Raw genomic sequence first — 57,142 nt, 5'->3', positions numbered from 1 at the left:
GCGTCGCCGGTCGCGCCGGACGAAGCCGAACTGCGTCTCGGCGACTTCGTGCTGAACCCGGAGAAGCGCACGCTCAGGCGCAGGCGGGAGTTCATCGACGTGCACGACAGGCTCATCGAGCTGCTTGCGCTGTTCGCGCGCAATCCGATGATCGTGATGTCCCGCATGCGCCTGACGCGCCAGTTGAGCGAGCAGGGCTGTGCGCTATCCGAGCGTTCGGTCGACTCGCTCGTCTGCCGCCTGAGGCAGATCGTCGAGGACGATCCCTCGCAGCCGCGCCTGATTCAGACCGTGCGCGGACGCGGCTATGCGTTCAGCCCGTCCGGCGCGGGCTTTGCCGCGGGCACGCCCGTTCATTCGTAATCGCTGAATTCGGACGGCGCCGCTGTCTTGCCCGGCAGCGGCGTATAGCCCGGCACGTTCGCCTTGAACTGCTCGATGAGTCCCGTATCGACGGACGAGAGCCCCTTCAGCTGCAATTGCATCAGCACGCGCGTGCCGCTCTTGCCCGCGCTCGAACTCGTCGACGTATCGATATAGCGCTGCGCGGCGAAGCCGAGCGACCAGCATTGCGCATCGTATTGCAGGCCGATCAGGCCCGCCGTCACGCGATGCGCGCGCATGTCGAAATTCACCCGGCCGATGCCCGACAGATGCGTCGTGAGCGGCCATTGCGCCGACGCGACGATCTGGTTGATCGGCTGATTGTCGAGCACCGCCAGATCGGCGCGCGTGTATCGATAACCCACGTTGAGCACGCGCGCCTCGCCCGGGCTCCATGCGAAGCCGGCGGTCTCGCGTTCGAGCTGATTGCGCTCCTGATTGAACTGGACCGCCTGCTCGATCGCGAGGCGCGAGTCGAGGTTGAGCGTCGCGCCCGCGATCAGATCCGAATGATCCGCCGACGAAGGCGTGTCGGTCGGTTCGAGCGTCACGCGCTGCGTGCGGAACGAGTACGACTGCGCAATGACGAAGCGCGCCAGCTCCGCGCCCGACTCCGGGCTGATGAAGCGCGTCGTGAGCGCGGCTGTCACGCGGTTCTGATCGGCGATGCGGTCGTTGCCGACGAAGGTGTTGGTCGTGAAGATCTCCGCGAGACCGAAATCGGCGGCGGTCGTGTCGAACAGCGGCGCGTAGTTCTGGTTGCGATACGGCGTATAGACGTAGAAGAGACGCGGCTCCAGGGTCTGCGTGAGCGTCGTGCCGAACAGATGCACGGAGCGCTCGAACACGAGGCCGGTGTCGAGGCTCGCCGTCGGCACATTGACGCTGAACTCGCGCGGCTGGCCCGATGGCGCGTCGCTGCCGATGCTCGACAACTGGTACGACGCGAAGTGCCACTGCAGCATCGGCTTGAAGAAGAAGCCCGGCCTGTCGATCGAATAGCTGACGTAGGGATTGAAGACGAAGCGGTCGCCTTGCGTCGCATCGGCGGTGGACAGGGTGAAGCGCGTCGCGTTGACCTGCGCGCCGAAATCGAAGCCGCCCGCGTTGTAGCGCGCATAGTTCACGTCGATCTCGGGCTCGCGGTTGTAGGGCGGGCTGGAACCGAAGCTCTGCCAGCGCTGCTCGCGCATCAGCACGGACCACGGCTCGTGATTCCACGCGACGCCCGCTTCCTGCTGGAACACGGTCTGCGCGCCGGAGAGATAGCTCGTCGCGGAGGCGAGATCGCTCGTGTAGTCGGCATCGGAGACGCGGTTGTAGTTCACGTAGCCCGAGAAGCCCGCGCCGAAGTCCTGCTTGTGCGTGACCGCGATGGCGTAGCGCTTTTGCTTCGTGATCGCATCGTCGGGCAGATAGGACACGCGCAACTCGCCGGAGTAGGTCGGCGAGAGATAACGGAAGTCGGGCGTCAGCATCACGCCGCGCCGCGACATCGCGCGCGTGGTGACGGTGAGATCGTAGTTCGGCGCGATGTTGAAGTAATAGGGCAGCGACACGTCCCAGCCGTTGGCCGACCCATACGACAGAGTCGGCGGCAGCAGTCCGCTCATGCGCGCCGGCGACAGCGGAAACGAGAGCCACGGGCTCGCGAGCACGGGCACGCCCTGAAAGAACAGGACGCCGTCGCGCGCGAGCCCGAGGTCGGTGCCGTTGTCCATGTCGAAGCGCCGCGCCTTGACGTACCACGCGGGATCGTCCTCACAGGCGCAGGCCGTGTACGTTCCGTCATGAATGACGGAACGATCCTCGTCGACGAGGTCGGCGCGTTCGCCGCTGCCGCTGCCGCCGGACAGGCGGAAGCGATACTTCGGCGCGCTCATGCTGCCTTCCATCGCATCGATCTTCAGATGCGCTTCGGGGCCGTTGAAGACATCGCCCGCATGCACGAGGCGCACGTGACCGTAGGCGTCGGCGCGGTCGGTGTCGGCGTCGTAGTGGAGCGCGTCGCCCTTGACGAGGCGGTTCGCGCGACGCAACTCGGCGTGGCCCTTGAGCGATGCGTCCGCGTCGGTCGTGGCGCTCAGCGCATCCGCGAGGCCGAACACCGCCGGGCGCGCGCCGGACACGGGCGGAATGTCTTCGAGCCGGGGGGCGAGACGGAGTTCGGCTTGCGCGGCGGCCGGTTGCATCGCGATCGCGCGTGCGCCCAGCAGCAGCAGCGCGAGCCGCTTGCGAACTTTCACGAGAAAAGACCTTAAAACGCGGTGCCGATCTGAAACTGGAACCGCTGATACGTGTCGCCGCTGTGACGCACGATCGGAAAGCCGAGGCTCAGCTTGAGCGGGCCGATCGGCGAGATCCATTCGAGGCCCATGCCGTAGCTGTAACGCAGGCCGTTCGAGCCGGTGCTGTTGCCTTCGTCGCCCCACACATTGCCGCCGTCGACGAACGTGAACACGCGCAAGGTGCGGTCGTAGCCGGTGCCGGGCAGCGGAAACGTCATCTCGATGTTGGCGACGAGCATCTTCGAGCCGCCGATCGGATCGTTGGTGGTCTTGTCGCGCGGGCCGAGCGAACTCGATTCGTAGCCGCGCACCGAACCGATGCCGCCCGCGTAATAGTTCTTGAAGATCGGATACGACTTGCCGCCGATACCCGCGCCATAGCCGGCCTGAAGATTCAGCCCGAGCACGAAGCCGCGCGAGAACGAGTGGTAGTACTGCGCGGTGAAATCGGTCTTGTAATACTCGGTGTTGCCAAGCGGCGTGCCGATTTCCGCGTTGGTCTGCACGTAGTACCCGCGGCTCGGCACCAGCGCGCTGTCGCGGTTGTCGCGCTTCCAGCTCGCCGTGAGCGGCACGTTGTTGACGACGCGGCCGAACTCGCTCACATAGTCGAGATACGATTGCGGCGTGTCCGAGTCGGTGTTGAAGCGGTCCTGCTCGATGCCCGCGCCGAAGTACACCATGTCGGACTCGGAGAACGGAATGCCGAACTTCGTGTCGACGCCCATGCTCACGATGCGAAAACTCGAATCGCTCGAGTAATAGAGCGGATACGTCGTCTTGTAGTACGCGTCGGTGATGCGCTGAATGCCGTCGACGGTGAAGTAGGGATCGGTCTGCGTGATGCTCAGCGTGCGATAGGTCTTCGCCGTATTGACGTTCACGCCGAGACTCGTGCCCGAGCCGAATACGTTGTCCTGCGTGATGCCCGCGGACAGCACGACCTTGTCCGTCGACGAAAGGCCGGCGCCGAGCGTGATCGCGCCGGTGGGCTTCTCGGTCACCTTCATCTGCACGTCGACCTGATCGGGCTCGCCTTCGACGGGCACGGTGGTGACATCGACATCGGTGAAATAGCCGAGGCGGCTGATGCGGTCCTTCGAGAGCTTGAGCGCCCGGCTGTCGAACCATGCGCTCTCGAACTGGCGCATCTCGCGGCGCACGACTTCATCGCGCGTGCGCGTGTTGCCGGTCACCTCGACGCGGCGCACATAGATGCGCTTGCCCGGATCGACCTGCAGGGTGAGGCCGACCGTGTGATGCGCCTGATCGATCTGCGGCTGCGCATTGACGCTCGCGAATGCGTAGCCGTACTGGCCGAGCCGGTCGACGAGCGCCTGCGTGGCGTCCTGAAGCTTCGTGGCCGAGAACAGCTGGCCCGGCGCGATCGTCACGAGCCGCGAGAGCTCCGCATCGCGGCCGAGCAGATTGCCCGCGAGCTTCACGCTCGTGATGGTGTAGGGCTCGCCTTCGTGCAGCATGATCGTCAGATACATGTCCTTCTTGTCGGGCGAGATCGACACTTGCGTCGATTCCACGCTGAACTCGAGATAGCCGCGATCGAGATAGAACGTGCGCAGGTTCTGCAGATCGCCGGTGAGCTTCTCCTTCTGATAGAGATCGTTCTTCGTGTACCAGGAGAACCAGTTGGGTGCGGCAAGCTGCATCTCGTCTTGCAGCGTCTTCGAGTCGAATACGGTGTTGCCGATAAAACCGATCTGCCTGATCTTCGCGCTCGGTCCTTCGGCGACGGAGAAGAGCAGTTGCACGCGTCCGCGATCGAGCGGCGTCACGGTGGTAGTGACTTCGGCGGCGTAAAAGCCGCGTGTGAGGTATTGCCGCTTGAGCTCCTGTTCCGCACGGCTGGCGAGCGCCTTGTTGTAGGTCTGACCCGGCGAGAGGCCCACCGATTTCAACGCCTTCGACAGATTCTCCTTGTCGAATTCATGCACGCCCGCGAACTGCACGTCCGCGATGGCCGCCGCTTCGACGACACGCACGACGACGACGTCGCCTTCGGTCGACACGCTCACGTCCGTGAAAAGGCCGGTGTCGTAAAGCGCGCGTATCGCTTCGGTCGCGCGCGTCTCGGTGAAGGTGTCGCCGCGCCGGATGCCCAGGTTGGCGAACACTGTCGACGGGTCCACGCGGCTCACGCCTTCTACGCGAATGTCGCGCACGACGAAGGCGTTGTCGGCATGGGCGTGCGTGCTGATGAGAGCGCCCGTTGCGAGCGCGAGCGTGCGAAAGATGTGATGCGTCATTCGGTGATCAGGAAGGGTAATGAGGCCGGGCCGGGCGCTATTGCACCGACGCGTTGCCGATGGCGGGCAGGCACTGGCCGGTGGCCGCGCCGATGACTTCGTGGAACTGCATCGCGCTGTCGCGGCGAATGCGAAACGAGAGCTGGGCGCCGCCCTGAAGCGCGAAGGACAGAATCAGCGCGCCGGTGCCGTCGGCGTCGAGCGCCACTTCCCAGCCCGCGCAATGCATCGTGAACTTGGTCGCGCAGCTCTTCTGGCGGATTCTTTCGGAGTGCGCGATGGCGTGAGCGAGCGCCGCGAGCATCTCGTGCATGACTGAGCAATGCAGCGCGATCGAGGAACCCGAGCGCGCATCGACGACGAGATAGCCGCCGTCATCGCTGAGCTGAAAGCCCGCGAGTGAATCGATGGTGAGTGCCGGGCGCATGTGCGTTCGAAGCCGGATGTCGAAAGGCGCACAGTCTAGGAAAATGCGGCGCGGGTTGGGTTACCCCGCCTTTACGGCATGTTGCGCGGTAATCCTGATTCTTCAGGCGTGGCAGGCAACAAATGGAAATATCCGGTGAGATGCCGGAACGGGCCCTAACCGAAACTTACCAGGCGCTTCTTGAGCGGTCTGCATCGCGTATAGTGGCCGCGCAAGTCGAATTCATCGTCGCAAGCACGCCGATGCCCTCTCCCCGATCCGATCATTCTGGATGACACAATACGCTGAAGCAGTCGAATGCCCGTCAATGAAAACGTTTGGACCCGGTTTCTGTCACTAAGCGCGAGGCGCGTTCAGCCGCACCGTCTCCGCACTTTCAAATCCATCCGAATACAAACCGTGCTGCGCCGCGCGGCGCGGCTGGCTGGCGTCACGCTCATCGCAACGTATTCGCATCTGTTGTTCGCGTCCGTGGTGATGAACTTCTCGCACGTCGAGATCGGCGAAGTGGCGCGCGCAATCGGACTGGCGACCGGGAAAACCATCGTCGTCGATCCGCGAGTGAAGGGCCAGCTCGACCTCGTCTCGGAGAATCCGGTTTCCGAAGACGAAGCGCTCAAAACCCTGCAGTCCGCATTGCGCATGCAAGGCTACTCGCTGTTGCAGGATCACGGTGTGCTCAAGATCGTGCCCGAAGCGGAAGCCAAGGTTCAGGGCGTGCCCACGTATGTCGGCAATCAGCCTGTCGCGAAGGGCGATCAGATCGTCACGCAGGTGTTCCAGCTTCGCACGGAGTCGGCAAACAGTCTGTTGCCGACGCTCAGACCGCTCATATCGCCGAACAATACGATCAGCGCGAACCCGAGCAACAACACGCTGATCGTGACCGACTACGCGGACAACGTCCGAAGGATCGCATCGATCATCGCGGGCGTCGAGGGCGCGTCGCGTCCGCATATTTCCGTCGTTCAACTGAATTTCGCGGATGCGACGGCGGTCGCTCAACAGGCGCAGAAGCTGCTGGATCCGAGCGGCATCGGCAACAACGATGCGACGCAGAAAGTCGTCGTCACGCCCGACACGCGCAGCAATGCGGTCGTGCTCCGTTCGAGCGGCGCGGCCCGGCTGCAGGAAGCGGAAGCCCTCATCGTCAAGCTGGACACGCCGACGCGAGCGCCCGGCAATATTCATATCGTCACCTTGCGCAACGCGGATGCCGCCGACGTGGCCAAGACGCTTCGACGGATTCTGGGGCAGTCGGGCGGCGGCGATTCGCAGGCGAGCGCGGGCAACGCCGGCAACGCGACAGGTTCATCCGGCCTGCCGAGCAGCAACGGCACACTGCCGCCATTGCCTAGCAGCGCCGAAAGCGCATCGTCGAGCAGCGCGGCATCGTCTTCGTCCAATAGCCCTTTCGGCGGCAACAATGCGCAGTCGAAGTCCGGCGACGATCACGAAGACAAGGGAACCGGCGAAATCGTCGCGGACGTCTCGACGAATTCGGTGATCGTCACCGCGCCCGAGCCGGTGTTCAGAAACCTCAGCACGGTCATCGCGCGGCTGGATCAGCGCAAGATTCAGATCTACATCGAATCGCTGATCATGGAAGTGGCGTCCGACAAGGAAGGCGAGTTCGGCATCGAATGGCTGACCACGGCGGGGTTGCAGTCGGTTGCCGCGACGACCACGAATGTCGGCCTGATCGCGGGGTTCGGGAACATACTCGGCACCAAGGGCCTGTTTCGCGCGCTCCAGTCGAACTCGGACGTGAACGTGCTGTCGACCCCGAGCCTCATCACGCTGAACAATCATGAAGCCCGCATTCTGGTCGGGACCAATGTGCCGATCGAGTCCGGCTCGTATTCGACGAACACGACGAGTTCATCGTCGGTGTCGGCTTTCAATACGTACGACCGCAAGGATGTCGGCGTGATGTTGAACGTCAAGCCGCAGATCAACCAGGGCGGAACGGTCACGTTGCAGGTCTATCAGGAAGACTCGGCGGTCCAGAGCGGGACCGCGGATCAGGCGGGCGGCTACAGCATCGACAAGCGATCCCTGCAGACGACCATCCTTGCCGATGACGGACAGATCGTGGTGCTCGGCGGACTGATCAGCGACAACTACACGAACGGCAACACGCGCGTGCCGTGGGTATCGAAGATTCCCGTGCTGGGCGCGTTGTTCAGGCACGAGACGAAGACCCGGCAGAAAACGAATCTGCTGATCTTCCTGCGGCCCGTGATCGTCCGGGACGCGTCCATGCTTCAGGCCATCGCCGCCGATCGCTACGGCTACATGCAGGCACGGTCGAACGCGTACAAGACCGAGAACTGGCTGGAGAAGGACGACACCGTGCCGGCGCTTCCTCAGGTCGACGGTCAGAATCACGGCGATGCGAGCAACGTGATCGATCTGACTCGCGTGCGGTCTGCCGCGGAGGCCGCGCCCGCTTCCGGCGTTGCGCCGCGCTAGGCATTCCAGCGCTGGCGGCGGGTTTCAGAGCGTGAGGCTGAAGCTGCGCGCGAGCAGGCCCGGCAGCCGCATGCCGCCGGTCGAGCGCTCGTTCCATGTCGAGTCGTTCAGAAGCAGTTCCGTCGTCGCGCCGAGCCGTTCGAGCTCGCTTCCGAGGAGCCGGTAGAGGCTGTCGTCGAAACGCATCGCGTCGACGGGCGCGACGATCTCGCCGTGCTCCACCCAGAACGTCGCGAAACGCGTCATGCCGGTCAGCCGGCAATCCATCCGGTCGGAGAAGTTCACGTACCACAGGTTGCCCACATACAGGCCGGTGTCGAGCGCGGCGAGCACGTCGGCGTCGGCGAGATCGCCGCCCTGCATCGACAGCGAGACCGGCATCTCGCTGGCGGGCGCGCCGTTGGGACGCAGCCCGTATTCGCGTGCCGTGCGCGCATTGGTGAGCTGCTGCGCGCCACGGCCCGCATCGATGAGCGGCACGGTTTCGCGCCGGTAGCCGTCCTCGCTGAAGCGCGGCGCGATGTCGAGATCGAGGTCTTCGATCAGCGTGACGCGTTCATCGAGCGACGCCTCGCCGCGATTGAGACGATAGAACTCGCTGCGCGCCGTCGCCTGCTGGCGCGCCGAGAACGCCGTGAACGACGCGGTGCCGATCAGTTCGGCCAGCGCCGCCGGCGCGAGCCACGCGCGATAGCGCCCCGGGCCCGGCGTGCGCGGCGTGCGCGCGAGCACCGGCAAGCGGGCCGCGGCGGCTTCGATCCTGCTCGCGAAGGTTTCGTCGCGCCATGTGTCGCCGGCATAGGCGGTCTTGATCGCGCGCCCGGTCGCATCGTAGAGCGATCCGCTGAAATTGAAGTTTTCGACCTCGTACCAACCTCGGCTGCCGTGCGACGACGCAAAGCCGCGCGCCATCGATCCGCCCGCGTAGAAGCCGACGAAGTCGAGCCGCGCCGCACATCGTTCGACCACGTCCAGCAGGGATTCGATGTCCGGCAGCCTGCCGCGCCGCCGCGTGGTCTCGGTCCATACCGACGAATCGACGAGCAGATGCGGATCGGGGCTCGCGTCGCGGAGCGCCTCGCGCAGCGTGGCGAGCGTGTCGGCGATGGCGTCGCGGTCCGCCTGCGCGTCGCCGCAAATCGTGAGCGTCGAATATGCCTGCCGTTCGTCCTCGATGAGCCTCACGGTCAACGTGCCCTGCGACACGTGTCCGATCTGGCGCACCTTGCCCGCGTTGAAGCGCACGAAATCGGATTGCTCGGCGGCGAGCGTCGTCAGGGCCGTTTCGCCCGGCCCGAGCGCTTGACCGATGCCGTCGGCGAGCATCATGAAGTGGCGTTGCCAGTCGATCGTCGCCGTGCTCATCGCGTGCCTCCGAACACATCCACGTTGCGAAACACGCATGCGGGCGACGCATGGCCCACGCGCACGATCTGCATCGGCTCGCCCTTGCCGCACAGCGCCGTGCCGTACACGCCGCGCGTGGCGTCGTTGCCGACGGCGGCGAGGCTCTGCCAGAAAGTCGCCGATATGCCCCGGTAGCCCGGCTGCCGCACGACCTGCGTGAGCTCGCCGTTCTCGATGAGCTGCCCGAACTCGCAGCCGAACTGAAACTTGTTGCGTTGATCGTCGATGGACCAGGACGTGTTCGTGCGCATCAGGATGCCGTGTTCGATGCCGGCGATCATCTCGTCGAGCGAGCTCGCGCCGGGCTCGATGTTCAGGTTGGCCATGCGGTCGATGGGCGGACGGTTCCAGCTCGTCGCGCGCGAATTCGCGACGCCCGCGATGCCCGCGCGCTGCTGCGAGAGCGCGCCGCCGAGCGCGCGTTCGAGCACGCCGTCGCGGATCAGATAGTGCTTGCGCGCCGGCTCGCCGTCGTCGTCGAACGCGTACGATGCGACTTCGGCGGGCACGCCGGGATCGAACGTGACGTTCAGAAGCGGCGAGCCGTATCGATAATGCCCGAAGAACGCGGGCTTCACGAAGCTCGATCCGGCGAAGTTGCGCTCGTCGCCGAGAATCCGGTCGAGTTCGAGCGGATGCCCGATCGACTCGTGAATCTGCAACATCATCTGGTCGGGCATGAGGAGCAGATCGCGCACGCCGCTCGGGCAGTTCGGCGCGGCGAGCAGCGCGAGCGCCTCGTGGGCGAGCCGCTCGCCCGCGCCGTCGAAGCCGAAGCGGCCGAGTATCTCGACGCCGCCTTGCGCGATGGTGCCGTAGTCGCCGCCGAGCGTGCGGACCTGGGTATCGCCGCCCTCATGCGCGACGACGGTGAGTTGCGGCATCACGTATCGGAAGCGCTGCGCGATGCGCACGCCGTCGCTCGTGACGAAGACCTGCTCGCGTTCGGTGACCTGCACGGACGCGACGCGCTCGACGATGCGCGCATCGACCCGCGCCGCCGCGCATTCGTGCGCGAGTCGCGCAAGCCAGTCGCGGCGGGACGGCAGCGCCTCCGTGATGCCCGGCGACGCGTACGCGCCGCTCGCCGACGGACGCGCCACGCGCCGGTGATCGACGAGCGCGAGCCGCGCGCCCGATTCGGCGCGGCGCGTGGCGATGTCGAGCGCCGCCTGCAGCCCCGCCGCGGTCATATCCGGCGTCGCCGCGTAGCCCGCGCCGGCGCCGCGCCATGCAGTGAGCATCGCGCCGCGGTCGCGCACGCTTCGCAGCGGCTGCGCGATGTCGTTGCGTACCTGATGATCGTCGGTGCGTTCGTCGACGAAGCGCACGGAGTAGAAGTCCGCCGTGCTGGCGAGTGCGCGGATCGGCGCGTCGAGCGGTTCATCGGTCATGTCGTCGCCTCATTCTCCAGTCGATTCCGAAGCAAGCGCGATCGAAAGCAGGGTTGACCCGCCGCGCGACCACGTCACATATTAACCGCCCGCATCACCCGCGCTCCCCCGTTCAGGGGATGGTTCCGGAGCGCTTTCCCTTCGATCATTCACGCACCGGAACGACACCGCAGCAAAGCGGCGCGGCCGGTTCATCATCCAGAATTCGAGACTAGGAGACAAAGATGCGGGACGACGTCCAGGCCGCCGCGCCGTCGGCTTATGCCTATCCGTTGCTGATCAGGCAATTGCTGCACACGCCGTTCGTGCAGGCGCCGAACCAGGAAATCGTCTATCGGGGCCAGCTTCGGATGACCTATAGGACCCTGCGCGAACGCATCGCGCGCCTCGCGAACGGCCTGAGCCGGCTCGGCGTGCGGCACGGCAGCACGGTCGCGGTGATGGACTGGGACAGCCATCGCTATCTCGAATGCTATTTCGCCGTGCCCATGATGGGCGCCATTCTGCAGACGGTGAACGTGCGCCTGTCGCATGCGGAGATCGCGTACACGATCAATCATTCGGGCGCGGACGTGCTGCTCGTTCACACCGATTTCCTGCCGGTGCTGGAGGCCATCAGGGATCAGCTCGAGACGGTGCGCACCTTCATCCTGATCGACGAGGCCGACAGCGAGATTCGCGCGCACAAAATCCCGTTCGCGACCGAATACGAAGCGATGCTCGCCGCCGCGTCCGATCACTACGACTTCCCGGACTTCGACGAGAACACGCGCGCCACGACCTTCTACACCACCGGCACGACGGGTTTGCCGAAGGGCGTCTACTTCTCGCATCGTCAGCTTGTGCTGCATACCATCACGGTGATGGCGGCGTTGTCGAGCCCGCAATCGGGCCAGCGCTTTCATCGCGGCGACGTCTACATGCCGCTCACGCCGATGTTCCATGTGCACGCATGGGGCATGCCCTACATCGCCACGATGCTGGGCGTGAAGCAGGTCTATCCGGGCCGCTACGCGCCGGACCGCCTCGTGAACCTGATGCGCGACGAAGGCGTCACGTTCTCGCACTGCGTCGGCACGATCCTGCACATGCTGCTCACCTGCAACGAGGCGGAATCGGCCGATTTCAGCAAGTGGAAGGTGATCATCGGCGGCGGAGCGCTGACGCACGGGCTCGCGCGCGCCGCGCTCGATCGCGGCATCGACGTGTTCACGGGTTACGGCATGTCGGAGACGTGTCCGGTGCTGAGCCTCGCGCAACTGAAGCCCGGCGACGAAGCGCTCGACCTCGACGAGCAGGTGCGTCTGCGCTGCAAGACCGGCGCGCCGATACCGCTCGTCGACGTGCGCATCGTCGACGCGGACATGAAGGACGTCGCGCGCGACGGCCGGGCGAACGGGGAAATCGTCGCCCGCGCGCCCTGGCTCGCGCAAGGCTATCTGAACAACCCGGAAGCGTCCGCGCAGCTCTGGAGCGGCGGCTATCTGCACACGCAGGACATCGCGAGCGTCGACGCGGCCGGCAATCTCCAGATCACCGACCGCATGAAGGACGTGATCAAGTCCGGCGGCGAATGGATTTCGTCGCTCGAAGTCGAAAGTTTGATCTCGATGCATCCGGGCGTCGCGGAAGTCGCGGTGATCGGCATCAGCGACGAAAAATGGGGCGAGCGGCCGGTGGCGCTCGTGGTGGTCGACGGCGACGCCATCGTCACCGAGGACGACATCAAGCATCATGTGCTGTCGTTCAGCGTATCGGGACGCATCTCGAAGTATGCGGTGCCGCAGGTCGTCAGGTTCGTGGAAGGGCTGGAGAAGACGAGCGTCGGCAAGATCAACAAGAAGTGGCTGCGCGCGCAGTTCGCGTGACCGGTCAAGGAGCGGAGCAATGCCTGGCATCGAGCAATACAGCATCGCGTCGATCGAAACGTTCGTGGGCCGGGAGCTGGGCGTGTCCGGCTGGACGGTCGTGGATCAGGCGCGCATCGACGCATTCGCGCAATGCACCGGCGACAGGCAGTGGATCCACGTCGATGTCGAACGCGCGGCGCGCGAGAGTCCGTTCGGCGGGACCATCGCGCACGGCTATCTGACGCTGTCGCTGCTGGCGCCGCTCGCGATGCAGATCGGCCTCATTCCCGAGGACGCGAGCGCCGGCCTCAACTACGGGCTGGACAAGGTGCGCTTCATGACGCCCGTGAAAGCGGGCGCGCGCGTGCGCAATCGCGTGAGCCTGCTGTCGGTCGAGAGAAGGGGCGGCGGCCGCGTCATCGTCAAGACGATGAACGAGCTGCAGATCGAGGGCGAGGACAAGCCCGCGCTCATCGCGGAAACGCTGGCCATGCTGGTCGGATGAAATAACGTTTCTGCGTCAGCAGGCGAGTCGAATTTTTCGTCCGGGGTCAGGCGTCGCGCACGAGCCCCAGCGCCTGCGCGCGCGCGACGGCATGCGCGCGCTTGTCGACCGCCAGTTTCACGAAAATGCTCTTGACGTGCGACTTGACCGTCTCGGGCGCAATCCCGAGATCGCGTGCGATTTCCTTGTTCGACAAGCCCCGCGCGATCAGCGCGACGATATCGCGTTCCCGCGCGCTCAGCGACTCGCGCTCGGCGTCACGCGGGGATCGCCCCGCGGGCCGATACTGCGCGCGCCAGCCCTCCAGCAGCCGATCGACGTATGCCAGCACTTCCCGCGTCTGCGCGGTGTTGCGCGTATCGTCCCGCACCGCCTGCAGCAGCGGGCCGATCTGCGGCCCCTGATCGAGGATCGACTGATGCAGTCCCACGGGCCCGGCCAGCTTCACGACCTCGCTCATGACTTCGACCGCCGCGCCGCGCTGGCCTGCGTTCATGCACGCAAGCGCGAGCGTGGTGCGCAGGCGCAAGCCGAGGTAATGGTTGTGGCGGCTTTCCGCTCTTTGCTGCGCCGCGTTCAGCAGTTCGACGGCTTCGCGCGTGTGATCCTGGTTCATCGCGACGCAAGCCGCGGCGAGCGCGCGATAGTCGTCGATCTCGGCCGGCACGGGCGCGCCCGGCTCCGGATCGCGGGCCGCGAGCGCGTCGAGCTGAGCGACGCACGCCGACGCCTCCGTCATCCTTCCTTCCCGCAGATGCAGCCGCGTGCGTTCGGCGAGCGCCCCCGCGATCAGGCGACGCCATCCGCGCTTGTGCCCGAGCATCTGCGCGCGATCGAGCAGCGCGTAGGCATGCGTCGCGTTCGAGCGCGCGATCGCGATCCGGATCAGCACGCGATAGGCGATCAGTACGTTATCGAGAAAGTCCGCCAGATCGATGACGGGCATCAGATCGAGGAGCAGCGCTTCGGCCTCGTCGAGGCGTCCCTGTTCGTAGCGCAACTGCGCCAGCATCGGCGCGCACAGGGCGGCGGAGACGGATTGCGGACCGCAGTAGTGCTCGGCCAGATGCATCGACTCCGTGAAGTACTGCTCGGCCAGCCCGAAGTGCAGTTGCTGCATTTCGACATGGCCGAGCAGGCACAGCCGATAGACCGGCGTGACCACGTTGCGCTGATCGTCCTCGATCGAGCAGGGAATCCAGGGCGTTGCGTACAGCGCCGCGAGATCGCCCGCTTTCCAGTGCGCGTAACGCATGACGTTGGAGACGACGTTGACCGTCCAGAGATCGCTCGACGGCCGTTCGAGACAGGTCCGCGCGAGCGCGAGCGCGCGCTGCGGATCGTCCTGCAGCGCGGCCAGCACCGCGCGGATCGACAGACATTCCCGGCGCAGATGCTCCGCCTCGGCGGTGTCGGCGGCGTCGCGCTCCAGTGCGTCGGCCATCGCGAGCGCGTCGTCGAAACGCAGCGCGAGCGCCATGCCCCAGGCGATCGCCAGCCTGACCTGCAACTGCGATCGCATCAGTTCGGCCGGAAACTCGCGTTGCCAGCCGAGCAGCGTGAGCAGATCGCCCTTCATGACGAGCGTCATCGCGCAACGGCTCATCAGCGCAAACGCTTCGTCGGTCGCGCCCGCCGCGAGGGCGTGCCTGACGGCGTCGGTCCACCGGGCTTCGCGCGCGTACCACCGGCACGCGCGCAGATGCAGGCCGGCGACCTCGTGGCGATACCGCGTTTCGAGCCGCTGGCGCAGATAGTCGCGCATCAGATGGTGATAGCGGAACCCGCGTCCCTCGATATCCGTGGGTTCCAGCAGGAGCTGGCGCGCGACGATCGTCTCCAGCATGCCCTGGCTGTCCGCGATGCCGGTGACCGCTTCGCACAGCGGCGCGCTCAGCCGCTCGACGATCGACGTGCGCAGCATGAACTCGACCACGTCGCCGGGCAGGCGATCCAGCATCTCCTGGATATACGCGGCGAACGGCCGGGACGCGCCCGACGGCATCGTCGCCGGCGTTTGCGCGCGACAGTCCTCGCGGGCCAGCACCGACGCGGAGATGCGCAGCGCCGCGGCCCATCCCTCGGTGCTCGCGAAGAGCGAGCGGACCGAAGCGGCGTCCAGCTTGCCCGGACATTCACGCTCGACGAAAGCGCGCGTTTCGTCGAAGTCGAAGCGCAGCGTCGACGCATCGATTTCGAGCAACTCGTTGCGCGCGCGCAGACGCGCGAGCGGCAGGCTGTCGCCGGAGCGCGTGCAGACCACGACGTGCACATGCGAAGGCGCATGCTCGATGAAGAACGCGACGATCTCGCGGACGACCGGCAGGCCGATCAGGTGATAGTCGTCGAGAAAGAGATACAGCTCGTCCTCGACATCGACCAGCTCGTTGATGAGCGTCGCGACGATCGACTGCGCGGGCACGAGCGAGGCTTCGGCGGTCAGGCCGATTGCCGAAGCGCCGATGTCGCCGCATGTCTGCCGCAGCGCCTGCGCGAGATGATGAAGGAAGCGGGCGGGCTCGTCGTCGTCCGCATCGATCGAGATCCACGCGACGAGCGCGCCGTTGCCGCGCAGCCGTTCGAGCCACGCGAGCGCGAGCGAGGTCTTGCCGAAGCCGGCAGGCGCCTTGATGACCGTGAGCCGCTTGTCGCCGGCCTGCGCGGCGAGATCGGCGAGCCGCGGCCGGTCGATCAGGCCGGCGGGCAGCCGCGGCGGAACGAGCTTCGTGGCGAGTAGAAGGGTGGGCCTGACTGGCTCGATGACTTCGGTCATATACGTCGGCGGCTGCGAGGGGTCGGTTAGGCTCGTTCGATGATACGCGAGTCCGGCAGGGGTCGATCGCATGGCGGCGCGCGCTTTGATCGGATGCAATGTGGACTCAACGATTGTTTCCGTCTGGCACTAACTTCCTGGATTTTTCGCTGTGGATACTCGGTCATCGGCCCGCTGCCCGCGCAACGGGTCGCACCGAAACGGGGAATGCCGCGCCGGCGAGCCCGATTTTCCACTACTCCAGGAACCGTCATGAAAACGATCCGCGTCTCCGGCCTGAAATGCCTGCCCGGCAGGTTGCTTCGAAAGATCTTGCCGGCGCGCGCGCTGGCGACGCTCGCGATCGCCGCGTGCGCGTGGGGCGTCGCGCAGCCCGGCCATGCCGAAGACAAGGAAGTGACGATCGCGTACCAGCAGATCGTCGATCCGTGGGTCGTCGGCATCGCCGATGGCTCGATCGCCAAGGCGACCGGCTACAAGATCAACTGGCGCCAGTTCGAATCCGGCGCGAAGGTGGCGACCGCGATGGCCTCGGGCGACGTGAAGATCGGCGTGATCGGATCGAGCCCGCTCGCCGCCGCCGTCAGTCAGGGCGTCGATGCGCAACTGTTCTGGATTCTCGACAACATCAACGAGGCCGAGGCGATGGTCGTGCGCAACGGCTCGGGCATCGCGAAGCCGGAGGATCTGAAGGGCAAGACCATCGGCGTGCCGTTCGTCTCGACGACGCACTATCACACGATGTTCGCGCTGAAGCACTGGGGCATCGATCCGTCGTCGGTGAAGATCCTCAACATGCAGCCGAATCAGATCGCCGCGGCGTGGGAGCGCGGCGATATCGATGCGGCCTATGTGTGGGACCCGGCGCTCTCGCAACTGAAGAAGAGCGGCAAGGTGCTGATCACGTCGGGTGACCTGTCGAAGCTCGGCAAGCCGACGTTCGACGGCATTGCGGTCGATCGCGCGTGGGGCGAGGCGCACAAGGATTTCATGGCGAAATTCGTCAAGGCCATCTCCGACCTCGACGCGCAGTACCGCAGCGATCCGTCGAAGTGGACCGCGCAGTCGCAGCAGGCGGCGGCCATCGCGAAGACGATCGGCGGCACGCCGGCCGACGTGCCGGGCTCGCTCGCGCTGTACGGCTATCCGTCGGCACAGGAGCAGGCATCGAAGCAATGGCTGGGCGGCGGCGCGGCGAGCCGCGCGGCGTTCGCGCTGAAGGACACGGCGGACTTCCTGAAGGAGCAGAAGCGGGTCAACGCCGTGCTGCCGGATTATTCGAAGTATGTGACGGCCGAATACGTCGAAGCGGCTGAAAAGCTGAAATGAGCCTGAGCCGGGGCGCGCGCCGCGTGCCCTCGCCACATCCGCGTCCGGGAGGACATATGGCTTGCATGCAGGTGAAGAACGTCAGTGTGATGTTTCCCGGACGACGCCCGGGCGAGCGCGTGCATGCGCTCGATGGCATCGATCTCACGATCAGCGACGGCGAATTCGTCGTCGCGCTCGGCGCGTCGGGATGCGGAAAGACGACGCTCTTGTCGCTGATGGCGGGTTTCATCGCGCCATCGTCGGGCGAAATGCTGCTCAGCGGGAAACCGGTCGAAGGGCCGGGCGCCGATCGCGGCGTCGTGTTCCAGAAGCATGCGTTGCTGCCCTGGCTCAATGTGCTCGACAACGCCACCTTCGGCCTGAAGCTGCAAGGCGTGCCGAAGGCGCAGCGCGAGGAGATCGCGAAACGCAATCTCGCGCTCGTCGGCCTTCAGGACTTCCACAAGCACATGATCTATCAGTTGTCGGGCGGCATGCAGCAGCGCGTGGGCATCGCGCGCGCGCTGACCTGCGATCCCGCGATGCTGCTGATGGACGAGCCGATGGCCGCGCTCGATGCCCTCACGCGCGAGACCATCCAGGAACTGCTGCTCGATGTCTGGCAGCGCACGCAGAAGATGTTCTTCTTCATCACGCACAGCGTGGAGGAAGCGCTGTTTCTGGCGAGCCGGCTGATCGTGATGTCGCCGCGTCCGGGGCGGATCACGCATAGCTACGATCTCGATTTCAACCGCCGCTTTCTCGCCACCCGCGATGCGCGCGCGATCAAGTCCAGTCCCGATTTCATCGAAATGCGCGAGCGCGTGCTCGGCATCATCTACGGCGACGAGCGCGCCGCTCATCACGCCGAGGAGGTTCATCATGGTTAAGCGCGCATCGATGACCGTGCCCGGTCCCGCGATCGAACGCGGGATCGGCGCATCGCGGCGTCCGCCGGGCGGACCCGCGCGACAGTCGAAGAAAAAGCCGGTGAAGCCGGGCGACACCTTCGGCGTGCCGGGCTACGGCAGCAGTCTCGCGATGAGCATCGCGACCGTCGCCGTGCTGGTGGCCGGCTGGTTTCTGATCACCGGCATGCACTGGGTCAAGCCGCTGTTCCTGCCTTCGCCGCAAGCGGTGTACGCGAAGTTCGTCTCGGTGGCGAGCGAAGGCTTCGCCAACTCGACGCTGACCGAGCATGTCGCGGCGAGCCTGCTGCGCGTGTTCGGCGCGTTCGCGCTCGCCTGCGTGACGGCGATTCCCGTCGGCGTGCTGATGGGCGTCTCGCGGCACGCGCGCGGCGTGTTCGATCCGCCGATCGAGTTCTACAGGCCGCTGCCGCCGCTCGCGTATCTGCCGCTCATCATCATCTGGTTCGGCATCGGCGAGTTCTCGAAGGTGTTTCTGATCTATCTGGCGATCTTCGCGCCGCTCGCGATCGCCGCGCGCGCGGGCGTGCGCTCCGTGTCGATCGAGCAGATTCACGCCGCCTATTCGATGGGCGCCTCGCGCACGCAGGTGGTGACCCACGTGATTCTCAAATCGGCGCTGCCGGAGATCTTCACGGGCATGCGCATCGGCATCGGTGTCGGCTGGACGACGCTCGTCGCGGCGGAGATGGTCGCATCGACGCGCGGGCTCGGCTTCATGGTGCTCAACGCGGCCGAGTTCCTGGCGAGCGATGTCGTGATCATGGGCATCATCGTCATCGGCTTTTTCGCGCTTTGCTTCGATGTACTGATGCGCTATCTGGAGAAAGCGATGGTGCCGTGGAAGGGCCGGGTCTGACGAGATGGCCGCCGACGGATCGAGCGCGAAACGCTGATCCGCTCCATCGGCGCCATCTCGCGATCATCGATCGTTCACGAACTATCGGGCACCGCGTCTAGGCGGTCTGCGATGCGTGCGGCACCGCGACCGCACCTTGAGGCCCCGGGCGCGGTCCGCCGCCGGGGCCGCCGTCACGGTCACCGCCCGGGCCGCCCCGGTCGGGTCCGTGGCCATAGTGTCCACCGCCGTAGTCGCCCGGGGGCGGGCCCCACCAGCAACCTCCAAGAGTACTGATCACCACTGCTGCGACAAGCAAACTTCCCAACTTCATGAGGCAACCTCTGTCGTTCATTGCGAGGCCTCCATCGTAACGATTCATGCGCCCGAGTTCGCCCGATGTAAGGAAGCGAAAGGCATTGCGTTGAATCAATGAGCGCGTCATCGCTCTCATTGGTTTTACGGGGGTCCTTATGAATCGATTTGCCATTGCTTCTCTTCTTTGTGCGCTCACGATCGGCCAGACGGCCGCGTTCGCCCAGCCGGGCGGACCGGATGCGGCGCCGGAGCATCGTCAGCCGGACGCTCGCGACAACCCTCGCGGCGCGGCACCCAAAGGCGGAGGACATGGAGACGCGCACCGTCCGGTGCCGCATCAGGACTGGCATTCCGGCGACCGGCTTCCGCAGACGTATCGTGGATCGCGCTATGTCGTGAAGGACTGGCGCGCGCGTGACCTGCATGCCCCGCCGTCCGGCTATCAGTGGGTGCAGGTCAACGGCGACTTCGTGCTGGCGGCTGTCGCCACAGGCGTCATTTCGAGCATTGTCGCGTCGTCGCGCTGATATCCCGATCGGGTCGCCTTAGCGTCCCGAGCCGCTCGCCAACTCACTTCACCTTCACTTCATTCCGAGGAAGCATTGATGCGTCGTACGCTTGCCATCCATCTGGTCCTTCTTGTTTCGTGCCTGTCCGGTTGCTCCGCGTGGCGAACGCACGAAGCGCGCGCTGCCGATGGCCGCATCATCGGTTCGAACATCCAGGACGTCATTCAGGCGGTCGGCATTCCGGACAAGACGATGAAGGTCGTCGACAGCGGAAGCAAGAGCGATCGCTTTACCGCGCAATGGAATTTCAGCAACTCCGATGCGGCGTTCGAGTTGAACGTGATCCTGCTCGATCTGAAGATCGGCGGAGCCGGCAAGTGCAGCATGACGGCGACGGTCGATCGCTGGGGCGGAAAGGTGGTGTCGGTCAATTTCCCGCAGGCGCACGTCGACGCGTTCAACTCCGACTACAGCGCGTGCGAGCCGCTCGTCTACGAAGCATTGACGCATATGCCCAGGACGCCGATCGATCCGGGCTACGACGGCTTCAAACTCGTCGGGGCTGCGAAATAAAGGATGACGGCGAAACGGCCGGCCCCGTTCATTCGGCCACGGCCGGACCGACATAACGCGCGCGCGGCCGCAGCAAGCTGCCTTCGCTGATCTGCTCGATCGAATGCGCCATCCAGCCGACGCTGCGCGCGATGGAAAACAGCGCGAACGCCGCTTCTTCGGGCAGACCGCAATGCTCGACGAGCGCGGCGAGCGCCATGTCGATGGCGGGCAACTTGCCCGTCAGTCGCTCGACGCAGTCGATCAGTTCGCGGGCGGCATCGGGCGCTTCGAACGCGGACAGGAGATCGGCCGCGCGCGGATCGCCCTGCGGATAGAGCTCGTGACCGAAGCCGGGCAGCGCCGCGCCCTCCGCGATCCGCCGCCGCACGACCGTCCCGGTTCCGGAGCGGCGCGCTTCATCCATGAATTCACGCACGCGCACGATGGCATTGCCGTGGATCGGACCGGAGAACGCGGCGAGCCCCGCGATCATGCTCGCCCCGAGCGATGCGCCCGTCGATGCGGCCACGCGCGCCGCGAACGATGAGCTCGTGAGTTCCTGATCGGCGAGCAGCACGAGCACGCGTCGAAGCAGATCCGCATGACGCGCGGCATGCCACGCATCCGCGATGCGCAGATGCAACGGGCCTTCGTCCGAGCGCAGCTCGACGAAATTGCTGGCGAGGCGGCCCACCAGCCCGGCCGCCTGATTCAGGCTGTCAGACATGTCGAACGGCGTGCGCGCCGGATCGTTCGCCGCATCGCGAGCCAGGGCGGCGTAGACACGCGCGCTGGCGGGACCGTCGAACGCGACCGGCTCGAACGACGGAAAGCGCGGCAGCCCGTTCATATCCCAGAGCAGTCGCGCGGCCTCTTCGAGCGTCGCCGATGCCGCCAGCCGCACCGCATCCCGGCCGCGATAGTAAAGCCGGCCATGCACGATCGTGGAGATGCTCGTATCGATGATCGGCTCGCCCCAGGCCATCGTGCTGGCCGCGATGTTCTTGCGCGCCCGCCCGAGGTTGCGCTTTTTCAGGAGCGTCGCGATATCAGCCGCGCGATACAGGTTGCGGTTTGCGTGCTGCGGGTCGCCCTGAACCTCGATCTGGCCGCGGCTCACATATGCGTACAGCGTCTGCTTGCGCACGCCGAGGGCTTCGCAGGCCTCCTCCTGGGACATCCAGTGCTTCACGTTGATCGAATCAATCAAGATTGACGGTCGTCCATGGCGTCGATTTAATGCGAAACATAAATTTCCCCGAGAGAAGTCCGGCCGATGGGTCGAAAGGCTTTCGCAACGCGCGTCGTCTCGACGCGTCAGGGGCATGAAACAGGAGATGCCGGTGGCTACAGAGCAAACGACCCAGTATATAGCGGGCACGACAGCCCGAACGACGCGCACGCGTTACTCGATCCTCGCGATGATCCTGCTGCTGGCCACGGTGGCCTATGCGGATCGCGCGATCCTGTCGATCGCCGGTCCCGGCATATCGAAGGAGTTCGGCCTGAATCATGTGCAACTGGGCTATGTGCTGTCGGCCTTCAGTTGGGCGTATGTCGTCGGCCAGATACCCGGCGGCCTGCTGCTCGATCGCCTCGGCACCAAGACGATGTACGGCGCGACGCTGATCCTGTGGTCCATCGCGACCATGCTGGTCGGTTTCATCGGCAACTTCACGTCGGATCTTTCGATTGCGCTGGGACTGCTGTTCGCGCTGCGCTTCGCGCTCGGTCTGATCGAGGCGCCGAGCTTTCCCGCCAATGGCCGCGTCGCGGTCATGTGGTTTCCCAAGGAAGAGCGCGGCCTCGCGACATCGCTCTTCGCATCGGCTTCGTATTTCGCCGTGGCGATCTTCTCGCCGTTCGCGGGCTGGCTCACGTCGCGCTTCGGCTGGCCGGCTCCGTTCATCGCGCTGGGGTTGATCGGCATCGCGGCGGCAGGCGTGTGGGCCGTGGTCATGTACGAGCCGCGCAATCATCCGCGTGTGTCGAGCAGCGAGCTGGATCACATCATCGCGGGCGGCGCGATGATCGATATCGACTCGAAGCACGAGCTCGCGTCGCGCCCCGCGATTTCGTCCGGCGTGATGCGCACGCTGCTCGCCAATCGCATGCTGTGGTGCGCGTATATCGGGCAGTACTGCACCATCGCGCTGAGCTATTTCTTCATCACGTGGTTTCCGATCTACCTCGTGCAGGCGCGTGGCATGAACGTGATGCAGGCAGGCTTCGCGACGATGGTCCCGGCCGTGGCGGGCTTCGTCGGCGGCATTGCGGGCGGCACGATTTCCGACTGGCTCATTCGTCGCGGATGGAGCGTGTCGTGGGCGCGCAAGACGCCGTATATCGTCGGCATGACGTTGGGTTGCAGCATCGTGCTGTCCGCCGTCACCGAAAGCAATGTCGTGATCGTCATGCTGATGACGCTCGCCTTCTTCGGCAAGGGCGCGGCGGCCGGGGCGGGAACGTGGGCCGTCGTCAGCGACACGGCGCCGCGCGAAGCAGTCGGTCTCGCCGGCGCGATCTTCAATTGCATCGGGAATATCGGCGGCATCGTGACGCCGATCGTCTTCGGCTATCTCGTGCAGGCGACGGGCGGCTATACGGTCGGACTCTACTTCGTCGCCGCGCATTGCCTCGTGGCGGCCATCGTCTATCTGTTCTTCATGGGCAGGATCGAGCGGGTCAAGATGAGTTGAATCGCGATCATCACGCTTCGCCCAGTGTCTTTGCATAACGCCATCATCAGATTCGAATCATGACCAAGCCGATCATCCTCAATGCCGCGGAATTGCCCGAGTGGACTCACGCGGAGCTGGGCGCGCTCTTTACCGTGCTCGATTTGCCCAAGGAGCCCGCCGCGGCCCGTGCGTTTCTGAGCGAGCACGGCGGCAAGATTCGCGGCATCGCGCTGCGCAAAACGAAGATCGATGCGGCATTTCTCGATGCGCTGCCCGCGCTGGAAATCATTTCGAGCTACAGCGCGGGACTCGATAACGTGGACATGCAGGCGACGCGCTCGCGCGGCATCCGCATCGAAAACACTTCGCATATTCTGGCTGAGGACGTGGCGAACGCGGCGGTCGGCCTGGCGCTCGCGCTCACGCGCGACTTCGTGAACGCGGATGCGTACGTCCGATCCGGCCAATGGCCCGTGCAAGGTCACTACCGGCTGGGCCGATCCATCTCGCACATGAGGGTCGGCATCGTGGGGCTGGGCACCATCGGCTCGGCCATTGCGCATCGGTTGCGGGCATTCGGCTCGAAGCTCGCGTATTTCGGGCCCAGCCGCAAGCCCGTCGATATTCCTTATTACGACGACATCGCGAGGCTCGCGCGAGACAGCGACATGCTGATCCTCACGTGCCCGCTTTCGGCCGCGACACATCATCTGATCGATGCGGCCGTCATCGGTGCGCTCGGGCCCGATGGCTTCATCGTCAACATCGCGCGTGGCCCGGTCGTCGATGAACGCGCGCTCATCGCGGCGCTCGCGGCGGACAAAATAGCGGGCGCCGCGCTCGATGTGTTCGAGCATGAACCCTCGGTCCCCGAGGCGCTCATGCGGGATCGCAGGCTCGTGCTCACGCCGCACATCGGTTCAGGGACGGAGGAGACGCGTCGCGCGATGGCGGAAAACGTCGTCGATGCGCTGGCGAGGCATTTCGGTATCGAGAGTCCGCGCGGCAGGGCGGTTGTCGAGGCGGAGCTGGAAAGCGCCGGCTGAGGCTGCCGGTGCGGGGCACTTCGGCCAGATCGAAAAGCGGCCTGCGTGCGGCACGACGTTTGCTGGTTTCGCGAAACAGACAGCGTTTTGCGATTCGAGACGACGTTGACGCATACACGGAGGCACTCATGGACGATCAAAAAGAGCAGGATCGCATTCGGCGCCGCGCCTATGAAATGTGGGAGCGTGAGGGTGGCCCGGATGGGCGTGCCGAGGAGTTCTGGGAAAAGGCGATTGCATCGATCGAGGCCGAGGATTCGCCGGGCGGTGCAAACGGCCAGACCGGGAACCTCGATGCCGAAGCCCCGCGCGATGATGCCAAGCGCGAAATCGCGGAGCAGGGTGGCGCGAGCGGATCGTAGCCGTCCGCGCGTCATCCCTGGCGAGCGATGCTGTCACGCCTTGCACATCGGCGCGGGCGCGGAAGCGGGCGAAGGCTCCTCGACATCGAGTTCCAGCTTTCCATCGACGGCCTGCACGAGGAAGGTGCCGACGCTCAGGCCGCCCGGCCCGGGCATGCATCCCGTCCTCACGTCGAAGCGCAGTCCGTGCGCCGGGCAGCGCAGCATGCAGCCGTCGAGCTGACCGCTCGCGAGCGACGCGCCGTTGTGAGGGCACGAGTTGTCGATGGCGTGAAGCGTGCCTTCGATGTTGAAGAGAACGATGCTGCGGCCATCGACGAAAACCAGCTTGCGCTGGCCAGGCAAGAGGTCTTCGATATTTCCGACGGGTATTCGGCGTGACATGGGGTGCTCCTCCTTGAGTCGCTCAGTCGCGGATCGCGAGCATCATCGCTTCGACGATCGCGCCGGGAGAATGCGCGCCGGACAGCGTATAGCGGGCATTGAACGTGTAGTGCGGAACCCCGCCGATGCGATGATCGGCGTGAGATGCCGATGCCGCGCGTCGCGTCGAATCCGCCAGACGATCGGCGAGGCCTTGACGCTCCAGACCGCACTCCACGCCGATCCGTTCCAGCACCCGCCGGTCGCCGATGTTCTCTCCGTCCATGAAGTACGCGCTGAACAGGCGCTCGATCAGCCGCACACGTTGCGCGTCGCCGCCACGGCGGCCCGCATAGGCGATCAGGTCGTGCGCGGCAGCCGTGTTGGGCATCGTTTCGATCCGCTCGAACGCGAATTCGATGCCGGCTTCGCTGCCGGCGCGTCGAACCTGCGCACGCCGCGCCGCCACCGCTTCATGGCTGCCCAGACGATTGAGATAGAACGCCTCGTAAGGCATGCCGTCGAGCGGCGTGTCGGGAAGAAGTTGATGCGAATGCCACTGCACTTTCACGGTCACGTCCGGCCGCAAACCACCGAAGCGGACGAGCGCCGCCTCCAGGTTGCGTTTGCCGATCAGGCACCAGGGGCAGATGAAGTCGAAGCAGACCTCGATAGTCACCGTGGGACGGCGGGCCGCGTCCGCGGCGCCTTGCGGTTCAGGCGAGTTCATCGATCAGGGTCTCCGCCATCCGCCATTCACCGAAGCCCGCGGCCGGATTGAGATGACCCACTTCGCCGAGGTCGACGAGGCGGCCGCCCCAGTCCCGCGCCATCTGCGCGACGCGCTCGAAGCGCGCGAGCGGATCGTTGCGGCTCGCGCCGACGATCGCCGGAAACGGCAGGCGCTCGCGCGGAATCGGATGCCAGCCGTTTTCCGCGAGCGCGTCGAAGGTCGGATAGCCTTCCGGCAGCGGCGTCTCGAGATCGACGGGCGCGGCCAGCAGCGCCCCATGGATCTTGCGCTCGTGCTTCCGCGCCCAGTGCACGGTGATCATGACGCCCGCGCTGTGCGCGACCAAAATCACCGGGCCGTCGATCTTGGCGAGCGCCGCATCGAGCGCCGCGACGCGCGCGGCGCAACTCAGCTTGTCATGTTCGAGCGGCGGCACCGAGACCGCCTTCGGAAGCTTCTGCTGCAACAGGGTCTGCCAGTGCTCGGCGACATGGTCGCGCAAACCCGGCACGATGAGAATCGTCGGTTTCGTATCGAGAGTCATGAAAGTTCGTGGTGCGTGATCGAGCGGTTCGGCGATGGGCCGATCATGATCGGTCGCTCGCCCTTGTTTGCCACGTATCCTATTGCGCTGAAGTTCATCGCGCCCCTCTCTCGATGAGAGGGGACACGCGCAAAATGGTTGCCCGGCGCGTTGGTCGAGGCGAAAATGTTCAGACGATTTCAGCTTGCCGAACGCCCGGTGATCGCGGGAAAAAAGGAGTGAGCAAATGAACGGGCTTGCCAGGATGTTTGCCGCCAGAAGCGCCTGTGCGCTGACGCTGATACTCACGGTCTGCGCGTTCACCGGGGCTTGCCCGGACGCGTTCGGCCAGGAAGCCGGCAATGACGCAGCGCGCCTTCACGACAAATTCGAAAGTCTCGCTCAGCAACTGAGCCGCAACCCGTTTCACCGCGAGTTGTATCTGGAGTCGGCGGAAACGGATTCCTCGCTCAAGGGCGATATTTACGCCGTCGTCGATTATCCGTTCGCCACGGTCAACGGCGCGCTCAACGATCCGTCGCAAGGCCCCGCGAACTGGTGCGACGTGCTGATCCTGCACCTGAACATCAAATATTGCCGTCCCGCGGCGAGCGGCAGCGGCACTCAGCTCATCGTGAACGTGGGCAGGAAGGTCGAAGAAAAACTCTCCTCCACCTACCGCGTGCAATTCAACTACCGGTCGGTGGCAACGAGCGCCACCTACTTCCAGGTCGACCTCGACGCCGACACCGGACCGATGAGCACCCGCGATTACCGCATCATGCTGGAGGCCACGCCGGCGGGCGCCTCGCGCACCTTCCTGCATCTGACCTATTCGTATGGTTATGGCACGGCGGGGCGCATCGCGATGAAAACCTACCTTGCGACCATCGGCAGCGACAAGGTCGGATTCACCGCCGCACGGGACGCGCCGGGCGGACAGGCGGAGTACATCGGCGGCGTCAGGGGTCTCGTCGAGCGCAACACGATGCGCTACTACCTCGCGATCGACGCTTACCTCCAGGCCTTGTCGAGCCCGCCCGGCAAACGCCTCGATCAGCGCCTCGCCACCTGGTTCGACGCGACCGAGAAGTATCCGCGCCAGTTGCATGAAGTCGACCGCGACGAGTACATGACGATGAAGCACAACGAATATCGGAGACAGCAAACCGCGCAATGATCGACACGATTGCATCGCCTCGCTGATCGTTCGCGCGCTCGCTTCGATGGCGAGATCCTAGGGCATACGCCGATTGCGCACCGTCGCTGCGCCAGGCGTGGCCGCCCGCGGCTGCCGGCGCGGTCTCCGCGTATTCCCTGTCCCTCCCGCCGCGAGAGGGGTTCGGTTCGAAACCTTTATGTAGTCTTGCATCGGTGATGTGCCGCGTGCCCGTATCCGCTCCTCCGATGAAAGCCGATATGCGCCGCCGGCCGATGCGCGCCGCATGTCTGCGCGCGATGTCCGGCGCGGGAGCCGGGCAGACCGTCAGGGCCGTTCGAGCGATACGCTTTGCCAGCGCGCAAGGCGCTCCCCGAATCGAACGCATGAATGATATTTCGACAATATGGATAGCTAATGAAAGCGAAAGTAACCAGCGTTGCGGCACTGATCGGTTTGTCGTCGGCGGCCGCGCACGCTCAATCGGCGGTGACGCTCTACGGGGTCGTCGATTCGGGGCTGCTCTATCAAAGCACGGCGGCGGCCTCGTTCGCACCGAATGCGCCCAACCTCGGCAAGGTGTACCGCTTCAAGGACGGCGGCATCTATTCGAGCGGCTGGGGCATCAAGGGCACCGAGGATATCGGTGGCGGCTATCACGTGAACTTCAAGCTGCAAAGCTCGTTCGACAGCGGCACGGGCAAGTCAGGCCTGAGCGATACGCCGGGCGTGACCGCCCAGTTCAACCAGTACGCGACGATCGGCGTATCCGGTCCGTTCGGCAAGCTCGACGCGGGCCGCCAGATCGTCCCGATGATCTGGGCGATGTACGACACGGACGTGCGCGGCGCGCAGTACTTCGGCAGCATCCTGACCGCATGGCTCGGCATGAACCAGGCCGCGGGCTGGCCCGGCACGAGCACGAACGGCGCGATCGGCGCGCTGTATGACAGCAACGCGCTCGTCTACGAGTCGCCCAAGTTCTACGGCGCGTCGATCGCGCTGGAATACGCGCCGGGCGGCGTTCCGGGACACTTCCAGGGCGGCACGCGCGAGTCGGCCGTGCTCAAGTATTCGAACTACGGCCTGAACCTCGCGGCGGCGTACTACAACGGGCACGACGCGAACCCGTTTCCGGCGACCTATCCCGCCACTCCGGCCATTCCGGCAACAGGACAAGCCAACAACCGGTTTTTCTACGTCGGCGCCCAGTACACGTTTTATGGTTTCTCCGTGTCCGGCTCATACGGCCATGGCAAGAACCCGGCAAACAGCAGCCGTGCCGATATCGATATGTATTCGGCTGGTCTCGGCTATCGATTCACCCCCGTCTTCAGAGTGACGTCGGGCTTCTATTACCTGAAGGACAACAACAACTCGAGCAACCACTCGGCCGAGTTCGCGCTGGGCGCCGAGTACAACGTGTCCAAGCGCACGCTGGCCTACGCGCAGGTCGGTCACGTCGACAACAACGGCACGATGAACCAGACGATCGTGTATGGACAGCCGGTCGCGCCGGGCAAGGGAACGACGGCCGCGATGGTCGGCGTGCGGCACAACTTCTGACAAGGCCAAACGGAGAAAAGAATGAATGCAGTGAACACACTCAAGCTGGCATGCGGGGCGCTGATCGTCGCGCTCGCAGCCGGGAACGTCTGGTCCCAGCCTGCCGCTTCGGCTGCGTCGGGATCGAACGGAGCCGCATCGTCGGCGGCTTCGTCGAAGCAGTCGAACCGCGCGCTGCGCCGGGCCGTCTATAAGGCGTTTGCGAAAGACAAGTCGATCGATGCGGGCAGCATCGGCGTGAGCGCGAAGAACGGCGCCGTGACGCTGACGGGCACCGTCGAAGAGGCCGCGCAGATCGACAAGGCTGCCGCGCTGGCGAAGGATGTCCCCGGCGTCGTGTCGGTGCAGAACAAGCTGACGGTGCGGCGAGCCTTCACCCAGTAAGCGCAATCATCCGGCGAACGGAGACCGGGCCAAGGAGATCGAAAATGCAGGACGCAGTACTCGAAGCAACGCAGTCGGCTTATGCCTATCCCCTTCTGGTGAAGCATCTGCTGCACACGCCCTTTACTCAGGCGCTCGATCAGGAGATCGTCTACCGGGGCGATGTGCGCATGAGCTATCGCACGCTGCGCGAGCGCATCGCACGGCTTGCCGATGGCCTCTCGAAGCTCGGCGTGCGTCACGGCACGACGGTCGCCATGATGGACTGGGACAGCCACCGCTACCTCGAATCCTATTTCGCGGTGCCGATGATGGGCGCGGTGCTGCAAACCGTGAACGTGCGGCTGTCGCAAGCCGAGATTCTCTACACGCTCAACCATGCCGGCGCGGAAGTCCTCGTCGTGCACACCGACTTCCTGCCGGTCGTCGAGGCAATGAAGGACCAGCTCGAAACCGTGCGCACCTTCATCTGGATCGACGAGAAGGACAGCGCCGCGGTCTCGCACACGATTCCGTTCGCCGCCGAATACGAGCGCATGCTCGCCGCGAGCGCCACGACCTTCGCGTTCCCCGACTTCGACGAGAACACGCGCGCCACCACGTTCTACACGACCGGCACCACGGGTCTGCCCAAGGGCGTGTACTTCTCGCATCGCCAGCTCGTGCTGCACACGATCACCGGCATGGCCGCGCTCGCGAGTCCGGCTTCCGGCCAGCGTTTTCATCGCGGCGATGTCTACATGCCGATCACCCCGATGTTCCATGTGCATGCCTGGGGCATGCCGTTCATCGCGACCGTGCTCGGCGTGAAGCAGGTCTATCCGGGCCGCTACGCGCCGGACCGGCTCGCCGCGCTGATCCGCGACGAAGGCGTCACCTTCTCGCATTGCGTGAGCACCATCCTCCATATGCTGCTCGCCTGTCCGGATGCGGCCGGCATCGACCTGTCGAAGTGGAAGGTCGTGATAGGCGGCGGCGCGCTGCCGCACGGTCTCGCGCGCGCCGCGCTCGAACGCGGCATCGACGTCTTCGCGGGCTACGGCATGTCGGAGACCTGCCCGCTGCTGAGCCTCGCGCAACTGAGCCCGCAGTCGATGCCGAAAGATCTCGACGAGGAAGTGCGCCTGCGCTGCAAGACGGGACGGCCGCTGCCGCTCGTCGATCTGCGCATCGTCGACGAGGAAATGCGCGACGTGGCGCGCGACGGCAGCGCGAGCGGCGAGATCGTCGCGCGCACGCCGTGGCTCACGCAGGGCTATTTGAAGAATCCGGAGGCATCCGCCGAGCTGTGGCAGGGCGGCTACCTGCATACGCAGGACATCGCGAGCATCGACACGCAGGGCTATCTGCAGATCACCGACCGCATCAAGGACGTAATCAAGTCGGGTGGCGAATGGGTCTCGTCGCTCGAAATCGAGAGCCTGATTTCGCAGCATCCGGGTGTTTCGGAGGTCGCGGTGATCGGCATCAAGGACGAGAAGTGGGGCGAGCGTCCGGTGGCGCTGGTCGTCCTGAAACAGGGCTACGACGGCACGGTCTCACAGGATGACATCAGAAAGCACGTGCTCGACTTCAGCGAGACCGGGCGCATTTCGAAGTATGCGGTGCCGCAGGTCGTGAGGTTCGTCGGCGAGCTGGAGAAGACGAGTGTCGGCAAGCTCAACAAGAAGCGCTTGCGCGAGCAGTTCGCCGCGTGAGGGCGTGCGCGGGCGGCGCTGCTTTTTTCAATCGAGGTTGAAATGAATGTTTTGTTTCCGCAGGCCGACAGCGTGTACGTCGGCGAAGGCCCCATCTATTTCGATGCGATCGTCGACGGCGTCACGGTCAATTGCGTCCTGACGGAGCATGCGCTGGCCGCCGCCGCGGGCATCGACCAGGTCATGTCCCGGCGCGAAGCGTTCGCGTTCGGGCAGCCCGCGATCAAGGAAGTCGTGGCTCGCCGGGCAAGGCATGCGGCGCTCGGGCCGATCGTCATTACCCGGGCCGAGCTCGATTACCGGGGCGGACACGACGGCGGCGCTCAACGGACCGCCACGGGAGTTCGGTGTTCAGTCCCGCGGTGAATGCCGCGCTGCATCCTCCTTCCGCACCGCATCTTCGATGCGCGCCGGCGTGAGCCTCATCAACCGCGCGAACGCCGGCCAGCGCGTCACCGCGACGCGCAATTCCGCGTCGGCCCGGGCATCGAAATAGCGGGCGGCGTCCAGGCCTTCGACCTGTCGCGCGAGCGCGGCGGCATCGTGCCCGTCACGGGCATCGCGCGCTTCCTTCGTCGACGTCTTCATTTCTGATCCGCTCACACGCCGTCCGTCGTTTTCACCACATGGCCCGTCGCGGCTTTCATCGTGGCGGCGCCTTTGTTCTCGCCGATCGTTTCATCGACGAGTCGAATCGGGCATATCATTCATCGAAAACGCCACATCGCGACATGGTTCGACCTACTTCTTCCTCGACATCGGCTTCGTCCTCTTCTTCCCCGACTGCGCGTTCTGCGCAATCCGGCGAGTCCGCGCAGCCCGAAAAGCTGGCGCACGGCAAGCGCAGCGGCCTGCTGCGCGGCGTGTTCGCGCTGCGCCATTCGCGCGACGGCATCGTCGCCACCTGGCGGGAGGAGAGCGCGTTTCGCCACGAAGTCTGCGTCGCGGCCGTCCTGCTGCCAGTGGCGTTTCTCGTGCCGGCGAGCGCCGCCGAGCACGTGCTGCTCGCGGCCTCGGTGCTGCTCGTGCTGCTCGTCGAGCTGATCAACTCGAGCATCGAGGCGGCCATCGACCGCATCTCGCTCGAGCGTCACGAGCTCTCCGGGCGCGCGAAGGACTGCGGCAGCGCGGCGGTCACGGTGGCCATCGCGATCGGCGCGCTGACCTGGTCGACGATCTGCGGGCCGCTCGCATGGCAGTGGCTGCGCGCGCATCTCTGATCGCGGCGGCGCGCGCCGAATGCTGACGGGGCCCGCTTCGGCATCGCGGTCGATGGACGTCATGTCGGCGCTCAAATCGGATTCTTGAAGCTGTGCCGCCGGTTAGAAGCGCACGTTTTTGTGGCTGACCGGTCCGCGCATGCGGCTTCGCCGAATTGATTCGGATCGCTAATCAATACTCGGACTGTAATGTTATGAAAACAAAAATGAGATTCGAGTAATGCATATGTAATGCGATGGCGTAAGCAATCCGTCTCAGTCTCGCCATATGGAAATGCTTCAATGCCGCTGCTTCGAGCATCGGCCTGAAGCGAGCGGCACTTCCATTCAAATAACCCCGGCCCACTCCAGCACGATGGTCCTGGAGCGCTGAGCGGCAATCCGGAGTCCACAAACGAATGTATTACAAGAAAATACTGCCCTGCGCGATAGCCGTGGCGGCGCTCATGACCATCGCCGCGTGCGGCAGTTCGCATGACTCGACTGCATCCGGCGCGCCCGCCGTATCCGCGCAGGACGCGCTGTCGACAGCGACGCCGATCAAGCATCTGGTCGTGATCTTCGGCGAGAACGTATCGTTCGATCATTATTTCGCGACCTATCCGAGCGCGAAGAACGTGTCGGGCGAGCCGGGCTTCAGCGCGACGTCAGGCACGCAGACCGATATCAACACGCTCGCCGCCGCCGGGCTGACCGGCGCTGCCAACCCGAACGCGCAGGCGGGTTCGCCCAATATCGTCTCCGCCACGGTCAACGGGCAGTCGACCAAGCCGCCGAGCGTCGGCAACGTCGCGCTGACGACGACCACCGCTCAGCCGTTCCGCCTCGACCGCTCGCAGGCGAATACCAAGAGCCAGAACCACAGCTACGCGCCGGAGCAGCTCGCCGACGACAATCTGAAGATGGACGCGTTCCCGCTCTTCACGTCGGCCAGTTCCATCATCACGGGCAGCACGGGCCAGTTCGGATCGGCGGCGCAGGTGCTCGGCTACTTCGACGGTAACACCGTGACCGCGTACTGGAATCTCGCGCAGAACTTCGCGATGAACGACAACGCGTGGACCGACACCTTCGGGCCGTCGACGCCCGGCGCCATCGAAGTGGTCGCGGGTCAAAACCAAGGCGTGACGCTGACGCCCAATCCGAAGAATCCGTCGGTGAAGACCAGCAGCAACGCGATTCCCGACGGTCAGGGCAGCTTCACGATGATCGGCGACCTCGACCCGACCACGGACGTCTGCACGGCCGCGGCGCAGAACGCCACATCGGGCCCGACGGGCATGATGGGCGGCAAGAACATCGGCGATCTGCTGAACGCGGCGAACATCACGTGGGGCGGCTTCATGGGCGGCTTCAACCTGCAGACGGTCAATTCGAACGGCACGACGGGCTGCACGCGCTCGACGTGGTCCGACGTGCTCGGCAGCGCGCCGACCGACTATGTCCAGCACCACGCCTGGTTCCAGTACTACGCATCGACGGCCAATCCCACGCACCAGCGTCCGAGCTCGACCGCGATGATCGGCTTCACCGAACCGACGCTCGACAACACGGCCACGCCGGTTCATCACCAGTACGACGTCGACGACTTCTTCACGGCCGTGAAGGCGGGCAACTTCCCGTCGGTGAGCTTCCTGAAGGCGCCCGCGATCGGCGACGGTCATCCGGGCAACTCGGATCCGCTCGACGAGCAGGCGTTCGTCGTCAAGGTCACGAACTTTCTGCAACAGCAGGCCGACTGGAAGAACACGCTGGTCGTGATCGCCTATGACGATTCGGACGGCTGGTACGACCACGTCGTGCCGGCGATCAGGAATTCGTCGTTCGACACGACGCTCGTCACCAAGGTCGGCACGGCAGTCTTCACGGGCGCCGACCAGTTGTCGGGTCAGGGCCAGTGCACCGGCACGGGCGCGACGCAGCCGCTCGGCATCAATGGCGGCGCGGTCAACGGCCGTTGCGGTCCGGGCACGCGCACGCCGTTCCTCATGGTCTCGCCGTGGGCAAAGGTCAACTACGTCGACCACACGCAGATCACGCAGGCCTCCGTCGTCAGGTTCATCGAGGACAACTGGCTCGGCGGCGCGCGTCTGGGCGGCGGTTCGTTCGATGCGACGGCCGGCGACATCCGCGGCATGCTGAACCTGTCCGGCGCGGGCAACACGCCGGCCGTGTTCCTCGATCCGAGCCTCGGCACCAAGCTCGCCGCCGCGCCGTCGACCGACTGACGGCGCCCGACGATTCGCAGTGGGTCGAGCCGGCGCAGCGACGCGCTGGCTCGACGTTTTTCAGGTTTTTATCCGTCACGATCGCCATGAGTTCTCCGAACCCTGCATTGCCGCCATCACTGCCTGCCGGCGATGCGCCGCGCCCCGTGCGTGCGCAACGCCTGTTGCCACGCGTGCTCGCATGGACAGCGGTTGTCATCGCCGCCGGCGGCGCCGCGTTTGCCGCCTATGCCGCGATCTATCCCGAACGGATGCCTTCCGCGATCGGCGCGATCGTCGAAGACATCACCGGCGCGAATCCGCAGCCGGTCGTGCTGCATGTGCCGCCCGGCCAGCCGTTGAGCGAGGTGGCCCTGCTCGGCAAGCAGATTTTCAACGATCCGTCGCTGTCGGCATCGGGCAAGCAATCGTGCGCGTCCTGTCACAGCCCCGACCACGCCTACGGTCCGCCCAACGCGCTGTCGGTGCAGCTCGGCGGACCGCATCTCGAGGACGCGGGTTACCGGCCGCCGCCTTCGCTCGCCTATCTCTATCGGCAGGCGCCGTTCTCGATCGGCCCCGATCAGAACGACACGGACGCCGCGCCCGTCACGCTGGATCAGCTCGCCACCGTGGCGGGCGGCACGCAACGCGCGACCAAAACGGCCGGGGTCGCGCCCGCCGCGCCCGCGCTCGTGCCGCAGGGCGGTCTCTTCTGGGACGGCCGCGCGAGCACGTTGCAGGACCAGGCGATCGTGCCGATGCTGAACCCGGTCGAAATGGCGAACAAGAGCACGGACGAGGTCGTGCGGAAACTGCTGAAAGCGAAGTATCTCGATCAGTTCAAGCAGTTGTTCGGCGACCGGATCGCGAGCCAACCCGATCTGCTGCTCGACGAAGCGATGTTCGCGGTGGGGCGCTATCAGTTCGAAGACCCGTCGTTTCATCGCTTCACCAGCAAATACGACTACTGGCTGCAGGGCAAGGCGCGCCTCACGCAAGCCGAGTTGCGCGGCTTGCGCCTCTTCAACGATCCGGACAAGGCGAACTGCGCGGGCTGCCATCTGAGCAAGCCGACTTCCGACCATTTGCCGCCGCTCTTTACCGACACGCAATACGAAGCGCTCGGCGTGCCGCGCAATCGCGATCTGCCGGTCAACCAGAATCCGGCGTTCCACGACATGGGCGTCTGCGGCCCCTTTCGCACCGACGCGGCCGAGCTGACGCAATACTGCGGCATGTTCCTGACGCCGACGCTGCGCAACGTCGCGACGCGCCACGCGTTCTTTCATAACGGCGTGTACCACGACCTGAAGCAGGTGATGGATTTCTATAACTTGCGCAACACGAACCCCGAGAAGATCTATCCGCTCGATGCGGCCGGCAAGCCGCAGAAATACGACGATCTTCCGGAAAAGTATCAGGCGAATATCGACGTCGCGGATGCGCCGTTCGATCGCAAGCTCGGCGACAAACCGGCGATGACCGACGACGAAATCGAGGACATCATCGCGTTCATGAACACGCTCACCGACGGATATAAGCCTTGACCGGGCGCGCGCGGCGAGCCTCAGGCGGCTAGCGGACCGCGCTCGGGTTCGTCGGCGGCGCGCTTTTCATCGCATTGCGCATCGGCTGGAACGCGTGCGTTTTCGAGTTCCGCGATGCGCGCGACCGCGGCCTTCTTGGTCCTGCCCGCGCGCGACGGCGGCTGGCATGCGCCGCACACGAAACCCGACTGGAGGTCGTGCTTGTGCGCGATGAACCTGCCCTTGCAGCGGCAGCACGGCGTCTGCTGCAGGATGTCGGCTTCGAAGAAACGCACCAGCGTCCACGCACGCGTCAGACTCAGGACGATCTCGAGCCGGTTGTGTTCGCAATGCTCGACGTACAGCCGATACGCCTTGGTCAAGGAATCGAGACGTGAGCAACCCGTCTGCTCCTTGAGGAACAGATACATGTTGTAGAACAGCGATGAATGGATGTTGGGCATCCAGGTCATGTACCAATCCGCCGAGAATGGCAGCATGCCTTTGGGCGGAGGCGCGCCTTTCAATTCCCGATACAGACGGATCATGCGGTCGCGCGAAAGCGTCAGTTCCGTTTCGAGCAACTGCATGCGCGCTCCCAGTTCGATCAGGGCGATCGCGCGATAGACCTCTTGTGCGTCGTCGCTAATGCTTTTGCGGAGCATGGTCGCCATCCTCACGCAAACTGTTCTGCCGGCTGGCCCGCCAGCAGGATCGCCGCGTGCGTGGGGCCCACGTCCACATGCGTGGAAGGTTGCGTCAGCGCGGACAGCAACGTGTGATCGTTGAACCGGAACGCGCACAAGAGCTGATTCGAGCTGCAAAGCTTGATGACTTGCGCCGGCGAGAGGTTCGCCAGAATCATCGCGATTTCCGGCGAAAGCCCGAGTCGGAACATGGCGACGGACTTGTCCTCGAGCAACATGCGCTGCGCGAGGATGATGTACGAGAGGTTGATCTCGCGGATCGAGTCAAGCGATTCACTACTATTCATGGTTTCCCGCTCTTCGGAAAAACCCCGTTGTTGCTGCCGGCATTGTGCCGTGCGGTTTTTTATTTCCCATGCGCCGTCGCCGGACGCCGGTGGCTTCTTGATACAGACGTTACATTTAGTCACAAATTCCGCGTAAGCGTAGAGTTGGCCGAATGGAAATGCAAGCGTGTCGATTTGGCGCTTCCTTTCCGAATCTATCGAACCGACAAGGTCGCTTCGGCCACCGGGTGGCGCGCGTGCGGCGCTTAGATGGAGTTGTTGGATTTCGGCATCGTGTGCCGGCGTTTCCGATGGTGCGGGCCGCGGCGCAAGGTGCTGCGTTACCACGGCAAAGTCATGCCGATGGCACTAACGTTGCGTCACCCGGCGGCTCATCCCGTACGAGGAGACAGACGCTCGTCGTCACGAAGATCCCGCAGGACTGCGCGCCGCTCGCCTTGCGTTGCGGTTTCGCTCGAAAAAAAGCGCCGGCGATGACGCGCACGCTTCAGCCGGCGTCACGGTGGTCCGGGCGCGGATCGTGTGCGGGATCTTGCTGGGGCGCTTCATCGGCCGGTTCGATGTTCGCCGCCACGATGACGGCGCCGAGACCCGCATGACGCGCGAGCAAGGCGAGCAGTTCCGGCTTCAGTCCGTCACCGCGCTGTGCTGCGAGGGCATGAAACGATAGAAGCGGCAACATGGCGAGACTCCGTGGATGCGAACCTGTCGGTTCGGAGTCGTCAGGCTATCGCCGGAGTTGGCCGGATACGTTCCGTTTCTTGCTCATCAATTTGGCGAGCCTGGTTCGCATTGCGTCGACGTCGAAGCGATACAGGGCAGGGCCGCAGACGGAGACCGGGTGCCTGAAAGCACGGGTCACTTTCTGCGTCGCTGATTCATGAGTTTCACGATGTCGATCGTGGGCGAACTGGTGAGCAGCCGGGGAAGATCGTCGAAATGAACCCAGCGGCACCTGGAGATTTCGTTGCTCGGTCGGGCTTTCGCGCGAGCCGGGATCTCGCACGAGACGACGTGATGATGCTTCTGCTTGCCTCGAAAGTCGAAGAGGTGCTTGGCGGATTTCCCGAGAAGCCGTGTCTCTTCCTTGAGTTCGCGCAGCGCGGCGTCCAGGCGTTGCTCTCCGCGTTTCAGCATCCCGCCCGGCAACGTCCACTTCGACTGATCGCGTGCAACGAGGAGAATTCGCTTCCCTCGGCGACAGATCACGGTGGCGCGCTTCTTCAAAACGACCTCCCATATGTCCAGGTGACATCGAGCCGCGCTCGATGCGGCAGCGTATCGGGTCGTGCCGGATATAACCGCGCATCGTAATACAGGTATTGCAAGGGCAGGTCGATATTCCAGCGCAAACGCGGCGTGGACGCCACACGTCGCAGACCCTTCATCAAACCTTCATGGAAACCGGATTGCGAGGACATCGCTGTGCTAAGGTCTTGCGACACTATCTTCTCGCGATGCTGAGGGCTGCAATGGTGGATATGGATGCCGACTGGCCTTTGCCGCAACCGGTCAATCTGTTCAAGGCGGACCGTCGATCGGCGGATTCATCGCTCTCGGAAACCAGCTCCATCGCAAACACGTTTTCATCGCTGGCGACACCCGTGGTCGCCGAGGCCGTGAGGCGGGCGCGAGAACTGGCTACGAACTGCGATGCCGAAGGCTTTCATCAGCTTCGAGTCGCGTTCAGAAAGCTTCGTGCGCTGTACTGGGCCTATTCCCCTTACCTCGGCGAAGAGGCCACCGCGCAGGCCACCGGGGAGTTCAAGCGCCTTGCTGCCGTCGCGGGCGGAACCCGCGACTGGGATATTGCAGGCGGCCTGTTGAAAGCCGCTCAGGAATCGCGGGCATCGATGGGGCTCCTCGTGGCCGCTGCGCAGGAGAAGCGGGCACAGGCCGTGGCGCATAGCCAGGCGATGATACAAAGCGACGTCATCGAAGCGTTCCTCAACGATGCCTTGCTTCGCGCTCGCGTGACCCTGGAGTCCAATTGCGACGACCTCCTCATTCGAGACTTCGCCGAGAATCGCGTTCGTCGTGCGCGGCGCGCGTTGAAAAGGCGCAGCAGGTATGCCGCTCGCCTGGAGACGGCACACGAAGAAGACCTTCACGATGTTCGCAAGGCCGGCAAGAAACTGAGGTATCTGCTGGAGTTCTTTCGGCCTGTCATCAAGAGCGGACACGGCCGCGCCATTCGGAAGCTGACGTCGGTGCAGAACAAGCTCGGGCAGTTCAACGATATTGCCGCAAGCGAGACGCTGATTCGAGGCGCGATATTCGACGGCGTTCCGCCCGAAGTCGTGCAGGAATCGCTGCAATGGCTTGAAAAGCAAAAGGGCCGGCGCATGCGGGCAGCGTCACGGCATGTCCGGGCAATTGTGGACTGAGTCTACATCGGCGGCGGTCGCATTTTCCGATTTGCCGATGCGAATCGCGAATCCTTGAAATGACCGCATCGCGAATCTATGCTGATTGAGCAGATGGATTCGAGCCGCAGGCCCGTGCGGACGTCGTCGGTCGAAGGAGACGCTCATGCGTCGCTTGTTCTTCTTCATGGTCTTCGTGTTCGCGAGCGCGCTGCCGCTTCATGCGAATGCGGACCACGATCAGGACCACGCGCGACACGGCGATCATCGCGCCCTCAAAGTGTTCGACGCACAAGGCAAGTTCGTCGGACGGCTTGCGTCGTACCACGGTTATGACGGCGTGTACCTCGACATCGACGGCGCGATCGTCTTCGCCGCCGTGACGTGGCTGCGCATCGATCCCAACAACGCCGATTCATCGAAGTTCCAATGGTCGACGTTCGGGCCGTTCAATTACTCGACGACCGACTGCAGCGGCTCGCCGATCATTCCGCCTGGCAGCGGCCCGCGGCCCTCCATCGCGATGCGAAAGGGCGCCGACGTCACGCTGTTGATCGCGGGCGATACCGTTTCTACGCCGGCCCGGATCGTCGCGGTCTTCGACGGAACGAATTGCGCTCCGCCGCCGACGATCGGTCACGTGCCGCCTTCGACCGCGCCCGTGCCTGCATTCAGCGCCGAGACGAACTATCCGCTGACGGCGCATTATCCCGAGCCGCTGAAGATCGGCTATTGATTGACCGCATCGACGGAGAAGCGTGATGTGTCGACTTCTGGTTGCGTTGCTCGTCATGTGCGCCGGCCTCAGTTTCGCGGGCGGGCGCGACGATGCACGCGGCGCGGACGACGATGCGCGCCTGCCGATGGTGTACGACGCACAGGGCAGGGCGATCGGCCCGCTGGAGTTTTTCGGGGGCGTCAACGGCGTGTATATCGCGATAGACGGCGAGCCGGTTTTCGTGACCGTCGATCACAAGCTCGTCGGCCCCTTGCAATACTCGGCGTCCGAGTTCGAGTGGGCCGCTGCGCAGTCCGTGGGATACGCGACGACCGACTGCAGCGGCAGCGTGCTCGTTCCGTACTCGGCCAGTCCCACGCCGGCGATAGCGGTCAGAAACGGGGTCGACGTGACGGTTTATACCGCCGTCGACGGATATTCCGGCAATGTGCACGTGTACTCGCTGAGGCAGACGGACAGCTCCGGCGCGACGTCCTGCAGCGCTACGCCGTTTGACGAAGGCTCACTGTACTGGGCGGTCAGGAGCACTTATCCGCTGACCCAGCACTATCCGGAACCGCTGCATGTCGCCTATTGACGCAACCCGAGCGCGATCTAGACGGAGTCCGAAATGAAACGCTGCCTGATCGGCGCACTGTTCGCGATCTACGCGAGCGCATCGCTCGCCGACGATTTCGCGCACCACGAGCGGCATCGCCCGGTCAGGGTGTTCGATGCGAACGGACACGCGATCGGGGATCTCACGAGTTTCAGCGCGCAAAACGGGGTCGCGTTCACAGCCGGGGATGCGACCACGGTCGTGCCCATCACGCAGGTTCAGGACGCGAACTATCATTTTTCCGCGACCGACTTCAAATGGCTCGCGGTGACGTTCGCTCAATACACATCGACCGATTGCAGCGGCGATCCGGTCATCGAATCGCTCTGGGGACCACGAATGGCGCTCCCGCTGAGGCAGGGCAGCGATGTGGTGGTGTACTTCGCCGCCGCGGGTCCGGCGCAGTCCATCGTGGTGCGCTCGGGCACCAATACCGACTCGTCCGCATGCAATCCATACCCGAGCCCGTTCACGATCATGGGCTATCCGAGCGCGGCGAAACGCGTGATCACCCGCGATCATCCTGAGCCGCTCAGAATCGGATATTGAATCGCCGAGGTTCGGATCTGCCATGGTTCGATAACTTCGACCGCTTCTTGATCAAAGTAATTCGTTATCCGAAGTGAATGAGACAGAGACGTTGCGCGTCGCCATCAGCGTGATATTCGGATTCCATCGGCCATGTGCCGGCTCGTCGAGTATCGCAGCAAGAAACGGGGGGCGCCCGATCGCTCGCGTCAATATCGTTCAGGCAGAGGGAAGCGATTGCGTCTCCCTCTTCCCACTTCAATCAATGAGGAATTCACCATGTCCATGGAAAATGACAACAAGGCCGTCGTGGGCCGCTGGTTCAACGATTTCTGGGGCAAGACATGCAACCTCGATATCGTCGATGAACTCGCCGCGCCCGACATGCTTCTTCGATATTCGCTGCACGAACCGCGCCGCGGCCGCGAAGACATCAAGGCATTCATGACCGATTTCCGCGAAGCATTTCCGGATCTCAACTTCTGGGGCGCCGCCGATCTTATCGCCGAGGGAGATTATGTGGTCGGTCGCTGGGAAGGCGGCGGCACTCACACGGGCCCGGCATTCAGCGACTTTCTCGCTGGATCGTTGCCTGCTGCGACCGGCCGGAAAATGCACTTCACCGGCACGACGGTGCTAAGGCTCAAAGACGGGAAGATCGTCGAGGAGATGGGGCTGGATGACGGCGTGACCGCGCTTCAACAACTTGGACTCATCAAGGTAGCCTGAGCGAAGGCGCCATCTTTGCGCAATCTCCGAGCGACGCGGTGTGATTCAACGCCGCAATGACGACGGGCCGGGCGAACCCCGGCCCGTTTTGCGGAAGTGACGCCGGGCATTCGAAGCGAACTATCAAAAGCGCAATCAGAAGGCGGCTGGTCGTCAATGCGCCGAAGACCGTATGCATCATGCGCTTCAATCAAACGACCCTGCGAAAGCGTGTCATTTGCCTTGCAATTTGAACGACGTGCACTAACGTTTTGTGTAGGACGCCGATTCAAACCGGCAACTCACAACCTTCCACGACCTGTTCGAAAAGCTCGAACGGGCGGCTTATATTTGCCCTCGATACATCCCTTTCCGCGGGATTTCACATACCGACGGAGTCTGCAATGCGAGCCAGATCGTTTCTATTGAGTTCATTGACGCTGCTAGTGCTGCCATGCGTCGCATTGGCGGATAGTGTCAGCATTACGAGCAACAACTCCACGCTGAAAGTCACGCGCGATGATCCGATCTACAACCTCTCGACACCCAGCGATCCCGTGCAACTGCTGAGAACGCTCGAATGGACGGTCGATGGCCGGCGTATTCTGGTCTATCCATCGGGTCCGTCCACGTTTCTGGATATCGGGCACATGCATTCCGATGCGCACGTCAGCGCGAATCAAATTCACGTGCAGGGTCCGATGCTCGGCTATGCGACGAGCGCGAGCTCCGGCGTGGTGGTCGGCGGAGTCGTCTACGCGGTCGAAGGCGACACCTCGGGAACGCTCAATTCGCGCCTTACCGAGAAAGTCGACATTTTGAACAAGGGCAGTTCGGCCGTATCGCTTTCATTGACCGGACTCGGTTTCAAGCCGACTCAGTCGAGCCTCGAGGTGCCGGATTACAGCGGCCTCGATGTCATCGGCACGACGGTCGCGTTCATCGTCAACGGCCCGATCACGGAAACGCCGCCGCCCTTCGGTCAGGTCTCGGTGCTTCCGGTGGTGTCGTTTGCGGGTTTCAATCCGCTGTTCAACCAGAGCGTGTCGCTTCCGGCCGGCTCCACCTTGTCGATGATCACCGAACTCAAGGTGTCGCCGACCGCGAGCAAGATCCAGCAATTCCTTCGCGAACGCGTACCCGATCGCCTCAAGGACTCCCCGTATCTGAACAGCCCGTTTATCCGACTGCCCTGACACTCATACCCGTCGCAGTCCGCCGCGCCGTTCGCCTTCCCTCTGATAGCAGATGCGATCCATACGGCGCCTGGCGCGTCGTCATAGCCGCTTGCCGATGACTTCGCTGAAACTCACGCGCCGTCACCGTCGAGTCTGACCCTTCGGGCCGCTTCGGTCAGAACGCCCGCATCGCCGAGGCGCTTCAGCGCACGCTGCAAGGGCGACGCGCCCCCGCCGCGACATGCGGCCGCGCCAAATATTTCCTGCGTTCACTAAATATTGCAAGAAATTTGCCGTCATTGCGCGAAGACGGGCGTCGCAACGCGCCTGCCCCGATCACATCAATCAAAAACAACCGAACAGGCAGCTCATGAGTGCGCAGCACCAGGTATTTCGCATCGTCAAGATGTGCGGCAAGACCGTTTCCGTGGGTTTTGGGTTTCTTTGCTGCGTATTGCCGCTGGACGCGCATGCTGCGACCTTCCTCGATTTCTCGAGCGGCCTGAGCGGATGGACGCATTCCAGTTCCGTCTCCGCGCTCAGCACGACGAGCGCCTTCACGGTGGGCGGTCAGCCTTACTCGCTCACGCCCGCGGTCGGCGACCAGATGGTGAAAATCACGCCGAGCGGCGGGTACGGCCAGGTCGGGACCGTGGAATCCAGCTTCGGGTTGACGCCGGGCAGCATCAGCAATCTCGTCAGCGGCACGACGAACTATGGCTACATCTACAAGCAGTTCACGCTGGCCGCGGGCACCTATACCTTCGCCTGGGCATACGCCGCGAACGACTACCAGCCCTACAACGACGGCGTGATGTTCTCGGTCGCGGGCCAGGGCACCCAGCAGGTCGGCATTCTCGCGCTCAATGGCGCGTCGCCGACGTACACGCCGGCGCAGGCGGGCACGCTCGTGCTCGGCAGCTATGGCACGACGCAGTGGATCACCACGAGCTTCACGGTCGGCGCAACGGGCACCTATACGATCGGCTTCGCGGACTTCAACTACGGCGACACCTCGGCCAATCCGGTGTTCTATGTCTCGTCCAGGCCCGGCACGTTTACCGGCACACCGGTCGCGACGACCGGCGGCGTGCCTGCCTCCGACATCGACACCACCACGCCGTACTTCTCCTCGAGCGATCTCGGCACGAGCGTGAACCCCGTGTTCAGCGGCGGCACGCTGCGTGTGGACAGCGCGACGATAGGGAGCGCGTTCTCGATCGGCGCGGCCGGCGGCACCATCGACCAGAACGGCCAGACGTCGACGTTCACGGGCGTGATCGCCGATGCCGCGAGCGGTGCGCCCGGGGCGCTCAATATCGTCAATAACGCGAGCGGCGGCAGCGTCACCCTCGCGGGCGTCAACACCTACACGGGCGCCACGCATGTCGGGGCGGGCGCGACGCTCGCACTCGCGGGCGCGGGCAGCATCGCGGCGTCCTCGAATCTGTCGGACGACGGCGTGTTCGACATTTCCGGCCTCAGCGCCGATACGTCCGTCAAGTCGCTCTCCGGCAGCGGCCAGGTCGCGCTCGGCGCGCGCACGCTGTCGTTCACGAATGCATCCGGCACCTTCACGGGGACGGTTTCCGGCACGGGCGGACTGCGCGTGCAGGGCGGCACCGAAGTGCTCACCGGCAACAACACGTACAGCGGCGGCACGACGCTGGCCGGCGGCTCGCTGCATATCGCGACCGATGCGAACCTGGGCAACGCGGCGGGCGCGATCGCGTTCCACGGCGGCGACCTCACCGTCACGCAGTCGATGGATACGGCTCGCGCCATCGTCATCGGGGCCGAGGGCGCCTCTCTGACCACGCTCACAGGCGTCACGCTCGACGCGAGCGGCCCCATCAGCGGCACGGGCAGCCTCGTGAAGAACGGCGCCGGCACGCTCGCGGTCGGCGGCGCGAACAGCTTCACGGGCGGCACGCTCATCAACGGCGGCACGGTGCAGATCGCCAACGGCTCGGCGCTCGGCAGCGGCGCGATCGTGCTGAACGGCGGCACGCTCGGCACGACCGCATCGCTCACCACCGGCCAGCAGATCGTCGCCACTGGCGCTTCCACGGTCGATGTCGCCGCGGGCACGAGCGCGGTGCTATCGGGCGCCATCGCGTCCACCGCGGGTGGATCGTGCCTGAGCAAGTCCGGCGCCGGCGCGCTGACCATCGCGGGCACCGCTTCGTTCGGGAGCGGCGCGTGCGTCGCGGCCGGCACGCTGCGCGCGAACGGCTCGATCATCGGCGCGGTCGATGTGCTCGCCGCGGGCACGCTGCGCGGCGTCGGCTCGATCGACGGCGCGATCTCGGTGAGCGGCCGTCTCGCGCCGGGCAACTCGCCGGGCACGCTCGCCGTCAACGGCACCGTGACGATGAACCCCGGCAGCACCTTCGAGGTGGACATCGACGGCACCGGCACGGGAACCGGCGCCGGCAACTATTCGAGGCTGCTGGTGTACGGCGCGAATCATACGTTCGTCGCGGCGGGGACGCTCGCGCCGCTGCTGCGCGGCATTACCGGCGACGCGACCAACACCTTCGTGCCGAGTCTCGGCGATACGTATCGCATCGTCACGGCCGAAGGCGGCATCAGCGGGCGCTTCGACACGCTCGCGCAACCGTCGGACGGCCTGCAGCCGGGCACACGGCTGCAGGCCTTCTATGACATGAACGGCAGCAACAGCATCGACGTGCGCGTGACGCCGGTTTCGTATGCAACGACGCTCGCGGCGGAAAACGACAACGCGCGCGCGGCGGCCGCGCTGCTCGACACGATCATGGGCGCGCAGGACAGGGGCGCCGCGTCCGCGTTGCAAAGCCAGCTGATCTACGAGGTGGCCGCCGCGCAGGCTGCGCAGATCGGCCCGGTCACGAAGACGCTCGCCGGCGAGATCCACGCGGACATGGCAGCGGCCGCGCCGCGCGCATCGCTCGGCGTGCAGGGCCAGGTCGCGGCGCATCTTTCGGATATCGCGACGGGCGGCATCGATCACGGTCAGACGCTCTGGGCGAACGTCACGCACGGCAACAACACCTCGTCGAGCGACAGTCACGCTTCCGGCTTCACCTCGCGCGACAACCAGGTCGCGACGGGCGCGGATATCGTGCGCAATGCGACGACGAAGGTGGGCGTCGGCTTCGCTTACACGCAGACCAACGTGTCGGCGGATTCGGGCAACGGCGCGATCGAGGAAAGCATGGGCTTCGTGTACGGACAGCATGCGCTCGGCCGCGTGTTGATCGACGGCACGCTCGGCTACGGCGCGCAGAGCTGGGACACGCGTCATGCCGATGCGCTGGGCAACACGGCCGGGCTCACCAGCGGCACGCACGGCCGCGACGTGCTCGCCGCCACGGGCGTGCGCTTGCCGATGGACTTCGGCACGCAGCGGCTGGAGCCGTTCGCGCGGGCCATCTACCAGCACGTGTCGCGCGACGCGAGTTCGGAAGGCACCGCGTCGGCCGCGGCGCTGTCGCTCGACAGCTACTCGGGCAACGGCGTGCGCATGATGACGGGCCTCGCCGGTGGTTCGCGCGTGCAGGACCCGCTCGCGCAGCGCGTGACCTACCGCTTCACGGCGGCCGTGGGTGTCGATGCCGGCAGCCTCACGCGACCGAGCGTCGACGCGAGCCTCGCGGGCCTCGCGCTCACGACGACGTCCCCGCATTCGGGCCGCGTGTTCGGGCAGATCGGTCTCGATGGCACGCTGCGGGTGTCGAAGAACGGCCATCTGTTCGCCCATGTCGAGGGCGAAGCGGCAGCGCGCCGTACCGCGTACGGCCTGACGGCCGGTGCGCGGGTCGCATTCTGAGGCTCGATGTAGAAGCAACGCGGATCGCGGTTGACGCGGTCCGCTTGCGTGCGGCGCGAGAGACGAGACATATCGTGTAACGACGCGGCCTGACGGAGCACGATCAAGGGGATAAGTTGGGCTGCGACGAGACGCCGGAACCGGCGGTTTGTGCGCCAATGAGCGCTACCGATCCTTTCGCGGTTGCGATGAGTCGCCGATACAGCCAAAATCACGGCGCTGCATCATTCGAGGGCGAACTGCATTAGCCTCTTGGACATCGCCGCAGGAACGAACGGGCTCCGCGCCCGTTTTTCTTTTGATCTGTTGCTCGAGCCGCGCGTTCCAAAGATGCGCAATGTCGTCCGTCCGACTGCTGCGAGCGCCATCAAAAACGAACTGCGAGCCCGTTAATTCGCGCGGTCAGTTCCCGAACGGGTCCACAGTCTCTTTGGCTTCGGTGCTGAGGTTATATTCAGCGCGGACGGCCTTGAGCACCTCTTCGATGTTGCGTTCGAATCCTGTCGCATTGCCGAAGTGGGTCATGGTCCAGTTGCAGCCTGTCTTGTCAGGCTCCTGGAGCTGCGGCCGCGGGACACGAATCTTCACGCCATCCTCGACGATGTCGTGCATTCGATGGATTCGCCGGTCGACCTCTTGCTGAAGCCGCGACGCATTCAGTGTCTTGCGTATCATGCAAGGCTCCTTTCGAGAATTCGAGCCAGTCTACGCTCGTAGCGGATCGGCCCAATGACCGCGACGGGTCGACCAGAGCGGCTGCATCGTCGATATTGTCGGTGATCTGCGCGACGCCGTTGAAGCAGCCATCGATGAGCAGCGTCGCAAGCCCATGCACGCAGGCCCATCCGGCCGTCATCTCGATCGCTCGCGCAGTGTCGATGCGTCGAATCGGGCGGTCGGACACGTCCGGTCGCGCGATCGTGCCGGCGAGCGCTCGAAGCGACATGCGCCGGTGGCGGCAGTGCGACTGCGGGTCGATGCCGGACTTTTCCTGATCGTGCTGGCGTCGATCGCACTGCGCCAGCCGTTCACGCTGCAGCATGCCCGCGAGAAAGTGGCGGAAGCGCTTCGGAACTCGCCGCATTTTCTGCGCGTGTTCTACGCGATGACTTTCGCTTGGGCGCTCGCGTTCGCCGCGATGGTGGCGGCCGATCTGTTGACGACTTAAGTGCCTTCGATGCCGCACTCGGCGGCGATCGTCATCACGGTCGTTGCGCTCTATGCGGCGATCAAATTCACAGGATGGTACCCGTCGCAGCAGGGTGAGGAGCAGCGGGCTTAGCTTGGGTTCGGCTTTGCCATGGTGCAGATGCTTCGTGCGATCAGTGCGATATTGCTGCCAATTCTGATAATGGCCAGTAGCAGTCTTTCGCGCTTTCGCCTCAGCGGACAATCATGCGTCGCTTTCGCGCAAGTCCGGTCATTCAATAGTCTGCATTTAACACCCGGCGCGATCAACGAGGCGTGTAAGAAAACTTCTGTCCGCCGACGCTGGCCTCATACATCAACCCACCCTTGGCCACTGTAAACACGGCCATGCCTTTTCGATAGCCACCTGAAGTTTTAGCATCTTTCTTGCCGCCGCTTACGTTGGTGGAGGTGCCGCCGGCCGTGCCTGCCTGTGCGCCAGCCGCCGCAGTGATCGCGATCGCATTGGCGTCTGCGCCGAATTCAAAGTTGCCATTAGTGAATTCTTTGAGAGCGTGCTCATCCTTGAACAAAATGAGTTCGCTGTACACCTGGCCGCCAAGTTGCAAGCCCACGGTGAGCTGCGTCATCGACGTGTCGCCGATATGTTTCCCTTTCTCATAGACGCGGCCCTTGCCGTGGGCTCCGCCTATACCGACCCCTCCCTTACCGATCTTCGGGAACACAGCGTAGCCATAGGCATTACGCAAAAGATGGCCGCTTTCTCCCGCGTTCTTGAACAGGTTGAGTGCGTCTGTATATTCATCGGCCCGAACAGCGGAAATCGGCAATAGCAGCAGGACTGCGAGCGTCAACATCAGGCGTTTGAGCATGATAAGTTCTCCATGGATTGATCGGTCTCGGGATTGACCCTGTCCGTCGAGAAGTCCTAAGGGGTCTTTTCGCCAAGTTCACGATACGCTTGTCTAATGGTTATCGAGCTTTCCTGACCCGTCGCCGCCGCAGTGGATTGAGTACTTACCGCAGTGGCGTCGCTTGTTTTTCATCGGATAGTTATCGTTACCGCAATCAGCACTGCGTGCAGCATAAATTTTGAAACCAGTTCATTCCCCTAAGGTTCTCTGCCTTGGCCATCAAGAAAACGGTCAGCTAGTTTGATTGTTTGTGTTCTGCTCGGAACCTGTTGCGTTTGATATGCAACGCCTATAGGCAAACGCAGTATCGCTTCTGCGACTTGTCGGATTTTGACTTCAATCAAGAACTTCGATCAAATAGGCCATAAAAATTTCGTCATCACCGAAGTATAGGTCGACGACTACGTCATTCGCATCTTCATCGTCGGCAATTCGGTGTGCATGCCGTGACGCTTGCGTTACTTCGACTCGTTGGTGGCGTGGTCGCCTTCTGATTGAACGGTCTGAACTGCCACGCATGCTTCGGGACGAGGCAATCGGCACTGCATGGACGCAGTTCCAACGTGGCGGCTCGATGGTGGGTGCCCACATCTACTAAACTGGGCAATGTACTGCACGCATCTCTGCGCGAAGCATTGCGATTTCTTGTTTGCCTGTGGCAATTGGAGATGCGCGATCGGTTGTTCGACACGAGTGTACGCCACGATTCCCGCGCGGAGTTGACTTGATGAACCGCATCGTGATGCAGATGCTGGCTGTGATCTCCGTCAGTTGCATAGTGGCGGGCTGTAGCGCGGTTCCGTCGACAGTTTCGATACCTGGATATCGAAATCGGGCCGTGACGCGAATCGAAGGCGGGATCGAGGTCTCGACAGCCGTACTGTCGTCAGAGGAAAGCGCTGCGGCATACGGTGTCCCGCTTGCGGATAAGAAGATCCAGCCCGTCTGGATCGAGGTTCGGAATCGTGAGGACCGCAACTACTTTCTGCTGTCGCCCGGCCTGGATCCGAATTTCTTTCCTGCATCGGAGGCGGCCGAGGCATTCACCGACAATGCTTCACCCGACCAGCGGGGCGACCTCGAGCGTCGCTTCCGTAGTCTCGCCTTTCATAACCCCATCCGTCCCGGAGCGATGGTCTCGGGGTTTGTGCTGACTAATCTCAACGCAGGCGCGAAGCTCGTGCAAGTGGATCTCGTCGCGAGCGGAAAGGCCCGGACGCTGTCCGTTTTCGTAGCCGTACCTGGATTTGAAGCCGACTACAAGCGCAGTCAGGTGTTCAAACGCGCTACCGATCCGCAAGAGTCCACAGTGAACTACACGGATGACGCTGATTTTCGCGAAGCGCTCGAAGCTCTGCCATGCTGTGCGACGAACGAGGACGGCTCGAAGAATGGCGACCCGCTCAACCTGGTGATCGTCGGCAGCCTCGACGACGCCTTTCCTTCACTCGTCAGGCGGGGCTGGAGCGTCACGGAGCGAAAGTGGTCGGGCGCAATCAGGCAGATGATCAGCGCTGCGCTCTCCGGCGAACCGTATGTGAACGCGCCCGTGAGCGACCTTTACCTGTTTGGAAACGCGCAGGACATTGCGCTGCAGAAGGCGCGGGGCGACATTCACCAGCGCAACCACATGCGACTCTGGCTCAGCACCATGCGCTATCGCGACAAGCCCGTATGGGTAGGACAGATCAGCCGCGATATCGGAACTCGCCTGACGTGGCACACGTCAACGTTCACCACGCACAAGATCGACCCCGAGGTGGATGAGGCACGCACTGCGCTGACTGAAGACATGGCGTACTCGCAGAACCTCATGAAGATGGGTCTGGTGACGGGAGTGGGTGCTGCGCAGCAAGGCGCGCCGCGCAAGAACCTGACGACCGATCCGTATTACACCGATGGCTATCGTGTCGTGCTGGTATTCGACCACGCACCGAGATCGCTATCGGAAATTGAAGTCTTCCCTTGGATCACGCCGTACAAGGTCTTGCACCTGACGCCCGGAGCGAAGCCATGAGCATTTCGCGGACCCCGGACCAGGGACGGGCACCTGCGGGACTCGCGATATGCCTTGCGCTTACGCTGGCTGGTTGTTCGACATGGCACGCCCCGACCGATGCCGACGATGGGCCGCTGCGTCAGCGCGCGGTCAGCGCCGCCAGCCACAGCGTGCGCGTGAGCGCGACTGTGCTCGGCAGTGAAGACAGCAGGCGAATGTATGGCGTCGATGTCAATAGTACGGGAGTTCAGCCGCTATGGGTCGAAGTGCAGAATGGAACGTCGCAGGTGCTGTGGCTATTGCGCTCGGGTACTGACCCGGACTACTTTTCGCCTCATGAAGTTGCATGGTCCATGCATGCACTATTTGGCGGCGCAGCGAATGCGCGCATGGACGCTTATTTTCGTGAGCTCAGGCTCGACAACCCGATCCCGGCGGGTGAAACCCGCTCAGGCATTCTGTTCACGAACCCCGATCAGGGCATCAAGCTCGTCAACGTTGATCTGCTCGGAAACCAGACGTTGATTCCCTTCTCGATTTTTCTGCCCGTGCCCGGCGGCACGATGGATCCGCGTCTCTCGCAGATTCCCTTCCCGTTCCCCGAAACTTTAGTCACGGACTACCAGGACCTCGCGTCGGTGCGCGCGGCACTCGAACGACTGCCATGCTGTGCCACCGACGCGAGTGGGACCGTTCAGGCCGATCCGCTGAATGCCGTTGGCATTGGCCAGCTCACCGACATTGGGGCGGCGCTGGTACGGCGCAACTATCGGCGTGACGAGCGCGAGTCGGACCTCGTGCAGCGTGTCTTCGGGCGGGAACCGGACTTCGTCATGCGCAAGCAGGCGCAAGCGGGTGCGCCTGCGACCTGGATACGGGGCTGGCTCGCCCCGATCCGATTTCAGGGGCAATTAGTCTATGTCGCGCAGGTGGGCCGCCCTGTCGGAGGTCGCTTTGCGCCACGCGGCGAATCACATCTCGTCCTGCACGAGAACGTCGACGAGGCGCGCAACGTCCTGATCCAGGACCTGATGTACTCGAGCGGTGTTGAAAAGCTCGGATTTGCAAACGGTGTTGGCGCGACATCGCCGGCTCATCCCCGGACAACGCTCGACGGCGCGACGTACTATACGGACGGATTGCGTGCGGTCGTGTTTTTCGCGACCCGGCCGCGCAGCCTGTCGGATGTGGATTTTCTTGACTGGGTGCCCTATCTGGAGGAGCCAGATACTCGTCAAACTGGAACAACCGGCAATGCGAGCCAGTGACCCGAAATCGATTCGAACGCTGATGCAATTCACACGTCAGGTGATCGCGTTCCTCAATGCGCGCTGTTGGATCGGCGTTTGGTTGGCGACGTCGTGTGTTTTTTTGGGCGCATGCGCTACGAAGCCACTTATCCCGTACTCGGCCGATACGCCCCCGATGGTTCTCGTGCCCGCATCTCAGGCTGGTGTCATGGACAAGCGGGGACGCTTTCGAGAGATCTATTGCGCGGTTCTTGAAGCACACCATGCGGAGTTGCCTGATTACCGGCCCTGCGAGCAAGCATTGACGTGGGTAGGAGCGGAGCCCGCGGGCTCCGGCAAGCCCGTCGAGCTGGGCCAATCACGACGGCACCTCATCGCGGCCATCGTGCCGGGGATCGGCTATGACTGCTTCAAGCCGTGGCTGAATCCGCCCGAAACCGTCGCGGCGCACCTGCGCCAGTTCGGTTTCGACGCAACCCTGATCGACGTCGATGCGCTGTCGAGCGCCACCAACAATGCACGTCAGATTCGTGCCGCGATCATGGCGATCCCGGCGCCCGAGGGTGCGCCGCGCCTCGTACTGTTCGGTTATTCGAAGGGTGCGCCCGATATGCTCGAAGCGCTGGTTGCCTATCCGGAAATCAAAAGCCGCGTCGCGGCGGTGGTGAGCGCAGCGGGTGCGATTGGCGGATCGCCGCTTGCCAACGACGCCGAGCAGTATCAGGCAGATCTGCTGCGATACGTTCCGGGGGCGACCTGCACATCGGGCGACGGGGGCGCCGTAGAGAGCTTGAGACCGGCGATTCGCAAGATGTGGCTCGCACAGCACCCGCTTCCCGGCGATCTGCATTACTACTCGATCGTGACATTCCCGCAGCCGGAACACATCTCGTCGATATTGAAGTCGAGCTACGACAAGCTCGCTCGCGTCGACTCGCGAAACGACAGTCAGGTCATCTTCTACGATCAGGTCGTGCCTGGCAGTACGCTTCTCGCTTACGTCAATGCGGATCATTGGGCGCTGGCGGTGCCGATTGCGCGGACGCATCCGACGATAGGGGCGCTCCTGGTGACCAAGAACGCGTATCCACGCGAGGCTTTGGCAGAGGCCATCCTTCGCTTCGTGGAGGAGGATCTCGGAGAGCCGGTCCGCTGAGCTGCACTCGCTGATTTGTTCGTACCGCGTGATGTACAAACATCTTTCACGCTTGTCCCGAAAGCGTCCGGCTAGCTCTTACGCGGAACTCTGGGTATTGCAATTTATTTGCTGGCGCCGCCACGTAAATCCGCGAAGGAGCCTTCGCCCTAACTCAACGGCGCAAAGCTCGCTTCTTACGCTCGCGCGGTTCGCTGCCTGTATCGACCGGAGTGAACGGCGCCTGGAATCGACTGACCAGGAAATCGATGAATGCGCGCGCGCGAGCGGTCTGATTCTTCTGCCGGGGATAGTAGACAAAAAGATCGGCCGAAGGCAGCACTGTGCTCGGCATCACGAGATTGAGTCGGCCGCTCTGTACATACTTCGCGAGATCCCATTCCGACCGGATCAAAATTCCATGTCCCTCGAGCGCCCAGCGAAGCACGATATCCCCGTCGTTGCTCGATAACGCCCCTTTGACCTTGATGGCTTCGGTATGGTCATTGACGATATAGCGCCACACGCCATAGGCATCGTCGTTCTGTCTATGAATGATGCAGCGATGTCGAGCCAGATCCTCGACGCGCTCCGGCGTGCCGTACTTCTCGAGATACTTCGGCGCCGCACATAGAAAACGCCGGTTGCTCATGATTCGCCGCGCGCTGAGCCGGCTGTCCGGAAGCTCGCCGAAGCGTATCGCCATATCGAAAGCACCCTCGATCAGATCGACAGGGCGGTCGGTCACCTCGAACTGGACTTCGACGCTCGGATAGCGCTTCGCGAATTCCGAAACGAGCGGGGCGATGGTCGTCCGGCCGAATCCGAGCGTTGCATTGATACGCAACAGTCCTTGTGGATCACGGCCGGCGCCGGAGAGCGCCTCTTCCATTTCGCGTACCTGACCGACGATGTGGGTCGCATAGCGCAGATACGTTTCACCTTCCGGCGTGAGGCTGACGCTGCGTGTCGTTCGATTCACCAAGCGCACCCCGAGCCTTTGCTCGATCACGCCAAGCCGCTTGGTCGCCGCGGGCGGAGACAGATCGAGCGCTCGTGCCGCCCCCGACAGGCTCTTGAGCTTCGCCAGCAGGATAAAGAACTCGAAGTCGGTCGCGGTCTGCGTTTCAGTATTCACCGAACGTGAAAAATGATATGAATGAAAGTGCAGTTTAGCAGCGTTTTTCACGGTTAAGCTACGTCCCATGTCGCAGCCGTCGGGCCGCGATACCCGCCAAAACTCTGGAGACATTGCCGTGAGAATCGTCGAAATCCGCGAAAAGACCGTACCGATCAGCTCCCCCATTCGTAACGCCTACATCGACTTCAGCAAGATGACGTTGAGCCTGGTGGCCGTCATCACCGACGTCATTCGGGACGGCAAGCCGGTGGTCGGCTACGGCTTCAACTCGAACGGCCGCTATGGCCAGGGCAAGCTGATGCGCGAGCGCTTCATTCCGCGCATCCTCGAGGCCGACCCCGCTTCGCTGGTGAACGACGCAGGCGACAATCTCGACCCGCACGAAATCTGGGCGACGATGTTCACGAACGAGAAGCCCGGCGGTCATGGCGAACGTTCGGTCGCTATCGGCACGATCGATATGGCGATCTGGGATGCGGTCGCGAAGATCGAGGGCAAGCCGCTGTTTCAGTTGCTGGCCGACCGCTACGGCAACGGTCAGCCGGATCGCAAGATCTTCGTATACGCGGCGGGCGGCTATTACTATCCGGGCCAGGATCACGGCAAGCTCAAAGACGAGATGCGCAGCTACATCGACCGCGGCTACACGGTCGTCAAGAAGAAGATCGGCGGTGCGTCGCTCGACGAAGACCTTCGCCGTATCGACTCCATCCTGAGCGTGCTGCAAGACGGCCAGAAGCTCGCGGTCGATGCCAACGGTCGATTCGATCTCGACACGGCGATCCAGTATGCGAAGGCACTCTCGCAATACGACCTGTTCTGGTACGAGGAACCGGGCGACCCGCTCGATTTCGAGCTGCAAGCCACGCTGCGCAACTACTACGCCAACCCGATGGCGACGGGCGAAGACCTGTTCTCGATGCAGGACGCCCGCAATCTCATCCGTTACGGTGGCATGCGTGCCGACCGCGACTGGCTTCAATTCGATTGCGCGCTGAGCTACGGTCTCGTCGAATATCTGCGCACGCTCGACATGCTGCGCGAGCACGGCTGGTCGCCGAGCCGATGCATTCCGCACGGCGGTCATCAGATGTCGTTGAATATCGCAGCGGGTCTCGGCCTGGGCGGCAACGAATCGTATCCGGACTTGTTCCAGCCGTACGGCGGTTTCCCTGACGGCGTCAAGGTCGACAACGGCTACATCACGATGCCGGACCTTCCGGGCATCGGCTTCGAAGGCAAGTCCGACCTCATCGTCGAGATGAAAAAGCTGTCCGCTTAACCTCCACGCGGAAGCAAAAGGCACCGGCGGTTCTCGTCGGTGCCGCGAACATAAAAACAAAGCAACGCAGGCGAAAGATGGCCGTGCTCACCGCAGCGGGTTTGCTCCGCTGTGGGCGCGCTCGTCCTTTTTCTACGAAAAGACGCCAGGCATAGGAGACAGACATGCTGGTATCACGAGTCAGGAAATCTCTCTCGAAGCTCTACGTTCAAGTTCTGATCGGCATCGTCGCCGGCATTCTTCTCGGACATTTTTATCCGGACATCGGCTCGCAACTGAAGCCGCTCGGCGACTTGTTCATCAAACTCATTCGCATGCTGCTCGCGCCGATCATCTTCGCGTCGGTGGTCGTAGGCATTGCTCGAATGAGTAACCTTCATGAAGCCGGGCGCGTCGGCGTCAAAGCGGTCCTGTATTTCGAAGTGGCCTCGACGATCGCTCTCCTTGTCGGCATGGTCGTCGTGAACGTGTTCAAGCCGGGCAGCGGCATGAACATCGATCCCGCACATATCGACGGGTCGGCCATCTCGACCTATACGACGGCCGCGAAGCAGCACGGCATGCTCGACTTCTTCATGGGCATCGTGCCTAACAGCATCGTCGGCGCTTTCGCCAACGGTGAGATGCTGCCCATCATCTTCTTTTCGTTGTTGCTCGCCGTTTCGCTTGCCAGGCTCGGACCCCGAACCGCGCCGTTCGTCGATATGCTCGACATGTTCCTCCAGGGGATGTTCGGTGTGGTGCGAATCGTCATGTACGTCGCGCCGATCGGTGCTTTCGGCGGCATGGCGTTCACGATCGCCAAGTACGGCATCGGGACATTGGCATCGTTCGGTCAGTTGATGCTGTGCCTGTATTTGACATCGATATTCTTCGTCGTCGTGGTGCTCGGCCTGGTCATGAAAATGTGCGGACTGTCGCTCTTCAATATCTCCGCTACATCAAGGATGAAATCCTCATTACGCTTGGAACGGCGTCGACGGAGGCAGTGCTTCCGCAGATGCTCATCAAAATGGAGCGGATGGGCTGTTCGCGCCCGGTCGTCGGCATGGTGCTGCCGACCGGATACACCTTCAACGCCGATGGAACGGCAATTTACCTCACGATGGCTGCGCTTTTCATCGCTCAGGCGATGAATGTCGACCTGACGATTTGGGACCAGTTGCTCGTTCTCGGCGTCCTGCTGCTCACGTCGAAAGGCGCGGCGGGTGTGGCAGGCGCGGGCTTCGTGGCGCTTGCCGCCACGCTTGCGTCTATGCACAAGATTCCCGTCGAAGGCCTCGTGCTTCTGCTCGGCGTCGACCGCTTCCTTAATGAAGCGCGAGCCGTGACCAACCTCATCGGGAATGGCGTGGCGACGGTCGTCGTAGCGCGATGGGAGGGGCAGCTCGACATGGAAACGGCACGTGCCGTCCTGGGCCGTCGGGCCGGTGGCGATGATGACGACCGTGAACCGTTCGCCCGACCCGAACCCGCGTCCGCGATGGCCCGGCAGACCTCGGTGCGCTCGAACGCTCACTGATGGATGACGCCCGCTTCGATGCAACCCTGGTGCATGCGGCCACCGGAATGATGAATCGCCAAACTCTTCGAACCAGACAGAAATGAACCAGCAATCGGACAACGCCGCCTTTCGTCAGGTTCCCGTTT

General features: G+C 63.7%; 50 protein-coding genes and 1 pseudogene (1 of these 51 cut by a window edge). 33 read left to right on the top strand and 18 right to left on the bottom strand.

The genetic code is table 11. The features are described 5' to 3' along the window. A protein-coding gene (locus tag U4Y90_RS31095; protein WP_321800452.1) for a response regulator transcription factor crosses the window boundary here: on the top strand, window positions 1–363 show its end. It extends 390 nt beyond the left edge of the window; only the last 363 of its 753 coding nucleotides appear in the window; its start codon lies off the left edge, out of view; it ends in the stop codon at window positions 361–363. Here U4Y90_RS31095 and U4Y90_RS31090 read toward each other — a convergent pair. The 3 genes from U4Y90_RS31090 to U4Y90_RS31080 all read right to left on the bottom strand — a co-directional run bounded on the left by U4Y90_RS31090 (window position 354) and on the right by U4Y90_RS31080 (window position 5,363). After that, window positions 354–2,576 (bottom strand): LPS-assembly protein LptD, encoded by a 2,223-nt coding sequence (locus U4Y90_RS31090; protein ID WP_415749433.1) that lies wholly within the window; start codon window positions 2,574–2,576, stop codon window positions 354–356. The genes U4Y90_RS31095 and U4Y90_RS31090 overlap by 10 nt on opposite strands. Before the next feature lie 65 nt (window positions 2,577–2,641). Then, a complete protein-coding gene (gene bamA, locus U4Y90_RS31085) occupies window positions 2,642–4,936 on the bottom strand; it encodes an outer membrane protein assembly factor BamA (protein WP_321800448.1) in 2,295 nt (764 codons plus the stop codon). A 37-nt stretch (window positions 4,937–4,973) separates the two neighbouring features. After that, a complete protein-coding gene (locus U4Y90_RS31080) occupies window positions 4,974–5,363 on the bottom strand; it encodes a hypothetical protein (RefSeq protein WP_321800446.1) in 390 nt (129 codons plus the stop codon). 399 nt (window positions 5,364–5,762) lie between these two features. Between U4Y90_RS31080 and gspD the strand changes: the two genes are divergently transcribed. Further along, window positions 5,763–7,838: a type II secretion system secretin GspD gene (gene gspD, locus U4Y90_RS31075; protein ID WP_321800444.1), complete on the top strand. Its 2,076-nt coding sequence runs from the start codon at window positions 5,763–5,765 to the stop codon at window positions 7,836–7,838. 24 nt (window positions 7,839–7,862) lie between these two features. Here the strand turns inward: gspD and U4Y90_RS31070 are convergent, their stop codons facing one another. Further along, window positions 7,863–9,203, bottom strand: coding sequence for a TldD/PmbA family protein (locus tag U4Y90_RS31070; RefSeq protein WP_321800443.1), 1,341 nt, complete (start codon window positions 9,201–9,203; stop codon window positions 7,863–7,865). Beyond that, window positions 9,200–10,639 carry a TldD/PmbA family protein gene (locus U4Y90_RS31065; protein WP_321800441.1) on the bottom strand — a complete coding sequence of 480 codons (1,440 nt, stop codon included), beginning with the start codon at window positions 10,637–10,639 and terminating at the stop codon, window positions 9,200–9,202. The genes U4Y90_RS31070 and U4Y90_RS31065 overlap by 4 nt, the downstream gene beginning before the upstream one ends. A 224-nt stretch (window positions 10,640–10,863) precedes the next feature. Between U4Y90_RS31065 and U4Y90_RS31060 the strand changes: the two genes are divergently transcribed. After that, window positions 10,864–12,507, top strand: a complete 1,644-nt coding sequence (locus U4Y90_RS31060; RefSeq protein ID WP_321800439.1) for a fatty acid--CoA ligase — start codon at window positions 10,864–10,866, stop codon at window positions 12,505–12,507. 19 nt (window positions 12,508–12,526) lie between these two features. Further along, window positions 12,527–12,994 carry a MaoC family dehydratase gene (locus tag U4Y90_RS31055; protein WP_321800438.1) on the top strand — a complete coding sequence of 156 codons (468 nt, stop codon included), beginning with the start codon at window positions 12,527–12,529 and terminating at the stop codon, window positions 12,992–12,994. Between the two features lie 46 nt (window positions 12,995–13,040). On the opposite strand, the gene U4Y90_RS31050 is transcribed toward U4Y90_RS31055, so the two are convergent. Next, window positions 13,041–15,767, bottom strand: a complete 2,727-nt coding sequence (locus tag U4Y90_RS31050; protein WP_321800437.1) for a LuxR C-terminal-related transcriptional regulator — start codon at window positions 15,765–15,767, stop codon at window positions 13,041–13,043. A gap of 252 nt (window positions 15,768–16,019) precedes the next feature. On the opposite strand from U4Y90_RS31050, the gene tauA reads away from it, so the two are divergent. The 5 genes from tauA to U4Y90_RS31025 all read left to right on the top strand — a co-directional run bounded on the left by tauA (window position 16,020) and on the right by U4Y90_RS31025 (window position 20,245). After that, the gene (gene tauA / locus U4Y90_RS31045; protein ID WP_321800435.1) at window positions 16,020–17,096 is read left to right on the top strand and encodes a taurine ABC transporter substrate-binding protein; all 1,077 of its coding nucleotides are present in this window, start codon (window positions 16,020–16,022) and stop codon (window positions 17,094–17,096) included. Window positions 17,097–17,152: 56 nt separating this feature from the next. Next, a complete protein-coding gene (locus tag U4Y90_RS31040) occupies window positions 17,153–17,968 on the top strand; it encodes a taurine ABC transporter ATP-binding protein (protein ID WP_321800433.1) in 816 nt (271 codons plus the stop codon). Continuing rightward, entirely contained in the window at window positions 17,961–18,866 is a 906-nt protein-coding gene (locus U4Y90_RS31035) for an ABC transporter permease subunit (RefSeq protein ID WP_415749432.1), read from the top strand. Before U4Y90_RS31040 ends, U4Y90_RS31035 begins: the two co-directional genes overlap by 8 nt. 452 nt (window positions 18,867–19,318) lie before the next feature. Then, entirely contained in the window at window positions 19,319–19,690 is a 372-nt protein-coding gene (locus U4Y90_RS31030; RefSeq protein WP_321800431.1) for an RcnB family protein, read from the top strand. Between the two features lie 78 nt (window positions 19,691–19,768). After that, a complete protein-coding gene (locus U4Y90_RS31025; protein ID WP_321800429.1) occupies window positions 19,769–20,245 on the top strand; it encodes a hypothetical protein in 477 nt (158 codons plus the stop codon). Window positions 20,246–20,273: 28 nt separating this feature from the next. Here the strand turns inward: U4Y90_RS31025 and U4Y90_RS31020 are convergent, their stop codons facing one another. Continuing rightward, a complete protein-coding gene (locus U4Y90_RS31020) occupies window positions 20,274–21,437 on the bottom strand; it encodes a citrate synthase family protein (protein WP_321800427.1) in 1,164 nt (387 codons plus the stop codon). A 133-nt stretch (window positions 21,438–21,570) separates the two neighbouring features. Between U4Y90_RS31020 and U4Y90_RS31015 the strand changes: the two genes are divergently transcribed. From U4Y90_RS31015 to U4Y90_RS31005, 3 genes are all read left to right on the top strand, one after another. After that, complete coding sequence (locus U4Y90_RS31015) at window positions 21,571–22,926, top strand: MFS transporter (protein ID WP_321800426.1); 1,356 nt, start codon at window positions 21,571–21,573, stop codon at window positions 22,924–22,926. 59 nt (window positions 22,927–22,985) lie between these two features. Then, window positions 22,986–23,954 carry a 2-hydroxyacid dehydrogenase gene (locus tag U4Y90_RS31010; protein WP_321800424.1) on the top strand — a complete coding sequence of 323 codons (969 nt, stop codon included), beginning with the start codon at window positions 22,986–22,988 and terminating at the stop codon, window positions 23,952–23,954. A gap of 128 nt (window positions 23,955–24,082) precedes the next feature. Then, complete coding sequence (locus U4Y90_RS31005; protein WP_321800422.1) at window positions 24,083–24,316, top strand: DUF2934 domain-containing protein; 234 nt, start codon at window positions 24,083–24,085, stop codon at window positions 24,314–24,316. 33 nt (window positions 24,317–24,349) lie between these two features. Here the strand turns inward: U4Y90_RS31005 and U4Y90_RS31000 are convergent, their stop codons facing one another. The 3 genes from U4Y90_RS31000 to U4Y90_RS30990 are packed head-to-tail and all read right to left on the bottom strand — an operon-like array spanning window position 24,350 to window position 25,956. Next, on the bottom strand, window positions 24,350–24,700 hold the full coding sequence (locus tag U4Y90_RS31000; protein WP_321800420.1) for a Rieske (2Fe-2S) protein: 351 nt from the start codon (window positions 24,698–24,700) through the stop codon (window positions 24,350–24,352). A gap of 22 nt (window positions 24,701–24,722) precedes the next feature. Beyond that, complete coding sequence (locus U4Y90_RS30995; RefSeq protein WP_321800418.1) at window positions 24,723–25,409, bottom strand: DsbA family oxidoreductase; 687 nt, start codon at window positions 25,407–25,409, stop codon at window positions 24,723–24,725. Further along, on the bottom strand, window positions 25,396–25,956 hold the full coding sequence (locus U4Y90_RS30990) for an RBBP9/YdeN family alpha/beta hydrolase (RefSeq protein ID WP_321800416.1): 561 nt from the start codon (window positions 25,954–25,956) through the stop codon (window positions 25,396–25,398). The genes U4Y90_RS30995 and U4Y90_RS30990 overlap by 14 nt, the downstream gene beginning before the upstream one ends. Window positions 25,957–26,182: 226 nt before the next feature. Here U4Y90_RS30990 and U4Y90_RS30985 point away from each other — a divergent pair, with 226 nt between their 5' ends. The 5 genes from U4Y90_RS30985 (at window position 26,183) to U4Y90_RS30965 (ending at window position 31,107) form a co-directional block, all read left to right on the top strand. Further along, a complete protein-coding gene (locus U4Y90_RS30985) occupies window positions 26,183–27,115 on the top strand; it encodes a hypothetical protein (protein WP_321800414.1) in 933 nt (310 codons plus the stop codon). Window positions 27,116–27,511: 396 nt separating this feature from the next. Continuing rightward, window positions 27,512–28,660 carry a porin gene (locus tag U4Y90_RS30980; protein ID WP_321800412.1) on the top strand — a complete coding sequence of 383 codons (1,149 nt, stop codon included), beginning with the start codon at window positions 27,512–27,514 and terminating at the stop codon, window positions 28,658–28,660. Between the two features lie 21 nt (window positions 28,661–28,681). Continuing rightward, window positions 28,682–29,044, top strand: a complete 363-nt coding sequence (locus U4Y90_RS30975) for a BON domain-containing protein (RefSeq protein WP_321800410.1) — start codon at window positions 28,682–28,684, stop codon at window positions 29,042–29,044. Between the two features lie 44 nt (window positions 29,045–29,088). Then, window positions 29,089–30,741: a fatty acid--CoA ligase gene (locus U4Y90_RS30970; RefSeq protein ID WP_321800408.1), complete on the top strand. Its 1,653-nt coding sequence runs from the start codon at window positions 29,089–29,091 to the stop codon at window positions 30,739–30,741. 42 nt (window positions 30,742–30,783) lie between these two features. Beyond that, window positions 30,784–31,107, top strand: a complete 324-nt coding sequence (locus U4Y90_RS30965; protein WP_321800406.1) for a hypothetical protein — start codon at window positions 30,784–30,786, stop codon at window positions 31,105–31,107. On the opposite strand, the gene U4Y90_RS30960 is transcribed toward U4Y90_RS30965, so the two are convergent. After that, window positions 31,093–31,329: a hypothetical protein gene (locus U4Y90_RS30960; RefSeq protein ID WP_321800404.1), complete on the bottom strand. Its 237-nt coding sequence runs from the start codon at window positions 31,327–31,329 to the stop codon at window positions 31,093–31,095. The two genes, U4Y90_RS30965 and U4Y90_RS30960, sit on opposite strands and share 15 nt — an antisense overlap. 143 nt (window positions 31,330–31,472) lie before the next feature. On the opposite strand from U4Y90_RS30960, the gene U4Y90_RS30955 reads away from it, so the two are divergent. From U4Y90_RS30955 to U4Y90_RS30945, 3 genes are all read left to right on the top strand, one after another. Beyond that, on the top strand, window positions 31,473–31,961 hold the full coding sequence (locus U4Y90_RS30955; RefSeq protein WP_321800403.1) for a diacylglycerol kinase: 489 nt from the start codon (window positions 31,473–31,475) through the stop codon (window positions 31,959–31,961). Window positions 31,962–32,359: 398 nt separating this feature from the next. Further along, on the top strand, window positions 32,360–34,189 hold the full coding sequence (locus U4Y90_RS30950) for an alkaline phosphatase family protein (RefSeq protein ID WP_321800402.1): 1,830 nt from the start codon (window positions 32,360–32,362) through the stop codon (window positions 34,187–34,189). Between the two features lie 86 nt (window positions 34,190–34,275). Continuing rightward, window positions 34,276–35,718, top strand: coding sequence for a cytochrome-c peroxidase (locus U4Y90_RS30945; RefSeq protein ID WP_321800401.1), 1,443 nt, complete (start codon window positions 34,276–34,278; stop codon window positions 35,716–35,718). A 20-nt stretch (window positions 35,719–35,738) separates the two neighbouring features. Here the strand turns inward: U4Y90_RS30945 and flhC are convergent, their stop codons facing one another. From flhC to U4Y90_RS30925, 4 genes are all read right to left on the bottom strand, one after another. Next, entirely contained in the window at window positions 35,739–36,362 is a 624-nt protein-coding gene (flhC, locus tag U4Y90_RS30940) for a flagellar transcriptional regulator FlhC (protein ID WP_321800399.1), read from the bottom strand. Between the two features lie 11 nt (window positions 36,363–36,373). After that, window positions 36,374–36,691 carry a flagellar transcriptional regulator FlhD gene (gene flhD, locus U4Y90_RS30935; RefSeq protein WP_321800473.1) on the bottom strand — a complete coding sequence of 106 codons (318 nt, stop codon included), beginning with the start codon at window positions 36,689–36,691 and terminating at the stop codon, window positions 36,374–36,376. Between the two features lie 487 nt (window positions 36,692–37,178). Next, entirely contained in the window at window positions 37,179–37,373 is a 195-nt protein-coding gene (locus U4Y90_RS30930) for a hypothetical protein (RefSeq protein WP_321800397.1), read from the bottom strand. A 176-nt stretch (window positions 37,374–37,549) separates the two neighbouring features. Continuing rightward, on the bottom strand, window positions 37,550–37,918 hold the full coding sequence (locus tag U4Y90_RS30925; protein WP_321800394.1) for an NUDIX hydrolase: 369 nt from the start codon (window positions 37,916–37,918) through the stop codon (window positions 37,550–37,552). Window positions 37,919–38,166: 248 nt separating this feature from the next. Here U4Y90_RS30925 and U4Y90_RS30920 point away from each other — a divergent pair, with 248 nt between their 5' ends. From U4Y90_RS30920 to U4Y90_RS30890, 7 genes are all read left to right on the top strand, one after another. Then, on the top strand, window positions 38,167–39,078 hold the full coding sequence (locus U4Y90_RS30920) for a CHAD domain-containing protein (protein WP_321800472.1): 912 nt from the start codon (window positions 38,167–38,169) through the stop codon (window positions 39,076–39,078). 145 nt (window positions 39,079–39,223) lie between these two features. Beyond that, window positions 39,224–39,793 (top strand): hypothetical protein, encoded by a 570-nt coding sequence (locus U4Y90_RS30915; RefSeq protein WP_321800392.1) that lies wholly within the window; start codon window positions 39,224–39,226, stop codon window positions 39,791–39,793. Between the two features lie 25 nt (window positions 39,794–39,818). Beyond that, entirely contained in the window at window positions 39,819–40,373 is a 555-nt protein-coding gene (locus tag U4Y90_RS30910) for a hypothetical protein (RefSeq protein ID WP_321800390.1), read from the top strand. A gap of 33 nt (window positions 40,374–40,406) precedes the next feature. After that, complete coding sequence (locus U4Y90_RS30905) at window positions 40,407–40,943, top strand: hypothetical protein (RefSeq protein ID WP_321800388.1); 537 nt, start codon at window positions 40,407–40,409, stop codon at window positions 40,941–40,943. Window positions 40,944–41,201: 258 nt separating this feature from the next. After that, entirely contained in the window at window positions 41,202–41,651 is a 450-nt protein-coding gene (locus U4Y90_RS30900; protein ID WP_321800386.1) for an ester cyclase, read from the top strand. A 383-nt stretch (window positions 41,652–42,034) separates the two neighbouring features. Next, entirely contained in the window at window positions 42,035–42,826 is a 792-nt protein-coding gene (locus tag U4Y90_RS30895) for a hypothetical protein (RefSeq protein ID WP_321800384.1), read from the top strand. A gap of 352 nt (window positions 42,827–43,178) precedes the next feature. Continuing rightward, window positions 43,179–46,622, top strand: coding sequence for an autotransporter domain-containing protein (locus U4Y90_RS30890; RefSeq protein ID WP_321800382.1), 3,444 nt, complete (start codon window positions 43,179–43,181; stop codon window positions 46,620–46,622). A gap of 402 nt (window positions 46,623–47,024) precedes the next feature. On the opposite strand, the gene U4Y90_RS30885 is transcribed toward U4Y90_RS30890, so the two are convergent. Then, on the bottom strand, window positions 47,025–47,297 hold the full coding sequence (locus U4Y90_RS30885; protein WP_321800380.1) for a hypothetical protein: 273 nt from the start codon (window positions 47,295–47,297) through the stop codon (window positions 47,025–47,027). Window positions 47,298–47,451: 154 nt separating this feature from the next. Here U4Y90_RS30885 and U4Y90_RS30880 point away from each other — a divergent pair, with 154 nt between their 5' ends. Next, window positions 47,452–47,790 carry a hypothetical protein gene (locus U4Y90_RS30880; protein WP_321800378.1) on the top strand — a complete coding sequence of 113 codons (339 nt, stop codon included), beginning with the start codon at window positions 47,452–47,454 and terminating at the stop codon, window positions 47,788–47,790. Window positions 47,791–48,076: 286 nt separating this feature from the next. Here the strand turns inward: U4Y90_RS30880 and U4Y90_RS30875 are convergent, their stop codons facing one another. After that, complete coding sequence (locus tag U4Y90_RS30875; protein WP_321800376.1) at window positions 48,077–48,643, bottom strand: YSC84-related protein; 567 nt, start codon at window positions 48,641–48,643, stop codon at window positions 48,077–48,079. Window positions 48,644–49,412: 769 nt separating this feature from the next. Between U4Y90_RS30875 and U4Y90_RS30870 the strand changes: the two genes are divergently transcribed. From U4Y90_RS30870 to U4Y90_RS30860, 3 genes are read left to right on the top strand one after another with little or no spacing between them, the layout of a single operon-like run. Continuing rightward, window positions 49,413–50,702: an LssY C-terminal domain-containing protein gene (locus U4Y90_RS30870; protein ID WP_321800375.1), complete on the top strand. Its 1,290-nt coding sequence runs from the start codon at window positions 49,413–49,415 to the stop codon at window positions 50,700–50,702. After that, a complete protein-coding gene (locus tag U4Y90_RS30865) occupies window positions 50,699–51,952 on the top strand; it encodes an LssY C-terminal domain-containing protein (protein ID WP_321800374.1) in 1,254 nt (417 codons plus the stop codon). The genes U4Y90_RS30870 and U4Y90_RS30865 overlap by 4 nt, the downstream gene beginning before the upstream one ends. Window positions 51,953–51,974: 22 nt before the next feature. Then, window positions 51,975–53,090 (top strand): hypothetical protein, encoded by a 1,116-nt coding sequence (locus U4Y90_RS30860; protein ID WP_321800372.1) that lies wholly within the window; start codon window positions 51,975–51,977, stop codon window positions 53,088–53,090. A gap of 154 nt (window positions 53,091–53,244) precedes the next feature. On the opposite strand, the gene U4Y90_RS30855 is transcribed toward U4Y90_RS30860, so the two are convergent. Next, on the bottom strand, window positions 53,245–54,207 hold the full coding sequence (locus U4Y90_RS30855; protein ID WP_321800470.1) for a LysR family transcriptional regulator: 963 nt from the start codon (window positions 54,205–54,207) through the stop codon (window positions 53,245–53,247). A gap of 118 nt (window positions 54,208–54,325) precedes the next feature. Here U4Y90_RS30855 and U4Y90_RS30850 point away from each other — a divergent pair, with 118 nt between their 5' ends. Then, window positions 54,326–55,492, top strand: coding sequence for a mandelate racemase/muconate lactonizing enzyme family protein (locus U4Y90_RS30850; protein ID WP_321800370.1), 1,167 nt, complete (start codon window positions 54,326–54,328; stop codon window positions 55,490–55,492). Window positions 55,493–55,656: 164 nt separating this feature from the next. After that, a pseudogene (gene dctA / locus U4Y90_RS30845) lies at window positions 55,657–57,014 on the top strand (C4-dicarboxylate transporter DctA). Window positions 57,015–57,142 lie beyond the last annotated feature (128 nt).

This window comes from Caballeronia sp. J97 (assembly GCF_905220305.1).
In the GTDB taxonomy this organism is placed as follows: Bacteria; Pseudomonadota; Gammaproteobacteria; order Burkholderiales; family Burkholderiaceae; genus Caballeronia.
This window is presented reverse-complemented; position numbering and strand designations above follow the sequence as displayed.

Excerpts from the sequence above, each read along its gene's own strand:
- U4Y90_RS31090 (WP_415749433.1), bottom strand. The coding sequence starts at position 2,576 with ATGCAACCGGCCGCCGCGCAAGCCGAACTCCGTCTCGCCCCCCGGCTC.
- bamA (WP_321800448.1), bottom strand. The coding sequence starts at position 4,936 with ATGACGCATCACATCTTTCGCACGCTCGCGCTCGCAACGGGCGCTCTC.
- U4Y90_RS31080 (WP_321800446.1), bottom strand. The coding sequence starts at position 5,363 with ATGCGCCCGGCACTCACCATCGATTCACTCGCGGGCTTTCAGCTCAGC.
- U4Y90_RS31070 (WP_321800443.1), bottom strand. The coding sequence starts at position 9,203 with ATGAGCACGGCGACGATCGACTGGCAACGCCACTTCATGATGCTCGCC.
- U4Y90_RS31065 (WP_321800441.1), bottom strand. The coding sequence starts at position 10,639 with ATGACCGATGAACCGCTCGACGCGCCGATCCGCGCACTCGCCAGCACG.
- U4Y90_RS31060 (WP_321800439.1), top strand. The coding sequence starts at position 10,864 with ATGCGGGACGACGTCCAGGCCGCCGCGCCGTCGGCTTATGCCTATCCG.
- U4Y90_RS31055 (WP_321800438.1), top strand. The coding sequence starts at position 12,527 with ATGCCTGGCATCGAGCAATACAGCATCGCGTCGATCGAAACGTTCGTG.
- U4Y90_RS31050 (WP_321800437.1), bottom strand. The coding sequence starts at position 15,767 with ATGACCGAAGTCATCGAGCCAGTCAGGCCCACCCTTCTACTCGCCACG.
- tauA (WP_321800435.1), top strand. The coding sequence starts at position 16,020 with ATGAAAACGATCCGCGTCTCCGGCCTGAAATGCCTGCCCGGCAGGTTG.
- U4Y90_RS31040 (WP_321800433.1), top strand. The coding sequence starts at position 17,153 with ATGGCTTGCATGCAGGTGAAGAACGTCAGTGTGATGTTTCCCGGACGA.
- U4Y90_RS31035 (WP_415749432.1), top strand. The coding sequence starts at position 17,961 with ATGGTTAAGCGCGCATCGATGACCGTGCCCGGTCCCGCGATCGAACGC.
- U4Y90_RS31030 (WP_321800431.1), top strand. The coding sequence starts at position 19,319 with ATGAATCGATTTGCCATTGCTTCTCTTCTTTGTGCGCTCACGATCGGC.
- U4Y90_RS31025 (WP_321800429.1), top strand. The coding sequence starts at position 19,769 with ATGCGTCGTACGCTTGCCATCCATCTGGTCCTTCTTGTTTCGTGCCTG.
- U4Y90_RS31010 (WP_321800424.1), top strand. The coding sequence starts at position 22,986 with ATGACCAAGCCGATCATCCTCAATGCCGCGGAATTGCCCGAGTGGACT.
- U4Y90_RS31005 (WP_321800422.1), top strand. The coding sequence starts at position 24,083 with ATGGACGATCAAAAAGAGCAGGATCGCATTCGGCGCCGCGCCTATGAA.
- U4Y90_RS31000 (WP_321800420.1), bottom strand. The coding sequence starts at position 24,700 with ATGTCACGCCGAATACCCGTCGGAAATATCGAAGACCTCTTGCCTGGC.
- U4Y90_RS30995 (WP_321800418.1), bottom strand. The coding sequence starts at position 25,409 with ATGAACTCGCCTGAACCGCAAGGCGCCGCGGACGCGGCCCGCCGTCCC.
- U4Y90_RS30990 (WP_321800416.1), bottom strand. The coding sequence starts at position 25,956 with ATGACTCTCGATACGAAACCGACGATTCTCATCGTGCCGGGTTTGCGC.
- U4Y90_RS30985 (WP_321800414.1), top strand. The coding sequence starts at position 26,183 with ATGAACGGGCTTGCCAGGATGTTTGCCGCCAGAAGCGCCTGTGCGCTG.
- U4Y90_RS30980 (WP_321800412.1), top strand. The coding sequence starts at position 27,512 with ATGAAAGCGAAAGTAACCAGCGTTGCGGCACTGATCGGTTTGTCGTCG.
- U4Y90_RS30975 (WP_321800410.1), top strand. The coding sequence starts at position 28,682 with ATGAATGCAGTGAACACACTCAAGCTGGCATGCGGGGCGCTGATCGTC.
- U4Y90_RS30970 (WP_321800408.1), top strand. The coding sequence starts at position 29,089 with ATGCAGGACGCAGTACTCGAAGCAACGCAGTCGGCTTATGCCTATCCC.
- U4Y90_RS30965 (WP_321800406.1), top strand. The coding sequence starts at position 30,784 with ATGAATGTTTTGTTTCCGCAGGCCGACAGCGTGTACGTCGGCGAAGGC.
- U4Y90_RS30960 (WP_321800404.1), bottom strand. The coding sequence starts at position 31,329 with ATGAAGACGTCGACGAAGGAAGCGCGCGATGCCCGTGACGGGCACGAT.
- U4Y90_RS30955 (WP_321800403.1), top strand. The coding sequence starts at position 31,473 with ATGGTTCGACCTACTTCTTCCTCGACATCGGCTTCGTCCTCTTCTTCC.
- U4Y90_RS30950 (WP_321800402.1), top strand. The coding sequence starts at position 32,360 with ATGTATTACAAGAAAATACTGCCCTGCGCGATAGCCGTGGCGGCGCTC.
- U4Y90_RS30945 (WP_321800401.1), top strand. The coding sequence starts at position 34,276 with ATGAGTTCTCCGAACCCTGCATTGCCGCCATCACTGCCTGCCGGCGAT.
- flhC (WP_321800399.1), bottom strand. The coding sequence starts at position 36,362 with ATGCTCCGCAAAAGCATTAGCGACGACGCACAAGAGGTCTATCGCGCG.
- flhD (WP_321800473.1), bottom strand. The coding sequence starts at position 36,691 with ATGAATAGTAGTGAATCGCTTGACTCGATCCGCGAGATCAACCTCTCG.
- U4Y90_RS30930 (WP_321800397.1), bottom strand. The coding sequence starts at position 37,373 with ATGTTGCCGCTTCTATCGTTTCATGCCCTCGCAGCACAGCGCGGTGAC.
- U4Y90_RS30915 (WP_321800392.1), top strand. The coding sequence starts at position 39,224 with ATGCGTCGCTTGTTCTTCTTCATGGTCTTCGTGTTCGCGAGCGCGCTG.
- U4Y90_RS30910 (WP_321800390.1), top strand. The coding sequence starts at position 39,819 with ATGTGTCGACTTCTGGTTGCGTTGCTCGTCATGTGCGCCGGCCTCAGT.
- U4Y90_RS30905 (WP_321800388.1), top strand. The coding sequence starts at position 40,407 with ATGAAACGCTGCCTGATCGGCGCACTGTTCGCGATCTACGCGAGCGCA.
- U4Y90_RS30900 (WP_321800386.1), top strand. The coding sequence starts at position 41,202 with ATGTCCATGGAAAATGACAACAAGGCCGTCGTGGGCCGCTGGTTCAAC.
- U4Y90_RS30895 (WP_321800384.1), top strand. The coding sequence starts at position 42,035 with ATGCGAGCCAGATCGTTTCTATTGAGTTCATTGACGCTGCTAGTGCTG.
- U4Y90_RS30890 (WP_321800382.1), top strand. The coding sequence starts at position 43,179 with ATGAGTGCGCAGCACCAGGTATTTCGCATCGTCAAGATGTGCGGCAAG.
- U4Y90_RS30885 (WP_321800380.1), bottom strand. The coding sequence starts at position 47,297 with ATGATACGCAAGACACTGAATGCGTCGCGGCTTCAGCAAGAGGTCGAC.
- U4Y90_RS30880 (WP_321800378.1), top strand. The coding sequence starts at position 47,452 with ATGCACGCAGGCCCATCCGGCCGTCATCTCGATCGCTCGCGCAGTGTC.
- U4Y90_RS30875 (WP_321800376.1), bottom strand. The coding sequence starts at position 48,643 with ATGCTCAAACGCCTGATGTTGACGCTCGCAGTCCTGCTGCTATTGCCG.
- U4Y90_RS30870 (WP_321800375.1), top strand. The coding sequence starts at position 49,413 with ATGAACCGCATCGTGATGCAGATGCTGGCTGTGATCTCCGTCAGTTGC.
- U4Y90_RS30865 (WP_321800374.1), top strand. The coding sequence starts at position 50,699 with ATGAGCATTTCGCGGACCCCGGACCAGGGACGGGCACCTGCGGGACTC.
- U4Y90_RS30860 (WP_321800372.1), top strand. The coding sequence starts at position 51,975 with ATGCAATTCACACGTCAGGTGATCGCGTTCCTCAATGCGCGCTGTTGG.